The following is a 41,883-nucleotide window of genomic DNA, read 5'->3' as shown; positions in this document are numbered from 1 at the left end:
CCGCCGCGTCCAGGATCGCGCGTCGATGCAGATCCAGGTTGCGGATACGCCGCGGCGGGGGCGGATCGGGAGACAGAGACACGGGGAAAAGCTACCAGCCGCACGCGGGCGGCTTCCTGGACACCTGCCCAGCCGCGGAGATACATTGAGCGCGCTAATATCCAAGTGGTCATTAAGCTTTCGATTGGGATCCGCCACCTGGACTCGGGGTGAGACATAGCCCGGTGATCTCCGGATTCATTGGGGACTCGGTCGAGCTGGTCACGCCCGACGGCCTCGCTCTCCGGCTGTACACAGATCCAGTGGGCGGGTTCGATGCCGTGGACTTTGCCCCGGAACGCGCGGACCTCGCGCCCGCGCACCTCGCACATCGAATCATGCAGCCCCCGTACTCAAACGGCACGTTGTGATGGTGGTGCTTTCCTGGTGGCTAAGCCTCGACGCGGTGTCATGTGTGGCCGCCCGGCGTCGTGCTGCTGGGTGAGCCACATCGTGACCTCGCCGCTGTGCAAATCAAGTGTGAACCGCTCGTGGCCGAGCTCAGGGCAGGCATGCCCAGTCGGTCCAGCGGAGCAGGTCGTTTCCGTAGGCCTGGCGGGTCTTCTCGCAGGCCCGACGGTGGGGGAGCGCACGGCGTGACTGAACCTGAAGCACCAGAGGCCGTACTGCCGCGCGAGCTCGCGCAGCTCAAGAGGCTCCTGTTTCGACGTCGCCCTAGCGGTCTTCGCCGACGCCGACGCACTCGCAACCGAGGTACAGCAGTTGCACGCCGAGCACCCGGTGCAGCCGGCCGAGGCCGAGCAGCAGCGCATGAGCAGGAGCGGCTCCGGCACGAGGGCACCTGTGGACCGCCCAGGCCGAACAGGCCAAGGCCTACGCCGATGCGGCGGCCGAGGAAGTGATCGCCGATCTCAAGGTCGCCTGGGCCGTGCGGCGGCCGCGGTAGAAGCCCCCGCCCGGTCGCGCCGACGCCGAGGCCGGCAGCGCGGCTGCGGCCGCGCAGATCGAGAAAGGCCGGGCCGACGCCGGGGCGGGTCCCCGAGATCCAGGCCGCGGCCGAGACCGACCGGCACACGGCCCGGGCGTGGCGGCCGCCACGGCCGCCGAGACCAGGTTCGTCCAGATGCAGGCCGAGCTACGCGAGCTCCAGCAGCAGCCCTTCCTCGATGCGTCTGCGGACGCTAGCGCCCGGCGGCATATCCGCGTCTGGATTGTCGTCGCAGGGAGGGCGTATTCGTGGCCCGAACGCTATGAGACGCCTTGATGCCGGGCTGACCAGGACTCCTGAATCTGGTGATCTGGGTTCTCTGCCCTCCTCGTGGCGTTGACGTTGGTCTCCCAGGCGTCTGCGGACGTCGAACGTCGGCTGCAAGGAGTGACGGGGAGATGAGCGGTGTCCCGGAATCAGGTACCAGTTCAACACGTTTAGTTGAGGCCCACGTTGAAGCGATTCGGTTCTATCGTGGTGAGCTCCTCATGAGGCCGGGGCAATGGGCCACGGCGCATCTGCAGGTACGAGGACTCGGGCAGGTGCTCGAGCCCGGGTCGCGGTGGAGGGTGGGCTATGCGCCGGCTGGTTGGTCTCACCTCGTCGAGCATCTGCGCGGTAGGGGTTTCCATGATGCGGAGCTGATCGATGCAGGTCTGGCGCTCACGACCGGAAGCGGCTATTTGATCGATCGATTTCGTGACCGCATCATGTTTCCCGTTCATGATCATGGTCTGGATCCGGTCGGGTTCATCGGCCGGGGGCGGGGTCGGTCGCCGAAGTATCTGAACACGGCGACCACTACGATGTATCGCAAGCGTGAGGTTCTGGTCGGAGTCGCTGAGCAGGAGCCGTTGCTGGCGCGCGGCACGGTGCCGGTGCTTGTCGAGGGTCCGCCAGACAGCATCGCGGTGAGCCTCTCAGATCGAGGACAAGGCCGCTGGGCGGGAGTCGCCCTCTGCGGTACCAACATCTCGTCGCTTCAGGCCGAGATTCTGCGGGCATACACCCAGTCGGACACCGTGGTCGTCGTACTGGACGGAGATGTCCCCGGCCGAACCGCAGCTGCCCGTTGCTTGGAGCCGCTGTCGAGGCAGTTCTCGCGCGTCCTGGTGGCAGACCTGCCCGACGGTGAGGATCCAGCGTCGCTGTTCAGATCACCTGAGGGCCGCGGTCGCCTTCGCGCTGAGCTGGAGGCCACTCGGCCATTGGTGAGCCTGGTGATCGAACTTGAGCTTGGCCGCTGGTCGCGAGTGCTCGATCATGTGAACGGACGGATCGGAGCACTTCGATCCGTTGCTGCGCTGGTTCGGCAGCTCCCCAGTGCTCTCGTCGCCGATGAGATCGCGCGCCTGTCTCGGATTCTCAACCTGGATACGTCGACCGTGACCCGCGAGGTCCTCGACGCGAACGCCGTCAGGATCCCACGTGAGCGGGCGGTGCGAACTGGCAGCCAGCTCGCCATGGGCGCGGATCCGCCTGTGCCCGGTCTGAGCTGGTAGCCGTGGCATCAGGACCGAGGCGTTGCTTTGGGCAATCGTCTGCGGGGACTTTCCCAGGAGTCCGGGAAGTCCAGATCCGGGTTACGAGTGCGGGCCGTGGAAGCGAGTGTTGAACCCACAGATCGCAATGAGTGGACGTGGGGAGCAAAGAATGACGGTTGAACTGCAGGAGCTTCTTGTCGAAGTGGCGGAGTCGAACTGGGGATCCGCTGCCTCGGAGCTGTTGGCGCGGGGGATCGAGGAACGGATCGTGGCGTTTCTGCCGAGCCGGGCCAGGACGGCTCTGGGGCCGGAGGAGGCGGCGCAGCGGGCTCGGGTGGTTGCCTGGGAACGGTGTCGAGCCATGGTGGACCGCGGAGTCTTCACGGCGACGTGGGGGTATCTGGCGAACGTTGTGCGGTGGCGACTGGCCGATTCGGTTCGCGCGGAGGCTTTGCGGCGTCAGCGGCATCCGTTGACGCAGGTGATTCCGGAGCGAGCTGACGAGCGGGCGCCGGCAGAGCTGGGACCGCTGCTCGATTGGATCGCGGTTGAACTTACTCGGTGGGGTTTGTCTGAGCGTCGGGCTCGTGGGTTGCTGCATGTGGCGACTGATGGAGCGCGGTTCGAGCGCTCCGCGATTCGGAGCCGGCTGTTGGCTGCTGGAGCGACGCGGAGTCAGGCCGAGGGATTGGCGTGGTTGCTGAGGGGTGGCGCAGCCAACCCGTCGGCGGTCGCTCGCCTCGCGACCGGGCAACCTCGCGTTGAGGTTTTCGATCATCCGCTGATCCAGCGGTGGTTGGCCGCCGCAGCAGGCCTGGACCCGACCTTCGTCGGCGGCAGAAGAGGCACCGGGAGTCTCCCCGGCGTGATCCCGCCGGCGCCGTCGGCGGGCCCTGGACTGGCCAGAACCGCCTAGCGCTGCAAGCCGCCGCTCTGCCAGCCGTTGAGTTCGGCATGACGACGAACAGACCCCGACGTACCCACTGGCTTGTCCGCTACTACCGCTGGCAGGCCCGCCTATACCTGCGCGTGCTGCGCGCGCTGTGGATCATCCCGGCGCCGGTCGAGGCGTCGCTGCAGAGGCGGGTTGCGCGCCGACCTGGAGGTGGAAACTGACATGGCAGGAATCTTGCGCTCGAAGGCGGTGATCGTGGCCGCAGCTGCCCTGGCGCTCGTTGTTCTGGCGGGCGTGACCATCGCTCGGTGGCAGGAATCCGAGGACCGGGCTCCGCAAGTGGCGGCTGTCGACAGCGGTGACGGCGGGTCGCCGCGGCTCAAGGCCTGGGCTCGCCCGAACACGACGGATCCGAAGGTCTACGCGGCGGCGTACGCGACGGCGATCTGGACTTACGACAGCACCGTGCATGGGTACTTCGAATGGCAGGGCGCGGTGAAGATGTTCGCCGATCCGATGGACACCGGTGGTCCGCGGGTTGCGGGCAGCATGTTGCCGGATTTCGCGCAGTGGGAGCAGCTCGATTTGCACGACGGCAAGGCCACAGTCAGCGACGTGTCGCTGGAGACGCCGCCGGAACTGGCCCGCCTGGAGCGGCTTCCGCAGACGCCGAGTGGTTGGCACGGCTTCGTCGTTCGGGGCCGGCAGACCAACGTGATCGACGGTGCGCCGCGGGTCGCTGCTCGGTCGGTGACGGTGGCTGTGGTGTGTGCGTCGCAGTGCCGATTCTGGTCGGCGTCGGCCGAGGGGCCGGCGTGATCCTCAAGATCGTCGCTGCGGCTGTTTGTCTTGCGTTCGGGGTCGTGCTGGTGCCGCCGATCGCGGCGGCCAGGGGAGGCGCGAGCAGCTGCGTGGCGACACCAATCGCCGGCGAGGTCGCTCTGGACGCCGAGCAGCGGTCGAACCTCGCGGTCGTAGTTGCGACTGGTGACCAGTTGCAGGTCGACCAGAAGGGCCAGGTCATCGCCGTGATGACCGCGCTAACGGAGTCGTCGCTGCGCAACGTCAACCATGGCGATGCCGCTGGCCCGGACTCCCGAGGCCTCTTCCAGCAACGCAATGGTTGGGGGCCGCTCGCGGTACGGATGGATCCCGAAGGAGCGTCGCGCCTGTTCTACACCGCGTTGCTCAACGTGCCAGGGTGGATGGAGATGGACCCGTGGTTGGCCGCCCAAGAGGTTCAGCGTTCGGCGTTCAGCGACGGACGGAACTACAAGGCCAACTACCTCCGGGCGCAGACTCTGGTCGGCTTGTCACCGGAGTCGATGTGCGGGCCGTGGCCGGCCGGTGACACGGGGGAGCTGCCGGGTGCGGACGCGGCGATCACTCGAGCGACGAGCTTGGTCGGGCAGCGTGGCTACTACCAGCTGTGTGCGCGGCTCGCGGCCAACATCTGGGGACGACCTCGTGCTGGGTATGTCTCGGCAGCAGAGCAATGGTCGCAGATGGTTGCGTCGGGCAACGCACACCTCGACCGTCAACCACCTGTCGGTGGTCTTGTTTTCTGGAGCACCGGGGGCGTTTACGGCCACGTCGCGGTCTACGTCGGAGATGGCCGCATCGTGTCCAACGACATTCACGATCAGTTCCCTGGTGAGGGCGGCGTCTACCTCGTCGGCCTCGACGCGATCGAGGCGAAGTGGGGCGCGACCTACCTCGGCTGGGCGCCGCCGATCTACCAGGGACCCGCGACAGCATGACCACCGTGCCGGCGTACCGATCGCCGGAGAAGGGCTAGATGATGTCCACCTTCCTCGCGCCCATGCGCGACCACCTCCTGATCACCGTTGCGACCCAAGACCCCGGCGTGAGCCCGAACTCCAACGGTCTCCCCGGCCTGTCCGCGCTGAAGAGCATGGTCGGCGCGCTGCTCACCTTCGGGCTCGTCATCTGCGTCGCAGGGTTCGTCATCTCAGCCGCGGCGTGGGCGCTGGGCAGCCTGAACAACAACGCCCACTACGCCGGCCGTGGCAAGACCGGCTGCCTGGTCGCTGCGGGTGCGGCGATCCTGATCGGCTCGGCCAACACCATCATTCGCTGGGCCAGCGGCATCAGCATCAACTGAAGGAGACGCGATGAGCTGGTCCGACTGCCTCCTCAACCCGGTGAGCTGTGTCGTGTCCGATGTCGGGAACTCGGCAGCCAACTCGGTCTGGGAGTCGTTCCTGAAGTGGACCGCGAACGGCCTGGGGGACCTGGCTGCGACGGTGTTCCAGACCTTCAGCAGCGGTACGACGCCACGGTTCGACCAGGACTGGTGGCAGACCAACCTGAACCTCATCGTCACGGTCTCGCTGCCGATCCTGGTCGCCCTGTTCGTTCTCCAGTGCATCTCTGCCGTGACACATCGAGAGCCGGCCAGACTCGGTCGTGCCTTGCTGGGGGCTGTGATCGGTACGGCGGGGGTGCCGCTCGCGGTCGCGGTCATCAGCTCGTGCGGAGCGGTCGCCGACGAGATCTCGCTGGCGATCCTTGGCAACCGCGCAACCGCGGACGGCATGAAGCGACTCACCGACATCAGCAGTTTGCTGACCGCGGCCTCGCTCGGCGGGTTCCTGTTGCTGGCGGTCCTCTTGGCACTGCTCGCCTTGTTCGCGCTGTATTTCGTGCTGCTGCTCCGAGAGGTCGCGCTCGTCGCGTTCGTCGTGTTCGCCCCTGTCGCTTTGGCGAGCTGGACCTGGTCCTCGACGCGGCACTGGCTGCGCCGATGGATCGAGATCGTCGGTGCGCTGCTGTTCTCGAAGATCGCGATGGCCGTCATCTTCGCGCTCGGCCTGTCAGCAACCGGCGCTGCGGATCAGGGCAACAACCCAGCCAACCTCAGTACCTTTCTGGCCGGCGTGCTGCTGGTGGCGATGGCAGCCTTCGCGCCCGCGGCCACGTTCTCCTTCATCCACTGGGCCGGCGACCAGGGCCACAGCGCAGCACGCGCCATCCAGCAAGGCTCGGTCGGGGCTGCTGCCGCCCAGGAAGGCGTGGACAAGGCTCAGCACTGGGGCGCCGAACACTTCGGCACATCGCTCGACAAGACCGAGTCTCCTGTAGTGGGCAACGACGCCGATCACGTCGACGACGACGAGGCGATCATCGACCGCGCAGAGGCAGACGCCTCGAGCCCTGGTGACACCCCATCACCCATGACAGGCGGCTCGGACACCTCGAACCCGGCCGCCGCACCCGCCGAGGGACAACCGGGAGCTTCGACGGCGCCGCCACCTTCCAGCTCAGGCGAGGGCGCAACGGCCATCGCCGTCGCAACCAGCGAAGCCTCCGCCGACGCGGCACCAGCCGGTGAGGCGACTCCTGACGTGCCCGACACCGACTCGAATACCGATACCGGAGAGGACCGCGGATGACGACCACGATGGCGACCCGCTTTCCCAGGCCAGAACGCAACGCCGTCTTGCTGGGCCTGCGACCGATCCAAGTCGCCCTCCTCGCGCTCGCAGTCCTTCTACTCGTCCTGTCGGTCGTCGGCGACTCCAGCCCGGCCGCCCGCCTGACTGGTCTGGCTGCGTCGACTTGCTGCGGGGTGATCGCGCTGGCTCGCATCGAGGACCTGCCGTCGTACCGCTGGCTCCTTCTTCGAGCCGTGCACGTACTGCGTATCGCGCGCAAACGGCAGTCGTACCGGGCGTCGGTCACTCGGCCGAGCGTTCACGGCTCCCTGCATCTGCCGGGTGCTGAAGGCGCGCTGCGGATCCTCGACACCGACGCTGCCGTCGCGGCAGTTCACGATCCTCGGCGTCGCCGCTTGACCGCGGTCGCACGCATCGAGGGGCCGGCGCACCTGCTGCAGAACACCGACGAGCAGGATCGCCGCGTCACGGCGTACGGGCAGCTGATCGCCGGCCTGTGTCAGAGCAACCGGATCGTCCGGGCGCAGATCCTCGAACGCACGCTGCCAGATCCCGGCGATGGCCTGACCAATTGGGCTCAGCAGCGTGGCCTCGATCCGCGTCAGCCTGCGGGGGCGATCTACCGTGACCTGCTCAGGCACGCCGCTCCTGCGCCGGCCCGGCACGAGACGTTGTTCGCGTTCACCCTCAACCTCGACGCGGTGTCGAAGGAAGTGCGCAAGCACGGCGGTGGGATTGCGGGCGCGATGACCGTTCTCGAAGCCGAAGCGCGTGGCTTCCAGATGGCGCTTGGCGCGGCCGGGGTAGCTGGGTGCTGGCTCAACGCGCCCGAACTCGCGATGAGCCTGCGCGTCGCCTTCGACCCAGCAGCCACCCGCACCATCCCGAGCCTCGAAGCGCTCGACCAGTCCGGGGCCGGCCCTTTGGCGATCGACGCCGCGTGGGACCACCTCCGCACGGACTCGTCGATGCACCGCGTCTACATCGTCACCGAGTGGCCACGAGTACGAGCCACCCCCGCCTTCCTCGGACCCCTGCTGCTAAAACCCGGAGTACGCCGTACCTTCTCACTCGTCCTCCAGCCGATCCCGGTCGCGAAAGCACTGCGCGACGCCCGCCGCCATCAGGTCGACCGCGTCACCGAGCGCGCGACGCGCAAGAAGATCGGCCGGCTGGAGACCGAAGAAGACCGCCAACTCGACGCCGATGTCGCTCAGCGCGAGAAGGACCTGGCCGCCGGCCACGGAGACGTCCGCTGGATCGGCCTTCTCGCCGTCTCCGCCGACGACGAGGAGAAGCTCGACGAAGCGTGCACCGAGATGGAAATCGCCTCGGCACGCGCGTTGATCGACCTCCGCCGCCTGGTCGGCCAGCAGCTCGACGGCTTCCTGGCCACCACACTGCCCTTCGGGACGGGACTGCGATGACCCACGCCAAGCGAGAGATCGCCGTCTACGAACCCACCGGGCTGAACCGCGCTGCCCGACGCGAGGGCCGGAAGGCCGTCGGCGCGCTTCGAGGCCGGCCTCGGCCAGGTCCGGCGCGCGAACCCGGCAACGTCGAGGCCGCGGGGCTGCCTGCGCGGAGGCCGTACGACGCTCGGCATGCCCTTCCTCTGCTCGTGGATACTCATCGCGCCACCACGAGGATTTTGCGGGTCGCCTATCCCTTCCTTGCCGAAGGCGGATTAGGTGCTGACGGCACCTATATCGGATCTGACGTTTTCAGCGGTGGCTCCTTCGTCTACGACCCCTGGGTCCTCTACCAGTCCAAGATCCTCACCAACCCCAACCTGCTCCTGGCCGGCGTCATCGGCAGCGGCAAGTCCACGACCGCCAAAGCCTTCATCACCCGCTCCATCGCGCTCGGCCACCGCGCCTACATCCCCTGCGACCCCAAAGGCGAATGGACCGCCGTCGCGGAAGCGATCGGGGGAGTGGCCATCCGACTCGGTCCCGGCCTTCCGACCCGATTGAATCCACTCGACGCAGGCACCCGTCCAGCCGCCGTACTGCCCGACGAATGGGACAAGGTCGTCTGGTCGCGCCGCCGCGCCCTGCTTGGCACCCTCGCCGAGTCCACCCTGGGCCGGCCCATGTCCGCCGTCGAGCACACCTCACTCGACCTCGCACTCGAGACCGCGACAACCTGCCGCGCGACTCCGACCATCCCCGACGTCGTCTCCGCGCTGTTCGACCCCGACGACGATCGCGCTCTCCGAGCCGGCCTCCAGACAAGCACGCTGCTCGAAGACGCCCGCGAAGTCGCCCACGCCATTCGACGTCTCGTCCACGGAGACCTGTCCGGCATGTTCGACGGTCCGTCGACCACCGAGTTCGACCCCAACCTGCCAATGGTCACCCTCGACTCATCCCGCATCGGCTCTGGCGGCAACGACCACGCCCTGCGTCTGGCTTTGGCCTGCGCCTCGTCCTGGATGGAAGCAGCCGTCGCCGACCCGGCCGGCGGTCAGCGGTTCATCGTGTACGACGAAGGCTGGCGCGTGATGCGCGACCCAGCCCTACTCCGCCGGATGCAGGAACAGTGGAAGCTGTCCCGCGCCTGGGGCGTCTCCAACGTTCTCATCATCCATCGGCTCTCCGACCTCGCCGCCGTCGGCGACCTCGGCTCCGAAGCCCGCGCCCTGGCCGAAGGGCTCCTCGCCGACTGCTCCACCCGGATCATGCTCCGCCAAGAACCCGACCAGCTCGCCCGCACAGCCACGCTTCTCGGTCTGACCGACGTCGAGATCGCCACGATCGCGAAGCTCCCGAAGGGCCGCGCGCTGTGGCGTCTGCCTGACCGCTCCTTCGTCGTTCAACTCGTACGACATGCCCGCGAAGTTGAACTCTTCGACACCGACGCACGGATGTAGATCCACATGCCCAACAAGACCCCAGGCACCGACCTTGCCATCATCGGCCTCGTAACTATCGTCGCAACCAGCCTCATGCTCCGAACCGTCGGTGGGCTCTGCACCCTGATAACCACTGGCGAGTGGATCGACGCCCCATGGTCTACCGGTCTCGATGTCCTGCTCGATCCAACCCACCCCGCCAGGGCATTCGACCTCACGCCTGAGCCCTTCGGGCCAGTCCTCTACTGGGCGATCGTGGGACTTGTCGCCGTGGCTCCGATCGCAGCCGGTGCTGCGGGAGCGCGCCTGCGCCAACACCGACGCGCAAGCACCACTGGCAGGACGAGCAAGCTCATGGCCCGACCTGGCCTAGCCACCCGAGCCGACGTCGAGCACGCCGTCAGCCGCCGCCAAGTCGTACGCCGCGGTAGCTCAGCCAGGCCGGCTCTGAAAAACCCCAAACCACATGACGTCGGCATCCTCCGTGGCTACTCCCGCGGCCGCGAGTGCTGGTCCTCAGTCGAAGACTCCGAGATCGACGTCGGCCCACCTCGGTCCGGCAAGGGGCTTCACAGCGTCATCAACGCCATCCTTGATGCCCCCGGCGCAGTCGTCACCACCTCCACCCGGCCCGACAACCTCGTCGCCACCCTAAGCCTCCGCAAAGCAGCCGGCCCCGTTGCCATCTTCGACCCTCAAGGCCTCAGCACAGTCGAAGGCATCCGCTGGTCACCAGTCCGCGGCTGCGAGAACCCCACCACCGCCATCGTTCGCGCCTCCGGCCTCGCAGCTGGTGCCGGCTTCACCAAAGGCGGCGTCACGGACGGGGCCTTCTGGCACGGCCAAACCGAAATGGCACTCCGCGGTCTTCTCCACGCCGCGGCCATCGACGACACCGGCATCGACCGCCTCTACCGCTGGGGCCTCGAACCAGCCTCCGCCATCGAAGCCGTCACCATCCTCAACCACTCCAACTTCGCCGCCGAAGGCTGGGGCGACACCCTCGACGGCATCGTCCGCATGGACGGCCGCACCCGCGACGCCATCTGGGCCGGCGTCCGCTCCGCCCTATCAGCGCTGGCCGACCCCGCCGTACGACGGGCCTTCGACCCTCCGCCCGGCACAGGCCTCGATCCCAAGACCTTCCTCGCTGACAAAGGCACCATCTACCTCCTCGGCACCGGTGTCGGCGCCAGCGCCACCTCCGCCTTCATCGCCGCCCTCCTCGAAGACATCACCGAAACCGCACGCCAAACCGCCGCCCACCAAGAAGGAGGCCGCATGGAACCCCCGCTGTCCCTCGTACTCGACGAGATCGCCAACCTCTGCGCCGTCCCGTCCCTGCCTTCCTTGATGGCCGACGGCGGTGGCTCCGGCATCTCCACCCTCGTAGTCATCCAATCCCTCGCCCAAGCCCGCGAACGCTGGGGCGAACAAGCCGCCGCAGCCATGTGGGACGCCGCCACCCTCCGCCTCATCCTCGGCGGTTCAGCCCAGCCCCGAGACCTCCAAGACCTGTCCGCCGTCTGCGGCGACCGAGACGAAGAACTCCGCAACTGGAGCCGCGGCCCCGACGGCGGCCGCACCTGGTCGACGAGCACCCGCCGAATGCCCGTCCTGCCACCCGACGTCCTGCGAACACTGCCGTTCGGCACCGGCGTGCTGCTCGCTCGAACAGCACCACCCATCATGATGAACCTCCGCCCCTGGACCGCCCGGCCCGACGCGGCCAAGATCCGTGAAAGCATCACCGACGCCAGCCGGGCACGCTCGTGAGAGATGAGGTCGAGTTCTTCGACGAACTCAACGAGCCGGATGTCGTGTGTTGGCGTCGCCTAGATGACCCAACTTCGCGTCTCGAGCTCGATCGACTGAGCGAGTGGATTGCATGGGTCACCCAGCGCTATCAGCTCGACTACAAGGTGATCCCGGACTGCTGGGCACAGCATGGCGCGCTTGTGGAGGAGCTGTCCGCGCTCCGGAGCCTTTGGGAAGGTTGCTTCCAGCCCGAATCGGCATTGTCGGAACCCGTCGCCTTTCACCGCGAACTCGATGCCGCGTTGCGCCGGCTCCGCGAGTGGAACTCAAGGTCAGGCTGTACGAGGACAGTGCATCGCGACGTCCAACTCATCAACAGCGGGACAGAGGTGCCGAGCCGGTGAACTCCACATCCGGACCAGGCACCTGGCTTCGTCCAGCGATGCCAGCGTCATCGCCCGCAGAGGGTGACGAGACGACGACCACTTAAGGTATTGGTCAGCTGTCGAAGCGGGCCAGCTGCTCGGCGGTGCCGTCACGCCGCCGTTGTGCAGCCGCCGCGGTCGGGTCGCGCGGTCCAGGCTGCGCTGCAGCCGGGCGGTTTCGCGCCGGACGGCCTTGAGCCGGTCGCAGGTCTGCTCGAGTTGGTCGGTGAGGCGCTCGATGGTGGTTTCCAGGTCGGTGACGTGGTGCTGGTTTGCGTCGAGCAGGGACTCGGCCTCGACCCGTTTGGCTTCAGCCTCAGCGTAGTCCGCAGCAGCTTGCTCGGCACGAGCGGCCAGTTCGGCTCGGCGCTGCTGCAACGGATCCCGGCGCGGCCGCGGGGAAGTAGCAGCCTTCCGTGCCGGCGCCGGGCGCTTGCTGCGTACGACGCGGGGCTTGACCGGCACGAGCCGGGCCGGCTCGCCGGACTCGTCCACGACCCCGAAGCCGACGTGACACAGCGCGCTGGTCAGCTGCCCGGTCCGGAGCAGTTGCGCGGCGCCAGGATCAACCAGGGCGGCGTCGAGGGTCTCGGTGAGCCGCTCCGCCACCGCGGCGGTCACGGTCCGTCCCTCGGCTCGTGCCTTGTCCCGCGCGGTGGCCACCAGCGCTCCGACGAGTTCGTGCCGCTGCGGGGTGAGCCTGCGCAGCGCAGGTCCATCAGCCGACAGGTGCGCCTGACGCAGTTGCTCGCCGAGCTCGGTCAGCTGATGTATGCCGTCCGGATCGGCGCGAACCAGCTGGTTGGCCAGCCACGCGGCCAGGGTCGGCTTCCGCAGGCCCTTGATCGCCTCAGCGGTGCGAGTGTCGCCGTCGTCCTTGGCTGCCTTGGCGGCCAGGTTGCGGGCAGCGGTGAAGTCCTCCGGGGCCAGCCCGTACAGCTCCACCGCGACCTGGTCGACGTCCACGCCTTCCACGATGCGCTGAGTTGAGGCTGATGAGCAACGCCATGCCTGTCACGGCGACGGATCGGCCGAGGTGGGTACTGGTGCGGTAGGCAACTACCCACCGAGCGTGAGGAGCAGGCGATGGCGGAGACGAAGTCGACCCGCAACAGCGGCGAGGAATGGACCGACGACGACGTGCAGGATCTGCGTGAACTGGCCGAGGGGAACACACCGGTCGGTGTGATGAGTGTGAAGCTCGGACGTACCGAGGACGCGATCCGGGGTAAGGCTCAGCCGGAGGGGATCAGCCTGTCGCCGCCGAACCGGTCGCCGTACGGCGATATGAGCTGACACCGGCCGCTGCTGATGCCTTCTCGGGGGAAGTGCAGCGCGGCGTCGACCCGGCTGCCGGCCGATCTGGTCGGCCCGTCGACGTCGAGCTCGCGAAGCTGGTTGAGACGATCCCGGGCGAGTCCGCGCTGCCCGGCGGCAGCCGGTACGACGTGAAGTGGGACGGGTACCTTCACTGAACCAGTCAAGCTGGCCAGATCGACGCTTGCCGGGCCCGCGGGGGGAGTCGTCATCACTGCAGGTGGTCTGAATGTCGCGGAGCCAACGCAGTTGGATTCACCATCCGCCAGCGTCCCGACGTTTATGAAGTACGACGGCCTCGGTTACGGAACCGTGCTGACGAGTGAACCGCCTGTGAACTGCAGCTTCTTGCAACTCGTTGCCGGATCTGACCCCTTGATGGTGACTGGTTGCCTACGTACTGTCACGGGTGTTCTTCCCTGGCTTGGGGGCCGTGGTGGGGAAGCCGTTCCAGCTACTGGGGGTTTGCTTTGTTTGCCCGAAGTCTGTCTTCTCGTCGTTCCGTCAGCGCGGCCGCAGCTGTGCTGACGCTCTTGTCCGGTGGCGCGATTGCCGCGCTGCCAGCCGAGGCCAGCACAGCGGCGGTTCTCACTGCCCAGTTCACGGGGGCGCGTCCGTCGGCGACCCGGATCCCGTTCTCGATCTCTGACAAGGTGTCGGCCTCGGTCGACGTCGCAACCGGCAACTTGCTGGTCACCACATCCGATCTGTCGCTTCCGGGGATCCAGGGCGATCTGCAGCTCGGCCTGGACTACAACAGCCTGCGACTCGCCGCGGGCGCCGCGCTCCCGTCCGGCTCGGCCGGTGCAGGCTGGGCGATGCGGGTCGGTCAGGACACGAAAGTGATCCTGAACTCCGACAACTCGGTGCTGTACCTGGCGCCGGAGGGCAGGGAGGGCCTGTTCAAACCGTTGACGTCGACGACGTACACGCCGCCCGCGGGGTTCAAGGTCGCCATGGTGAAAACCAGTACGGGGTGGACGATCACCGACCACTCCAGCAATCAGGTGTCGACGTTCAACTCCATTGGACAGCTGATCTCGATCAAGGACCGCAACGGGCAGTCCGCGACGTTCACATACACCTCGGGCAAGCTGTCGCAGGTCGTGTCGACGCGCGGCGGCGCGGGCGCGAAGACGGCGAACTTCACCTGGTCGGGCAGCCTGGTCACGATTGCTCAGGCCGGCGACGACGGCACCCCGCGCAGCGTCGGGTACACCTACACCAACGGCAAGTTGACCAAGATCACCGACCCGACGTCGAAGTCGACGCAGTTCGGGTACGACGCGACGACAGGTGATTTGACCACGATCACCAACGGCGCAGGGAAGCAGACCGCTATTCAGTACGACGTCTCGCACCGGGTGAAGAAGGTGACCCAGCAGAACCCGGCCGGTGGTGCGGCGACCCGGTTCACCTACTACTCCAACGGGGAGACCTACGTCGCGGACCCGAACAACACCGCCACGATCCCCTCGGAGGGCCCGCAGACCTACTACACGCTCAACGCGCAGGAGTTGGTCACCTCAGTCTCCGACCCGGTGGGCCGGTCACGAGCCAACACCTACACCGCGTTCAACGATGTCGCGACCTCGACCAACGGTGTCTCCGGAGTCACCACCTTCGGGTACAACTCGGCCGTCAACGGCGGCGAGTCGCTGACAGGAGTCACCTCGGCCACCGGCGCCAAGTCGACCGCGGCCTACGCCAACACAGGCCCCGCGAAGTACCTGCCGTCCGGCGGTACCGACCCCCAGGGCAACAACAAGCTGTTCACCTACGACGGTGCCGGCAACCAGCTCAGCTCGGCGAACAGTTCCGCGACCGCGACGTCGAAGGTCGACTACAACGCCGACGGCACGCTGAACACCTCCACCGATCCGCGGGACAACGTCACTGACTACACCGCCAACGCCGACCATCAGGTGACGAACATCACCCCGCCGACCGGATCGTCGCTGGCGCCGGTGGTGGTCGACTACGACGGGTTCGGGCGGCTGCACAGCGTCCGCGACGGCCGCGGGCTGCGCACCATCTACGCCTACGACCGCGCAGACCGGATCAAAACCATCCAGTACTCCGACACCACCCCAGACGTCGCATTCACCTACGACGGCGCCGGCAACGTGCTGACCCGCACCGACGCCTCCGGCACCACCACGTATACCTACGACGCCCAAAACCGCGTCACCTCGCGGACCTCGACCTCTGGCGGCGGCACCCTCGGGTACGGCTACGACAAGGCCGGGAACCTGACGTCGAAGACCGACCCGCGCGGCACCACCGCCTACACCTACGACGCTGCGAACCAGGTCGTGTCGATGACCACGCCGAACGGTCAGGCCACCGCGTTCGCCTACGACGCCAACGGCAAGCGGACGGACACCTGGTTCAACACCAACACCGCCCGGACGACGTTCGCCGCGCACACCAAGACCACGTTCGACAAGGCCGGGCGGATCTCGCGGACCTGGACGTCGCGGGCCTCGAACGACGCCACGAAGGTCTACGACACCTCGTTCTGCTACTCGCCCTACGTCTCCGGCCAGGCCTGCCCATCCGCGTCCGCCACCACCGACACCGGCGTCATCCGCTGGTCGACCAACAACCTCAACGCTGCTCGTTCGATCTACAGCTACGACACCTCGAACCGGCTCACCGGCGTCACGAACTACGGCGGCCACGACTACGTCTACGCCTACGACAAGGCCGGCAACCGGACCTCGACGAAGATCGACGGCGTCCAGGTCCAGGGTCTGGCCTACAACAGCGGAAACCAGATCAGCTCCACCGGCTACGGCCACGATGCATCCGGTAACCGCACGACAGACCCGGCCCAGGGCACCTTCACTTACAACGCCGCCGGGCAGATGACCAGCCGCACCAGCGGCTCCTCAAGCAGCACCTACTCCTGGGGCGGCGGTGACCAGAACGAACTCCTCTCTACCACCACCGGCGCGAACATCACGAGCTATGTCTACGGCCAAAACGACCGCAACGGCGTACCGATCATCTCGTCGTTCACCAAGAACGGCCAGACCAGCTACCTCGACACCGACCCCACCGGCTCACCCATCGCCCTGAACAGCGGCGCCGGCGTCGACTACTACACCCTCGACAACCAAGGCACGCCCATCGGTCTGGTCAACAACACCGGCACTATCACCGCGACCTACACCTACGACCCTGCCGGCAAGCAGATGAGCGCAACCGGCCCATCCGCAGTCTCCAACCCGCTCCGGTACACCGGAGGCCTGCTCGATGAGAACACCGACTGGCTCAAGAGAGGCGTCCGCTGGCACGACACCACCACCGCGAACTGGACCGCTCAGGACCCGCTCAGCCAACTCCTGCAGCCTGACTCCGCCAGCCGCTACAACTACGCCGCCGGCAACCCGCGTAACTTCGTCGACCCCACCGGCCGCGACATCGACGACGAAGATGTCGACCTCGTCAACGACTACGCCGACTTCGGAGCGAACATCGGCTCCACTTGGGTGGGCGGCGCCGCCGCCGTCACGGGTGGCATCTTCGGTGGCATTGCCGGCTCCGGCGTCGGAGGAACGTTGCTCGGAGCCGCTGTCGGAGCCGGCGCAGCAGGCTTCGTCGGTTATCAGGCCGGCGAAGCGATCGGCAGAGGCATCGGAACGGCGTACGGCCTGTCGCAGGTGGATGATAACTAGATGAAACTCAGAACTTGGGAAGTGATTCTCGCACTACTCTGCATAGCGGCATCGATCACCAGCCTTGTGCTCCTCGAAGCTCGGCCGGGAGAGATGTCCGACCAGACCGCGTTTTGGATGTTCGTGCTGTTCATCGGGTTCCTCTGCCTTCCCGTAGGGATCATCCTCGGATCACGAATCGGCCGCGTCGTGGGCCAAATCGTGGGGAACCGCGGACGATAGTCGGTCCTGAACGCTCCGAGCGGCGGCACATGCCGCCGCTCGGAGCGTCTGCGTTGCCTCCAGAATCTGGACGCTGGCGTGTCCGGATGCCGAGCGACGCGGGCGAGGTCGGCGGAGTGGTGTTCAGAGTTCAGGCAGGTTCGGCACGAACCGCGAGTCCGCGCCGCGCCTGCTTGACCAGGCAGGCGCTCGTACGCGACTTGAACTGCCGTCCGGGCAGCGAGCCGGTCGGCAGGGGCGGATCGGTGAGACGCACGCGTCCGCCTGCGGCAAGTCTGCAAGGGAGGTGTGGACTTCGAACATGCCCCGTCGGCGAGCTTGGCCAGGCACGCCACCCACGACTCGCCCTGCAGCCGGTGCGGCACCTGCGGCAGTGAGTCAGCACCTGGCCAAGCTGCTCCTGGCCGCCCTCGTGACGGGCCGCCGGGAGGGCGCGTTGGTGTACTACTCGGCCGCCGACGACCACGTGAAGTGTCTGCTGGACAGGCGCTGTTCCAAGCCGACCACCTCGACCGCGACCTGCCCGACGCTGGCAGGAGTTCGGCGGCGCAACCGGCCTGACACGCGGGCGTGATGGACCGGAAGCTTGCCTAGAGCAACACTGAGATCGTGGCTTGCCGGTGACCGGGTTCACCGAACCAGGCGGCGGTGCCTCCGGCTGGCGGTTCAGCCGCTGAGGAACCGGCGACTCGCGCAGCAACTCGACGAACTCCCGGACGTCGGCGCGCTCGGCCCGCTCCCACGCCGTCCAGCGGTCGTGCAGAAACCGAAACCACCGCAGCAAGTCGTAGCCGTAGTTGCGCAGCGTCGCCACCGAGCAATCCGACGCCGCGACATCACGCAGGAACCCGGACGCCGCCGCATGCTCGCTATCCGGGAAGACGACCCGCCACGGCACCCCCCTGCTCGAACTTCACCACGCGACCCAACGCAACACCCGACACCCGCCATACCTTCTCCGGCCACACACCGGCAGCGCCAATCGGTGCTCGAAGAGTTCAGTCAACTAGCCCCGCGGTGATCGTCCGGCGCGGTACGACAGCGCGGATCTGGTCGCGCCAGCGCAAGGAACTCACCGACCGGTTCCCCGACATCGCCGCGGCCGCCGCCCGCCAGCTGGACGACGGCGCGGTCGTCGACGGCGAGCTGGTGATCTTCCTCGACGGCCGGCTCAACTTCGACGCACTCCAGCGGCGCCTGGTCACCGCCCCGGCGAAGGCCCGCCAGCTGGTCTCGTCGACGTCGGCGTCGTACGTGGCGTTCGACCTGCTCGCCTACGGCGGGGTCGACCTGCGCACCCAGCGCTGGACCACCCGCCGTGCCCGCCTCGAGCAGCTCGCCGAAGCCTGGCAGCTCCCGCTGCAGGTCTCACCGGTGACCGCGGACATCGGCGAGGCGCGGGAGTGGTTCGACGTACTGCCCGAGGCCATGGGCGTCGAGGGCCTGGTGGTGAAGGGCGCGAGCTCCCGCTACGTCGGTGGCCGACGGGAGTGGTTGAAGGTGAAGCGCCGCGACACGGTCGAGGTGATCGTCGGCGGCGTCATCGGCCCGATCGACCGGCCCGAGGTCGTGATCGCCGGCCGTACCGCGGTGACGACCTGGTCGTTGTCGGCCGGACCGTCCCGCTGAGCGCCGCGCAGGCCTCCGAGCTGGGAGCGATGCTCCGGCCGGCGCGCGCCGGGCACCCGTGGCCGGACGAGATCAGCTCCCAGCGGTGGGGTGGCCGCGACTCGAAGAAGCCGCTCACGAAGGTCCGTCCCGACGTGGTCGTCGAGGTCAGCGCGGACGCCGCGATCCAGGCCGGCCAGTATCGCCACCCGCTCCGCTTCGTGCGGCCGCGCGCCGATCTCGACCCCGGCGACGTCGACCAACTGGAGTGACCGGGACAGCCCCGGCGCTGCTTCCTAACACCGGGGCCGCGGCACCGGCGCGTGGAGCGCGGCGCCAAGCTGACACATACCCCCGTCTGGTGGCCGACACGCCGAAGCCGAGGTGCGTGCACAACGTGCGAGGTCCCGAGCGTTGTCTGCGTTGCGTGGCAGCCTGGGGGCATGTGTGGTCGCTATGCATCGACAGCCAGCCGGGCGAACCTCTTGGAGCGGTTCGTCGTGGACGAGCAGCACGCCGACGAGCTGCGGGGACCGGATTTCAACGTCACGCCGACCAAGAGCAACCCGGTGGTGATCGCCCGGGTGCCGAAGGACGCCGGGGACGACGTCGAGCCGGTGCGGGAGCTGCGGAGCTTCCGGTGGGGGCTGGTCCCGTTCTGGGCGCCGGACTTGAAGATGGGGTCGAGGATGGCGAACGCCCGCGCGGAGACGGTCCACGAGAAGCCGTCGTTCCGTACGCCGTTCAAGTCGCGGCGCGCGCTGATCCCGGTCGACGCGTTCTACGAGTGGATGGAGACCGAGCAGCTCGGCAAGAACAACAAGCCGGTGAAGCAGCCGTTCGCGCTGCGCCCGGCCGATGGGTCAACGCTCGCGTTGGCCGGCCTGTGGGAGACCTGGACCGACAAGTCGAAGCCCGAAGGCGACCCGGAGCGCCTGGTGCGCACATACACGATCATCACCACGAACGCGACGGACGCGGTCGGCCGGATCCACGACCGGATGCCGATGGCGATCGCGCCGGCGGATTGGGAGGCCTGGCTCGACCCGCGCAACCACGACGTCGACGAACTGCGAAGCTTGATGGCCCCGCCGCTGGGTGAGCTGGAGATCTACGCGGTGTCCAAGGCGGTGAACTCGGTCCGCAACAACGGTCCGGAGCTACTTGAGCCGATCGCCCTGAGCTGAGCGATCGGGCAGTTCCGCGGCGTAACGAATCACTTGCGCTGATCGGTCCGCCGGTCCGGGCGACGTCGTGGTACCCGGATGAGGCGGCGCGCCTTCACGGACCGGTCTCGTTTCGGGCAAAGGCGATGGTGCTCCGGGACCTGCATCCCGTCGCACTTCCCGCAGCGCCAGGCCATATAGCCAGGATGCACCGCTGCGGGCGGTCTGTCGTCCAGGTCCCGAGCCTCTCGGCGGGCGCACTCACTTCGTCGCAGAGTCAGATGGGACGAACGGGAGGACGCTGGAGCGGCGGCCGAACCAGGCGTCGAGTACGGCGTCGTCGACGTCAGATCCGGCGCCGTACGGCGCCGGGTCGCGTTCGACGATCCGCAGCAGCGCGACCATGCGCTGAGCGACCTGACACATCCCCATTGGCCCTCCCCAGCCGGTGTATCGGTAGGGCGCACCCCTACGTTTCTCCGTCTGCGCGGCCGTGACCGATCCGGTACCGAAGCCATGGCGTCGTGATGCGTTGTGCCGTCGTGGAGCACTTGCCTGGGCGGCACACCGTAGGTCAACCCAGCGGCTTCAGCTCATCGAAGTTCGTTGCTCGTCCCCACGCTCGTTCAGCTCGAACTGGCGTCGTCAGCGAGGCTGACCCGGATGGGTGCGGAAGCAAGCGATTGATGTAACGGACGGCGGCGCACCGCGATAAAGGGGCGGGTGCCGCATCCGGCCCCACTGAGTATGGGGGCCCCTTGAACATCGTCGCCCGCCTGGCCGCGCCCTTGGCGCTGGCCATGGCCGCATCCGGAGTACTCGTCCTGCCCGCCGCGGCCGCGCCGCCACCGCCACCGGAGGAGTTCCACTTCGGGGTCGCGGCCGTCAGCGCGACCCGCGGGCGGGCGGAGCTGACCTGGAAGACCGACCCGGCCTCCAGCTACAGCATCGCCGAGGTCGTCGGCGGTACGCCGGTCGCTCGCGCCGGGATGACGACCGGCCAGTGGTCGTCCAACAACGAAGCCCCGGGCTGGCACACCTACCGGTTGACCCGCACGCTCAACGGCGAGACGTCGTACAGCGATGCCACGGTCCTCGTCCCGACCCGCAGCCTGATCGGCACGCGCTTCGGCTCCTACCTGATCTCCGCGACCGCACCGGGCAGCAACGCGATGGGAGCGACGCTCAGCCAGGACGTCGGAGACTCGCCGGACGTCTCGCCCGACCGGCGAACACTGGTCGCGCAGGTCCGGGACACCACCGGTACGTCGCTGTGGCTGTTCGACACCGAGGGCAAGCGGATCCGGGCGCTGACGCAGGGCAGCTGGGACTCCCAGGCCGCGTTCTCGCCCGACGGCCGCACGGTCGCGTTCGTCCGGCGCGACACCTACGACGCCGCGCCGGCGGTGTGGACCGTCAGCACGACCGCCAACGCCGTACCGGCAGCGGTGACCGGTGGCGCCAACGCGTCCTCTCCGGCCTGGACCGCCGACGGCAAGAACCTGGTGCTCGAGATCGGCGACGCGGACAGGGCGGACCCGAGTGTCCCTAGCACCGACCCGCTCGTCGTCCTACGGTTGTCGACCGGAGCCCGGACCCCTCTGCCCGGCACTGAAGGCGGGCGTGATCCTTCGGTCTCGCGTACCGACCGAGTCGCCTTCGCGCAGCGGACCGCCGACTTGCGGCTCGTGGTGGCGGTGACCGACCTGTCGGGTGGACCAGTTGTGCAGTGGTCGCCGCAGGTACAGGGCCAGGGCTGGGGCTCGCCTGAGTGGGACCCGCAGGGCACCACGCTGGCGATGAGCTTTTCCAACACCGGCTCCGGCGTCGGGCCGCACCCGGCAACCGTGACCGGCCCGGGCCAGCAACCGTCGAGCTGGTCGGTCCCGTACGCCCACGTCCAAAGCGGCCTCCAAGAGCTCGCCTGGCTGCAGACAACGAGCGCCGCCCCCACCGCGACGCTGACCGTGCCGGCCTTCACCCAGACCGCGACCACGACGGCGACGATCGCGGTTGCCGACGCCGACGACGCGATCGCCGGCCTGCAGGTGACGTGCCGGATCGACTCGGCCGCCTGGATGCCGTGCGCCCCGGGCGCCTGGGCGATCCCGGCCCAGAAGCCGGGCACGCACGTGCTCAGCGTGAAGGTGACCGACCCGGCCGGTGGGACGGCGACGGTGACCCGCCAGTGGGTCGTCGACCAGCTGATCCCGTCGGTGACCCTGCGCGGCCCGGCCCAGCCGTTCACGCTGGCGTCGTCGGTCCCGGTGAGCTGGACGGGCTCCGACTGGGGATCCGGCGTCACCTACTACCAGGTCCGCTGGAACAAGGCGGCGTACAACGGCGGCTTCGGACCGTGGCAGTACCCGGCGGGCTGGCAGAAGCTGACCGCCACCTCGGTGACGCTGACCGGCGTCGTCCCGGCCGTCGGCTACTGCTTTCAGGTTCGTGCGGTGGACAAGGTCGGTAACGCCGGTGCCTGGTCGACGCAGAAGTGCAGCGCCGTCGCACTCGACGACCGGTCTCTCGGTACGTCGGCCGGCTGGTCGCGGACGGTGTGGAGCCTCTTCTACCGCGGCACCGCGACCGAGACCACGAAGGCCGGCTCGTATCTGACCCGTCCGGGGTCGGCGGTCAGCCGGGTCGCCGTGGTCGCCACCCGCTGCCCGACATGCGGCACGGTCGGCGTCTACGTCAACGGCGCTTCTGTCGGCTCGGTCAACCTGTACTCGGCCACGACGGTGCGGCAGTCCGTCGTCGCTCTGCCTCCGTTCGCGTACCGCACCGGTACGGTGATGCTGAAGGTGCTGTCGACCGGCAAGTTCGTCCAGGTCGACGGTCTGGGCATCAGCCGCACCTGAGTCGCCGCGGTCCCCGACGGATCGGCCGGCGCCGGCGGTCGTGCGCGGAGAAGCCCGTGTGCGCCGCGGCGCCGGATCGGCGATGTGGGGCACACGGCGGCTAGCTGTCGTCGATCCGGTCGGGGTGGCAGTTGACGCCCTTCCAGTGCCACTCGGGCAGCTACGGTGCGCTGGTAGCCGAGTGCCCAGGCCGCGGGATCGCCGACGGGTCGGTGCGGCCCATGCGCTGGGCGGCGCCGATGCGTTCGAGGAAGTCGTGCTCGTGGAAGCGCTGGCCATCGCCTGGTCCGCCGACCAGCTTGATCCCGAAGCCGGCGTTCACGGCGAGTCCTGGCCCGCCGGGCGTAGGTCGCTGGCGGGGATCCAGCTGACTCGGCCGTCGCGATCGCGGACCCGGCCGAGCCATTGACCGCCGTCGCGGATCCAGGCGTCCAGCTCACCGGGGTGCCAGTCGGCGTACTGCACCGGCCGGGCGGGTTCGGCCCGCCGTACGTCGCCGGCCGGCCGGGGCCCGTGGGCGTCGTACTGCAGGTCGAGGTCGGCCTTCATTTCCTCGGCCGCGACCTCGTCGAGCCCGGTCGCGCGCCAGCCGTTGACGGCGTTGTCCCACACGGCGAAGGGGCCATCGTCACCCGTCGCCGGCCGCACCGTGAACCGTCCGAGCATGCCAACCACGGTAGCTGATGTTCGAACATATGTTCTACTCTCGGGTCAACGGGAGGAACACGGATGGGCTACAACAATCCGCCGGTGAAGTGGTCGGAGCTGGAGCGCCGGCTGTCGGACCGGGCGCGGCCGGGCAGCGACGGCGGCCGCCCGCCTGCAGGTGACGGGGGAGACTCGCCGGCCTGGAGCCAGCACCGTGGCCCGTATGTCGCGGCCGGCGACGAACCGGCGTCGGAGCGGGCGGCGCGGCTGCGGGCCGAGGCGGCGGTGCCGTACGCGGAGCTGCACGCGCACTCGACGTTCTCGTTCCTCGACGGCGCCTCCCAGCCGGAGACGCTGGTGGAGACCGCGGCCGAGCTGGGGCTGCACGGCCTGGCGATCACCGACCACGACGGTTTCTACGGCGCGGCCCGGTTCGCCGAGGCCGCGACCGCGCACGGCGTACCGACGGTGTTCGGCGCCGAGCTGTCGCTGGACCTGACCGGACCACAGAACGGCGTCGCCGACCCGAGGGCTCGCACCTGCTGGTGCTGGCCGAAGGGCAGGAGGGCTACCACCGGTTGTCCGGGGCGGTCACCGCCGGGCGTTGGAGGCCGGCGGCTACGCGCACGGTCCCGCGGCCGCGCTCGCCGAGCTCGACCGCCTGGTCGCGCTGTTCGGCCCCGACCGGGTGGTGGTCGAGCTGACCGACCACCAGCTGCCGACCGACTCGACCCGCAACCGGGTCCTCGCCGAGCTGGCCAAGGCCCGCGGTCTGCCGGTGGTGGCGACCAACAACGTGCACTACGCGCAGCCGCGCGACCACCGGCTCGCCTCGGCGCTGGCCGCCGTGCGCGCCCGGCGCGACCTGGACGCGATGGACGGCTGGCTGCCGCCGGCGGGTACGGCGTTCCTGCGGTCGGGGGAGGAGATGCGGCAGCTGTTCCGCCGCTATCCGGGCGCGGTGGAGTACTCGGTCCGGCTGGCAAAGCAGCTCGGGTTCGACCTGCGCCGGGCCAAGCCGATGCTGCCGCTGCGCGACGTGCCCGAAGGCCACACCCCGATGAGCTGGCTTCGGCCCTCACCCATGCCGGCGCCCGGATCCGGTACGGCACCCGCGAGCAACGCCCGGACGCCTACGAGCGCATCGACCGCGAGCTGGACGTGATCGAGTCGCTCGGCTTCCCGGGCTACTTCCTGATCGTGTTCGACATCTGCCGCTTCGCCCGCACGAAGCGGATCCTCTACCAAGGCAGGGGATCGGCGGCGAACTCCGCGGTCTGCTACGCCCTCGAGATCACCGCGGTCGACTCGCTGCTGTACGACCTGCCGTTCGAACGGTTCCTCGCCGCGACCCGCGAGGAGTACCCCGACATCGACGTCGACTTCGACTCCGACCGCCGCGAAGAAGTCATCCAGTACGTGTACGGCAAGTACGGCCGCGAGAACGCCGCCCAGGTCGCCAACGTCATCTCCTACCGGCCGAAGTCCGCCGTCCGCGACGCGGCCAAGGCGCTCGGCTACTCGGTCGGTCAGCAAGACGCCTGGTCCAAGCACATCGACGGCTGGTCGCCGTCGATCACCGCCGGCGGCGACACCGAGATCCCGCAGCGCGTGATCAGCCTGGCGACCGAACTGCTGAAGTTCCCCCGCCACCTCGGAATCCACTCCGGCGGCATGGTGCTCACCGAGCGCCCGGTCGGCCAGGTCGTGCCGATCGAGCACGCCCGCAAGGAAAAGCGGACCGTGCTGCAGTGGGACAAAGACGACTGCGCGTTCATGGGCCTGGTGAAGTTCGACCTGCTCGGCCTCGGCATGCTCGCCGCGCTGCAGTACTGCATCGACCTGATCCGCGACACGGTGGGGGAGGAGTGGTCGCTGCACACCATCCCGAAGGAAGGAGGCCGGCGTCTACGACCAGCTGTGCCGGGCCGATTCGGTCGGCGTGTTCCAGGTCGAATCCCGCGCCCAGATGGCCACCCTGCCGCGGCTGCTGCCGCGCCGGTTCTACGACCTGGTCTGCGAGATCGCGCTGATCCGGCCCGGACCGATCCAAGGCGGCGCGGTGCACCCGTTCATCCGCCGGCGCACCGGCGAAGAGCCGATCACCTATCTTCACCCCAAGCTCGAGCCGGTGCTCGAGCGGACCCTCGGTGTCCCGCTGTTCCAGGAGCAGCTGATGCAGATGGCGATGGCCGTCGGCGACATCGACGGCGGCGAGGCCGACCTGCTGCGCCGGGCGATGGGCTCCAAGCGCGGCGTGGAGAAGATCTCCTCGCTGAAGACCAAGCTGTACGACGGCATGGCCGCCAACGGCATCACCGGCGACCTGGCCGACGAGATCTACGAAAAGATCGAGGCCTTCGCCAACTTCGGCTTCGCCGAGTCCCACTCGATCAGCTTCGGGCTGCTCGTCTACAGCTCCACTTGGTTCCGGCTGCACTACCCGGCCGCGTTCCTCGCCGCGCTGCTGAGAGCGCAGCCGATGGGGTTCTACTCACCACAGTCCCTGGTCGCCGACGCCCGCCGCCACGGCGTCGAAGTCCGCCGTCCCGACCTGCAGCTGTCCGGCGCCGAGGCCGGCCTGGAGCAGCTCGTCGACGGCCAGCAGGTCCCCGGCCCGACCGGCGACCCGGCCTGCCTGGTCGATCCCCAACCGGTCGTCGGGCAGTTCGACCCGGACGCGCCGGCCGACACCACCCGGCACCGGCGCGACGGCGCGTACGCCGTACGGCTCGGCCTGGCCGAAGTCCGCACAGTCGGGACCAAGGACGCCGAACGGATCGTCGCCGAACGCGACGCAGGCGGCCCCTACGCCTCGATGGCCGACCTGTTCCGGCGTACCGGGATCACCGCCAAGCAGGTCGACGCGCTCGCGACCGCCGGCGCGTTCGACTGCTTCGGGCTCGACCGCCGGCAAGCCCTGTGGCAGGCCGGCGCCGCCGCCGAGGAACGCCCCAACCGGCTCCCGGGCATCACGGCGGCCGGTCCTCCGCCGATGCTGCCCGGCATGAGCGACGTCGAGACCGACATGGCCGACCTGTGGTCGACCAGCATCACCCCGACCGGTCACCCGGTACAGCGGATCCGCGCCCAGCTCCGCGCCGACGGGATCCTCTCGGCCGCCGAGCTCCGCACCGCCGACGACGGGTCCAGGGTCCGCGTCGCCGGGGTCATCACCCACCGGCAACGCCCCGCCACCGCCTCCGGCGTCACCTTCATGAACCTCGAGGACGAGACCGGCATGGCCAACATCGTCATCTCCGTCGGCGCCTGGAACGCCCATGCCAAGGTCGCCCGCGGCGCGGCCGCCGTCATCATCCGCGGCCGCGTCCAGCGCACCGGCCAGGTCGTCAACCTCAACGCCGAACACCTCGAACCGCTGCCGCTGGCCGCCAAGACCAAGTCCCGCGACTTCCGCTGAACCACCCTGACTGGCGGGCCCAGGGGAGGCTCTCGACGGCATCGTCGGCCGATCAGAATTTGATTTAAGACTGATCTCAAAGCAAATAGAGTTTGGAACTCATCGAGTCACAAAGAATGAACGGGTGCAGTTGACACCGCATTGACACGTATGTTAAGCTGTTGACGCAAGAACGGAACAAGCAGTGATGGGTTTCCTCAATCGAGGAAGACCCATTTTTTTTGCCCTCAGAACCATAGTCAATGGCCAGAGGAGCCAAAGGAGGAAAGCACGACTCAAACCTTTCGTTTGACGTGCCCACTCACCAGGGCCGAGCCACCTGGCTCGCGTCCACGTCAACGAAAGGAGAACACGATGACCCGTGTCACCAAGAGCAAGAAGAGCACTACCAGCAAGAGCACCAGCCAGCGTCGCCAGGCGACGGCCCTCACCTACATCATGGTGGGCATCCGCCTGTTCGTCGTCCTGTTTGCCATCGGCCTCACGTGGTTGTTGTTGCACGAGCAGGAGGCAACTGGACATCCGCTATCGACGGCCGGAACGCTTACATCCGTCGGGCTGGTGGCATCAAGAGTGGCGGAAAGAATTACCGACGTATCAACGCTTCTATTGTAGTACCTAGCATACACGAACCACCCCGTCCCGACATTGTCTTGACGGGGGCACAGCATGTGAATAACAAAGGGCCCCGGGCCGCGCCCGGGGCCCTGTGTTATTCACGCCTCGGAGACGTCCAAACAGCGCGATCGGCTCAGGCGTGTGCTCGACACGAACGACTGAGACCGGCGGTGACTACGAGGCCGTCGAGCGCAGCGTGCAGTTCCGGCTATCCCGCCAGCGCGTCCTCACCCGGCCCACCGCCCCGGTCACCCTCCAGGTCGTGCTCGGCGAAGCGATCATCCGGCGACCGACCGGTGGCCGAAACACGTTGGCCGGTCAGCTACAGCATCTGTTAGACAGAAGTGACCTGCCCAACGTCGAGATCAAGGTGATGCCGCACCACGTAGGCGCACACGCCGGCATCGTCTCGGGGCCCTTCGTCCTGCTCCAGTTCCCCGCCACCGGTCCTCACCGCCTGGCCGAGCCGCCCACCGTCTACGTCGACGGATTCCTCGGCACGCTCTACCTCGATCAACCGAGCGAGATCGACATGTACGAAGCGGTCTGGGCCGACCTGTGGGCAACGGCGCTCACCGAAGCCCAGTCCAGAGACTTCATCTCCAAAGCCCTGAAGGAGCTACCCAAGTGACCGACGACCTGACCAACGCGGTCTGGCGCAAAAGCACCCGCAGCAACAACTCCAACAACTGCGTCGAGGTCGCCGACCTCGACGGCGGCCGCGTCGCCGTACGGGACAGCAAGAACCCGGCCGGCCCGGCGCTGATCTTCACCCCCAGCGAATGGGATGCGTTCATCGCCGGCGCCAAAGACGGCGAGTTCGACCCCGCCTGACCTCACCCCGACGACACAGCCTGAGGGCCCCGCATCGCGGGGGCCTCGGTCGTTTCAACAGCACACCATTGAAGAACGACCAGGGGCTCCACCGCCGGACCCTCTCTCCGAGAGCACGTCGGTGATCGCGCGGCTACCGCTGACACCCGAAGATCCGGCCGGTCTGTCGGTCAACCGCCGCACAGTCGGAAACGTTCCACTGCGCAGCAGTCGCGGTCCTATCCGCCTGTGAGGGCCTTGATCGAGCCCTCGGCAAGTGCCTCCAGTGTCTTCTGCGCGACGGTTGGGGCGGCCTTCTTTACGCCGTCGTAGATCTTCTCGACCAGTTGCCGGATCCGGCCTCGGTCGGGTTTGCCACTGCTGGCTTCAGCGTGCAGCTCATCCGCGGTTTCTACGAGCCGCCGCTCGTCGTCTGCAGGCAGCTTGAGCGTCGGTGCCAGTTGGTGAGTGCCGCCGGCCAGTTCGAGAACGTTGAGGATAAGTTCGGCGTCGAGTCCCGTGTGGGTGATGGCCTGGGCGAAGTCCTGGCCGGCCACGGACACGTTGCCGTGATTGTCGGTGATGTGCACGGTGGTGTTCGTGGTCGAGTGGTTTGCCACCGGTCGCACGGCTCCGCGGTTCAGGTACTCGTTCACATCTCCTCCGAAGTCCGAGACACAGGTTCGCCCAGCAACGGTCAGGACTGGTCTGATCCAGCCGTTGTCCGCTCCCATCGCCCGGACTGCCTTGGTGAGTTGGTTCTCGTAGAGGTATTCAGCCGCATGCCGGATCTGGCGTTCGCTGTAGTCGGCGCGATGCTCATCCGACTTCGCAAATGCCGCCCAGGTGACTGGGGCAGAGCCCTTCTCCTCTTGCTCATCCAGCCAGAGGAGCATCGCTGTGCGTAGGTTTCCGGTCCGGATCTTCGGGTCAGCGCGATCTGCCTGCAGCTGCTGAACTGCCTGGATACCTGCTGCTTTGATCGTGGGGATTGCGCCCCCGAGCGTGTGAAATGCCTCGACGTAGCCATTGGTTTCGAGCAAGCGGATCAGCGTCTCGCCGTACTCTCTGTCCAGCTCCTCTGCACGCAGATAGGCGGCCAGGACCTCCCTCGAGTTCCCGCCAATCTTGTGGCATTCGTAAAGCCGTTCGAGCAAGTCTGTCGCGTGCTGCTCTATCTCCGTCGCCATGTTCCCCCTCCAAAGAGCTGATGGTCGGCTGCACGATCATGTGCCGTAGCCGAAGACCCGTACGGCCAAGCCTACGAACGCCCCCGGACAACGTACGGAACGTCGATGAGGCCGGCGGCGCGGGCTTTGGCGGCGCCGGGCGGCGGTCGGTCTCAGCCATCGACGTCGACCGCGCAGTCGCGTAGGTACCGCTGGACCGTGTCGACGTCGACGGCGATCGCGGCCAGGTCGTCGCTGAACGATTCCGGGATCGTCTGGCCCTCGTAGGCCTCAGTCAGCATGCCGGCCAGCTGGCCGGCCCATTCGTTGGAGTCGTCGAACCAGTCGTCCAGGACGTCGCTGGGGTGGACAGGCTCGGGGGTGCCGGAAGCGGCTGCGGGCTCGTCGGTGATGAGGTCCGGATCAGAGCCGGAATTGCTCACGGGAATACCCATTTCCGCAAGCTATCCGCGACCACCGACAGATCCAGGCTCCGCACCGCGAGCGGGAGACTCAACCGCCAGTGATCGCCTGGGCTGCCCACCGACGTCGGTCATGCTGGTGGCGACCGGCGCGCCCGGAGTCGGCTCGCTGCCGGACCGACCGGTGTCGACTCGACGAATGTGGCAAGTACGCACGCACGTTCCATCCGAGGCCTGGCATCCTGAGGCGATGAGTGAGGAGCGCTACAGCCGCTTCGCTGTGCCCCGCCCCGAGCACCTCGGCGAGGCGCACTGGGGTGCCATCAACATCGAAGTCGACCGGTTCGTGCGCGCGCTCGAAGATGGAGACGACGCTCAGGCGCTCGGTCAGCTCAAGTGCGTGGTCGAAGCAGTCGCCAAGGTGGTCCACGACATTAATGGCCAGCCCGTCGGCAGCAACTCCAACTTCGACACCATCGTCAACGGTGCCCATGATCTGCTAGCCCGCCAACCAGGGCGCGAACTTGCCTACCAGTCACCCTTTGGCGACGTCGCGACTCAGGCCCGCAAGATCGCAGTCAACTTGAGCCGAATCCGCAACAGCTACGGGGGCGGGCACGGACGTGCCAGACAGCCGGAGCTGCAGGCCGAGATGCTTGACTTAGCTATGGACGGCGCTCTCATGTGGACGCGCTGGGCGCTGCGTCGCATCGGCCACTATCTCTACGGCCGGCCAGAGACCTTGATCCGGGATCTAATCGGTGACCCGTACGGCCAGATCGTCTTCTACGGCGGGACGCTGACGGAGCGTCTAGCCGACGCCAACCTCGGTGGCATCGAGGAAAGACATGCTCGGGCTATTGGGCTGGCAGTTGGGCAACGAGCAGCGCGTGACACGTTCATCGTTCGCCACGAGGGTGTGCAGGCGGCCATTGACGACGACAGCCTCGAACGGTGGCCAGTGCCCTACCGGCTTGGGGTCGCCTACGGTTTGCTGTTCACGCCGGAGGAGTTGCCGACCCTCACCACCTACAACCTCTTGCAGGCCATGCAGATCTGCGAGCCGGTGCGTGAGGCCCCTAACGAGGTCAGTGCCATCCTTAACCGAGTGCGAGCCAGCAGGCCACCTGGTCCTCTGCTGGAATCGAGCCCAGCGGTCACGCAACTGTTGTGGCTGATCCAAAATGCGCCCCGCCGCCGACCTGAGGAAGAACACGAAGCCTGGCGCGGGCTATGGGTTCACCTCGTCGGTTAGGGCCACCACCGGCATGCGGTCCCGGTGGTCGTTGGAGCGGTCACCCCGCCGACCGGTCTGGCTCATCGGCTCGTCGTCACGAGTTCGTGGATCGCCAGCCGCGACCTCGTCGGGTCGGCCAGGTGCGGGCCAACGGTTGACGAGGGGGCGAAGCGGGCGATGACTTGCTCAGGCCGGTACACGGTCTCGAAGAGCAGGTCGGGCGAGCAACTGTTATGTGGTCACGCTCAGTCCGGTTCGGCCGGGACGATCTGGCGCCGGGACACCCAGCGCATTGTCTGTCTAATGCGTCCCCATCGTCCGGGAACGCGGAGGTCTTCGGACATGCCCTCGGCCAGTAGCAGCTCCGCCCTCTCGTACGCGGCGGTCAGGGGCCCGCCGGGCACTTCCCCGTTACACTCCGCGTCCAGCCAGACCTCATCTGCCTTCTCGATCTGGTCGAGCACATCGCTCCACAGGATCTGGATGGCTTTTGGTGCGTAGAGGTGGACTCGGGGCGTCAAGAAGCGCGGCGGAAGGGCCGGCCCCGGGTCGAGGTTTCCAACCCGTCGGCGGAACTGGGTCTCGATGGAGTCCAGCATCTCGGCGTACAGCTTCTCTACGCGGGAGTGGTGCCGAGCTTCTCTGCCGTGAGCGGTGCTGCCTCGGTAGGTCGCGAGGACGCCGGCGAGGCCCAGGACGTATGGGCCGGCCTCCTTGACGAGGTCGACGGCAAGGCTACGACGACGAGTCGGAACGGCACACGCCAGTGCACCAGGGGCTCCGCCCCCGACCCCCGGCCCTCTCTCGGAGAGGAAGTCGGTGGGTGGTGTCTCTCATCGATCAGGCGGGCAAGCTCCACACACCAGCAGGTGGTTGTCCAGACTCGCTCCGCTCGACCACAGGCAACAGGAACAACCACTGCTGGCGCGTGCACCCAGAGGGCGCGCCTAACCGACGAGAGACCACAGCACGTGTGCGGATACGCCGGACCGCGTAACTACGTGAATCCGTGCGGCGGGGTGACAGGCGCCACTCGGATCGGGCACGGTAAGGGGCCGCGGCGCGTCACAGGCTCGGCACAGTGTCCAGCTGGGGGGCCAATGACATCACTTGACCAAGTTCGGCGTCAGATCCGCCGCAAATCGCGCAACCGGGATGTGGCACGAACACCAAAACTCGGGTCGCTTCGACTGCTCGGTGCTGGTGCCGCGGTTGCCGCGATCCTCGGTGCCGCCGTGCTCTACGTTCTCCTGGCCCGGCTGCTCGGCGTCGATTGGTATTTGAAGCCACCGGGTGACCGTCAGCCGACTATCCCGATCGCTGACCAGCAAAAGCTGCTCGCCGATCTCGTCAAGATCGCCCTCGGACTGGCCGCCGGCATCGGGGCCGCCTTCGCCCTGGTCGTCGGATACCGCCGGGCCCGCGTCGAAGAGGCCAGCAGCCACCGCGACGACCGCCGGCTGTTCAGCAGCCGCTACCAAGACGCCGCCGACCTCATCGGTAACGAAAAACCCGCCGTCCGCCTCGCCGGCATCTACGCGATGGCCCGACTCGCCGACGACTGGGAGGAACAGCAACAACAGTGCATCGACGTCCTGTGCGCCTACCTACGGCTGCCCTACGAACCGGTGGAGAGCGACCCAGGTGAACGCGAGGTCCGCCTGACCATCATCCGTCTCATCACCGCCCACCTCCTGCCCTCGGCTACCCAATCGTGGCAAGGACGTGACCTGCACTTCACCGGCGCAGTCTTCGATGGCGGCGACTTCCGCCATGCTGTGTTTTCCGGCGGCGAAGTCAATTTCAGCGAGGCTCAATTCTCAGGCGGCAAAGTCGACTTCACGGGTGCGCAGTTCTCCGGCAGCACCGTCGACTTCATCAACACGCAGTTCTCGGGCGGCAACGTCAGCTTCCGCGGAGCGAAGTTCTCGGGCGGCAACGTCAGCTTCCGCGGAGCGAAGTTCTCCGGGGGCATGGTCGAGTTCGCCCAGGCGCAGCTCTGCGGCGGCGAAGTCGACTTCAGCCACGCGCAGCTCTCCGGCGGCGACGTCGTCTTCACCGCGACGTTGTTCTCTGGGGCCGATGTTCGCTTCAGGCTGACGCGGTTCCTCGGCAGTGACGTCCACTTCAACCTGGCACAGTTCTCCGGCGGGACCGTCGACTTCAGCGGCGCCGAGTTCTCTAGCGGCACAGTTGACCTCAACGACGCGCTGTTCTTCGGCAGCACCGTCAAGGTCAGCGAGGCGCACTTCTCCGGCGGCACCGTCGACTTCAACCATGCGCAGTTCTCCGGGGGCATCGTCGTCTTCATTCGGCCGTCGTTCTTCTCTGGCACCCTCGACTTCGGTCAGGCGCAGTTTTCCGGCGGCATTGTCCATTTCGACTTCAGCGAGGACAGCTTCGTCGAGGGCACAGTCAATCTGTCCGAAACGCTTCTCGATGCCAACGGCGTCAAGCCGAGCGGCCTTCCAACGGGGGCGATCGCGGGTCTGCAGCTACCGAACTGGCTGTAACAGTCGTCATCGACGGGCGGGAGCAGGCCTGATCACAGGCCGCGCCCGGAGCACCGCAAGCACGACCGGTGGATTGTGAAGTCCCAACAACGCAAGGCGTCGTCGCAAGGAACGGCGGCCTGGTCGACGTCGTGATAGGTGGCGGGCACGGCTGTCTCGTTGGACCGCACTGGAGGCACTCGAACGCGCCGGCGCTGTGGATCAGTACCGGACCGCGGCGGGCGGGGCTGCCGAGTTAAGGCCGTCCCACTCTTCGGCGAGCTGGAGAGCCGTTGCGGTGATCGGGTCCATCAACGTCGCGCCCCGCAGCAGGTCGCCGGATTCGTCGGACCTCGGAGGGCGCCTGACCGACGAGAGACCGAAGCACGATGCGGTACGCCGTACGACCCTGGTTCGCGCTGATCTAACGATGCAACCACGTGGTTCGGTCGGCGCTCCGCCTCGACCCGGGTTCGTCGTCCCGGAGATTCCGAAGCCGGTTCCTTTGATGGGGCCACGACGCCAGACGTGGCTTTCCGTGAAACCCGACCCCGGTCGCTGATGATGAGGTGGGACGATTAACCGCCGAACGCCCGTCAGGAGACGCGACCGATGCCAACCACGCTTTCTGGGGTGTTGTTGTTCGTCGTACTCCTGCTGCCGGGCTTCTTCTATCAAGTCGGCAAGGAGCGCAGGGGAACCGAACGGACCACATCGGTGCTGCGGGAGACAGCTACAGTGGCGGCCGTCAGCGTTGCCACTGAGGCCTTCGTACTCATCGCCACGTCCTGGCTGTGGTCACGGCATATCGACTTTGGGCGGCTTGTCCGGGAACCGCGCAAGTACTGGTACTACCACCCCGAGACCTTGCTCTGGTGGGCGGTCGGCCTGCTCGTGGCAGCGATTGCGGTGGCGTACCTGGTCACACTGTTCCGCGGCGCAAAGGTCCCCCCGTGGGGTCACCGCGTGGCGCGGGGACTCAAGTGGATCCGAATCAGAAAGCGCCGGCCGCTCTTCGCGGCCGTACGTTGGCTCTGGCAGCGGATCACTTTCGTGCACCCGTCGACGATGTCCGCCTGGTTCGCACTGTTCCACGACGCCGAGGGCTTCGAGATGTTGGTGGACATCAGACTCACCGACGGAGCGTGGGTCAGCGGCGCGGTTGTCTCCTACAGCAACATCGGTGCGGACACCTCGGACCGAGAACTGATCCTGGGTCCGCCGATCAAGTGGCGCGGACCGAAGGGAAAGGTCCTCCACGACTACCCAGTCTCGAACGTGACCATCTCAGCCCGTCAGATCTCGGCCATGTTCGTGTCGAAACTGCAGCGCGACCAGAACATCAACGACTACCGGACGCCGGCCGTCAGTCGTCCTCAGCCGGAGGCTGCGGAGGAAGCGGCACCTCCGGAACAATGAGCTTGTTGGCGTTCTGACCGGCTTGGGGCGGGTTCCCCGTCCTAGGCAGAACCTGCTGGCCTTTCTCTTCGGTTCCCTTCAACGGGCCGCCCAGCAAATGCTGGCCGTACTTCTGGCTGTCGTCACTGTCGTCGACCATCGTGATCCTGTCAGCCACCCTGACCTCCTCTTGCTCCTGGCACCGTGCTGAGCGTTCGTAAGTACGCATCTCGACGACGGTAGCCCGTCACCCCGACAGATCCTCGAGGGCCTCGCCGCGGATGCTGTCCTGATCAGCGGTAGAAGTCCGTTATACCGGCTCCGTGTCTGACCTTCGTCACTGGTGAGCGTCGCGCCAGTCAAAGCCTCCAATGTAAGAGGCATCTTCGCGCCGGGCGGACGTGTGTGGTGCGCGGTGGGGCTTGCGTTCACACATCTTGGTTGCTCTACCGTGCGCTGAGTGCCGCCCGACTCGGTCGACGGCTCCACCACCGATTCGCGTGTCTGACAAAGATCAGGGTTCGACGCAACGTTAGGGGTTCGACCGGTACATGCTGCTTGTCGAGCAGCGGAAGCGCTGCTTGTTGTACCAGAGCACCGAGACCGCGCGGCCGCTGGTGACGGAACGGATTGGACCGGACACAAGGGCTTTCGGCATCTAGCGTTGGCCATATGAGAGGAGAACGAGGTTGGGCGAGTACCCCCGATCGAGTCGCCGGACTACCGGCGATTCGCGCAAGCTAGCGGAAATAGAGAGGCGGCCCCCGGCTGGACCCCGGGAAACCGCCTCAGAAGAACCCACAGACCCCTGTCAAGAGAACTGGAGCTCCATAGTGAGCGTAGAGCGCCCATTGGCCTCGGTGCCACCACCCCGACCCGGCCACATCATCCTCGCGACGCTGCTGTTCGGATCGTTGCTGCTGCTCGGCGCCAAGCTGGGCATACCCGCCACCGCCCTCGCTGTGGCCGCCGGCCTTTGGACGCCGACGTGCATCCTGCTCGCGCGGCTCAGGGGCTGAGCGGCTATAAGTGCGAGCAAACGCCGGCGACGTACGACGGCCCCGTACCCGCCTCGGGCCCAGGGCCGTCGTACCCGCGGTGGGTCAGTCGCGCTCGATCAGCTCGATCTGGTCGGGCCCAGAGTTGCTGTCCGCGTCCGGTGCAGAAGAGGCGGGTTCGACGGTGGTTTCATCGGCTCGTTGAGGCGGCCTGGCTTCTTCGGTGGGTGTCACCTCTTTGAGGGCCCATCCGGTCGGGAACGTCTTGTCCAGTGCGAGCTTCTTCGCAGCCCGCACGCCGTGAACGCAGGAGAAGACGAGGAACCAGGCGAGATGCTGGCCTTGTTCGCTGTGGAAGAAGCGAATCGCGAGGTTGGTCAAGCCGGCGAACGCGGCCACTAGAAGCCCGAGGGTCGGGTCGATGCCGCTCAGCGCCTGGCTGATTGCGGTGATGAAGTCGGTCGTGAGATCTGCGGTCATGGCGGTCGACACCGGCTCCCGTAAACGGGCCGTGCTCTGGTGCGTCCATGAACCTGGAAGTCGGGTCTCTCCTTGGGGTCGAAGTGGTTTCCACCGCCGAGCGGATGCTCAGCTGGTAGTGGACGCCACCAGAGCACGGGACTTGCACATCGCGATGACTCCAGTCGCAGATCGGCGTCGGCCCAGACGGCCGACTTACGACTCCGTTATACGTCGCTGCACCGACAGTCTGCAGAAACGCCCCCACCCCGCGCCCGTCTGCTTTGTTTCAACGCCCCACGAGGCCCTACCGAGGTGCCATTCGCCTCTCCCGGGTCGCCGAAGCCTTCCGTCAACGACCGACCACTACCTGCCTCACCCAGTCCCCCTAACTACGAGGGACCCTCACGGCCCGCGCCCGCCGGTACAGCTCCACGTGCCTCGGGCGAAAATCACCACCTGCCGTGCCGGTCGCGGGTCGCGGGAATCCGGTCGGCGCCGGCGAGGTGGGACAGCGTATTGGGGTTGAGGCCGAGTGCCTGTGCGGCTTGACGGGTAGGGATGCGGCCGCGGTGGACGGGGTCGGTCAGTGCGTCGGTGTCGATGAGGTGCTGGACTTCGTCGATCGAGATGGGGTCAGGGCTGTAGCGGTGCCGGGTCAGTAGGCCGGTGCGGAGGAGCTCGCGGAACTTGTCGGTGCCGACGCCGAGCATCGCGGCGGCCGCGCCGGTGCTGATGCGCCGGCTCCACTCGACGGCGACGCGCTCGGCGCTGGTCCGGGGGATCTGCCAGTTCTTCCGTGGCGGCCCCTGGTACGCGCCTTCGAACTGGCCGGCGACCGCCATGCGGTGAACCGTCATCCTCGTCGCGCCGAGGATCCGCCCCACCTCGGCCAGGGACAGAAGTTCGTCGGACGGGTCCGAAAGCGAAAACGCGCTCGCTGTCACTGGTCGGCGGGGGAGAAGTGCCGGGCGCAGTACCAGGTGCCCTCGTGGTGGATCCAGCCGTGGCTGGTGAGCCAGCGGGTGACCGCGCTGGTGCTGATGTCGGCATGGCCGGCCAGCTCGGCACTGGTCATCACGCTGTCGCCGCCGCAGGGGCACATGACCAGGTCGGCCCCGTGCGGTTGGCAGTGGTCGCAGTACCAGTGCTCGCGCACTTCTCCCGGCCGGTCGGGGTCGGCAAGGAGCCAGACGGTTCCGAGTGCGTCGCGTAGCAGCCGTTGGTCGCGCTGGCCGTTCGGCCGGTGGCCGCAGCCCGGGCACGACGACGTCGTCGGCGGCGCCGGCATCGACAGCGGGGCGCTGCTCACTTGCTGCTCGGCCGGCTCGGCGGCGCTCAGCACCAGCTGGGCCTCGTGCTCTGTGACCACGCGGTGTACGACGGCCAGGCTGACGCCGACGCCCTTGGAGATGGTCCGGAGCGATTCGCGTTCGGCCCGGCGCGCGAGGATCGCTCGGCGCTTGTCGGCGTCGACCACGGTGGGCCGGCCACCGACGCGGCCGCGGGCCCGGGCGGCGTCGAGACCGTTCTTGGTCTTCCTGGCGAGGTCGCGACGCCGGTCTTCGGCAAGTGCGAGGGCAAGATCGAGAATCAGGGACCGCTCGACGTGCTCGCCGGCGGCGATGCCTTCGAGCACCTTGACTGCCACGCCGCGCTGGAACAGGTCGTTGAGCACGATCAGTCCTTCGAGCAGGTTGCGACCGAGCCGGTCAACCTCCTGCACGGTCAGCATGTCGCCCTCGCGCAGGTAGTCCAACGCCTCGGTCAGCTCGGGCCGGTCCTCGGTGCGCAACGTGCCCGACAGCTTCTCCTCGAAGACCTTCACGCAGATCGGGTCGAGCGCATCGTGCTGCCGGGCGGTCTCCTGAGATCTAGTGCTGACGCGAACCAGTCCGACGAGAGCCATGCACACTCCTTGCGTTCGGCAAACGTGTTCGTTTAGGGATTCGGACACTAACCGTTTCCGAACAGGTTCCGAACACCATCACCAGCGTGGCGCGTCCAAGTTCCGCCGGGCCGCGCGCGCTGTTCGGAAATCGATCGTTTGCCGAACGGCGCCGGAGCCACTCACATCTTCGGCACCTCGACGGGTGGCAGCTCGCGCTGCGCACGCCCTGCCGATCGCGGTATGCGATCTTCATCGAACCAAGTCCGGCAACGGTCGACTCGCCATCGACCGGTGGCCGAGCACGATGCTCGGCCACGAGGCCGGCTCTATTCTGGGCGGGATCGCCGCAGGAGAAGAAGGGCCAAGACCTGGCGCGCGTTCTTACGCTGGTCCGGTTCCGGCGCGCTCAGCGCGGTGATGGTGGTGAGAGTGATGGTCCAGGCGTAGAGCGCCGCGGCGGAATGGGCTCCGTCGTGGAGGAGTTGCAGGAGTGTCATTGTCTGTCACCTCAGTGGTTTCGATGGGTGGTGCACGTGATGCCAGAAAGCCACATGGGTGAGGCGTGACGTGCGAGCCTAGGTTCGCTACCGTGCGACACGCCGTAGAAAGGCCGGACCACCCAGTCGTGATCCGGTTTATCCGCCTGATCCGGTCGGGTTCCGTACCGGGCATGATCTGCGGCCAGCAGACGACGCGGGGGAGCAGCGGGAGTTGATGACCAGGTTCGACGCCGAGCTACAACGTCTGCATCAGGTTGCCGGAGCACCCATGCCGGGTCAGCTTCGCGCCTTGTGCCAGCGGCGACTGGTCCCTGCCTTGGACGTGCCGGTACAAACGCTCAGCGACTGGCTGGGCGGCAAGGCGGTTAACGCCCGCCGGGCGGGCGATCAGGACAAGGTCATCGAACTCCTCGAGGCCTTGGCCGCAGAGATCGATCCCAGGCACCAGCGTCATGCTCTCGATTGGTGGCGAAGGCTACGCGTTCTTTCCAAGGCGGAGACCACGGCCGGGTCGGGCGCGGAGCCAGCCGACCGGCCGTATCTTGGGCGGACGATCGGTGAACTCACAGACGAGGATGCACTCGTCCACGAGGTGCACAAAGCCATCGCGCCTGATCGGTCCGGCGCTTCGGTATTGCCGCCGTACTTGGCGCGGAGTCACGACGAACTGCTTCGGCGCGAACTCCGTGCTGCCGGCACAGACAACCGGGTGATCATGTTGGTCGGCGGTTCGTCGACAGGCAAGACCAGGACCTGCTGGGAAGCTATGCGCGCGGAACTGCGTCACTGGAGAGTCTGGCACCCGTTGATCCCGCATCGCCCGCAGGCGGTCATCGACGCGTTGGCCGCCGACGTGATCGCACCGAATACGGTGATCTGGCTGGACGAGGCTCACAGATATCTGGAGCCTGCCGCCGGTGAACAGGTCGCCTCGATGCTCCAGGAACTGCTACACGATAAGGATCGCGGGCCTTTCATTGTGCTTGGCTCTCTGTGGCCGGATCGCCGCGACATCCTCACTGACAAGCAGTCGAAGGGTCATGAAGCTGCCCGGGCGCTACTGGATCCTGGGCGCTGCCTTGAGGTACACGTTCCTCCGAAGTTCTCTGCCGACGAACTGGCTGCGGCTCAGCAGCAGATCAGCGCCGATTCGCGCCTGAGGTTCGCTGCCGGGCAAAGCTCTCGGATCACGCAGCACCTTGCTGGCGCATTCGAACAGCTCCGTCGCTATGAAGGAGCAAGCGAGCATGCTCAGGCGATCATCCAAGCCGCAGTGGATGCACGCAGGCTCAGCAGTTGGCTCTACTTGCCCGTCGAATTTCTCCGCGCGGCGGCACCCGGGTACCTTGACCCCGATGTGTGGAACGGGACTGACGGCAGCCAGTGGTTTGATGTAGCGATTGACTACCTGAAGAAGGACTGCCACGGTGCCCTGGGGCCTCTGTCCGGCCGAAGATCGCTGCCGGGTGAGTCCATCGACGAGGCTGGTCTGCGGTTGTCCGACTACGTCGAACAACAGGTACGCAGCGAACGTGCCCGCTACTACCCACCCGGCACATTTTGGGCCGCCGCCGCTGAGGGCAGCGATCCTCACATTCTCATTGAGCTCGCAGCTGCGGCCCGTACCCGTGGACGATTCCAACGTGCCGCTCGCCTGTACCGCGGAGCCGCCGACCACGGCATCACCAACGCGCTGCACAAACTAGCGGAACTGCGCATGCGAGCCGGTGACCAGGCGGGAGCCGAACGCGTGGCCCGCGAAGCTGCCGACAGCGGCGATAACTATGCGCTGCGGCAGTTGGCGGTGCTGTGCATGCGAGCCGGTGACCAACCGGGCGCCGAACGCCTGTACCGCGAAGCCGCCAACCGCGGCGATACCAACGCGCTGCACGAACTGGCGGAGCTGCGCATGCGAGCCGGTGACCAGCCGGGAGCCGAACGCGTAGCCCGCGAAGCCGCCAACCGCGGCGACAACCACGCGCTGCGGCAGTTGGCGGTGCTGTGCATGCAGGCCGGCGACCAGCCGAGCGTCGAACGCCTGTACCGCGAGGCAGCCGACCGCGGCGACACCGACGCGCTGCAAAGACTGGCTGTGCTGCGTCTACGGGCCGGTGACCAGCCGGGAGCCGAACGCCTATACCGCGAGGCAGCCGACCGCGGCTACACCGACGCGCTGCAAAGACTGGCTGTGCTGCGTCTACGAGCCGGTGACCAGCCGGGAGCCGAACGCCTCGCCCGCGAAGCCGCCGACCACGGGCACCCCTACGCGCTGCACGAATTGGCCAGGCTGCGCCACGAGGCTGGTGACCAGCCGGGTGCCGAACGCTTCGCCCGCGAGGTCGCCGACCGCGGCGAGACCTACACACTGCGGGAGCTTGCAGAGGCGCGTCACAAGGCTGGTGACCAGCCGGGCGCTGAACGCCTCGCCCTGGAAGCCGCCAACCGCGGGGACAAATACGCGCTGAAAGAACTGGCGGCGCTGTGCATGCAGGCCGGCGACCAGCCAAGCGCCGAACGCCTGTACCGCGAGGCCGCCGACCGCGGCGACAACTACGCGCTGCGGCAGCTGGCGGTGTTACGTCTACGAGCCGGTGACCAGCCGGGAGCCGAACGCCTGTACCGCGAAGCCGCCAACCGCGGCTACATCGAGGCGCTGTTGGAACTAGCAGAGCTGCGCATGCGAGCCGATGACCAGCCGGGCGCTGAACGCGTGGCTCGCGAAGCCGCCAACCACCGCCACCCCAACGCGCTGCACAAACTAGCAGTGCAACGCGCGGAGGCTGGCGACCAGCCGGGCGCCGAACGCCTCGCCCGCGAAGTCGCCGACCACGGCCACACCTACACACTGCTGGAGCTTGTAAAGGCGCGCCACGAGGCTGGTGACCAGCCGGGCGCCGAACGCCTCGCCCGCGAAGCCGCCGACCGCGGCGACAAAGACGCGCTGAGAAACCTGGCCTGGCTGTGCCACATCGCTGGCGACCAGCCGGGCGCTGAACGCTTCGCCCGCGAAGCCGCCGACCACGGCCACACCAACGCGCTGCGGGAGCTAGTGGTGCCAATCATGCAGGCTGGCGACCAGCAGGTCGCCGAACGCCTCGCCCGCGAAGCCGCCAACCACGGCCACACCTACACAC

Annotated in this window: 35 protein-coding genes and 2 pseudogenes; 25 read left to right on the top strand and 12 right to left on the bottom strand. The window is 67.4% G+C overall.

Annotation, left to right across the window (positions count from 1 at the left end; genetic code table 11):
* Positions 1-1,386 precede the first annotated feature (1,386 nt).
* The 8 genes from BWI15_RS00445 (at position 1,387) to BWI15_RS00405 (ending at position 11,419) form a co-directional block, all read left to right on the top strand.
* Positions 1,387-2,490 (top strand): toprim domain-containing protein, encoded by a 1,104-nt coding sequence (locus BWI15_RS00445; RefSeq protein WP_083750484.1) that lies wholly within the window; start codon positions 1,387-1,389, stop codon positions 2,488-2,490.
* A gap of 1,099 nt (positions 2,491-3,589) precedes the next feature.
* A complete protein-coding gene (locus BWI15_RS00435) occupies positions 3,590-4,186 on the top strand; it encodes a hypothetical protein (protein ID WP_077012230.1) in 597 nt (198 codons plus the stop codon).
* Complete coding sequence (locus BWI15_RS00430; RefSeq protein ID WP_143465349.1) at positions 4,183-5,127, top strand: C40 family peptidase; 945 nt, start codon at positions 4,183-4,185, stop codon at positions 5,125-5,127. The genes BWI15_RS00435 and BWI15_RS00430 overlap by 4 nt, the downstream gene beginning before the upstream one ends.
* A gap of 38 nt (positions 5,128-5,165) precedes the next feature.
* Positions 5,166-5,492: a DUF6112 family protein gene (locus BWI15_RS00425; protein ID WP_237771067.1), complete on the top strand. Its 327-nt coding sequence runs from the start codon at positions 5,166-5,168 to the stop codon at positions 5,490-5,492.
* A 322-nt stretch (positions 5,493-5,814) separates the two neighbouring features.
* Complete coding sequence (locus BWI15_RS00420) at positions 5,815-6,783, top strand: type IV secretion system protein (protein WP_168197242.1); 969 nt, start codon at positions 5,815-5,817, stop codon at positions 6,781-6,783.
* Positions 6,780-8,213, top strand: coding sequence for an SCO6880 family protein (locus BWI15_RS00415; RefSeq protein ID WP_077012227.1), 1,434 nt, complete (start codon positions 6,780-6,782; stop codon positions 8,211-8,213). The genes BWI15_RS00420 and BWI15_RS00415 overlap by 4 nt, the downstream gene beginning before the upstream one ends.
* The gene (locus BWI15_RS00410) at positions 8,210-9,661 is read left to right on the top strand and encodes a VirB4 family type IV secretion system protein (RefSeq protein ID WP_077012226.1); all 1,452 of its coding nucleotides are present in this window, start codon (positions 8,210-8,212) and stop codon (positions 9,659-9,661) included. The genes BWI15_RS00415 and BWI15_RS00410 overlap by 4 nt, the downstream gene beginning before the upstream one ends.
* A 6-nt stretch (positions 9,662-9,667) precedes the next feature.
* Complete coding sequence (locus tag BWI15_RS00405) at positions 9,668-11,419, top strand: type IV secretory system conjugative DNA transfer family protein (protein WP_077012225.1); 1,752 nt, start codon at positions 9,668-9,670, stop codon at positions 11,417-11,419.
* Between the two features lie 314 nt (positions 11,420-11,733).
* Here the strand turns inward: BWI15_RS00405 and BWI15_RS00395 are convergent, their stop codons facing one another.
* The gene (locus BWI15_RS00395; protein ID WP_077012223.1) at positions 11,734-12,792 is read right to left on the bottom strand and encodes a hypothetical protein; all 1,059 of its coding nucleotides are present in this window, start codon (positions 12,790-12,792) and stop codon (positions 11,734-11,736) included.
* A gap of 120 nt (positions 12,793-12,912) precedes the next feature.
* Here BWI15_RS00395 and BWI15_RS00390 point away from each other — a divergent pair, with 120 nt between their 5' ends.
* The 3 genes from BWI15_RS00390 to BWI15_RS39955 all read left to right on the top strand — a co-directional run bounded on the left by BWI15_RS00390 (position 12,913) and on the right by BWI15_RS39955 (position 17,622).
* Positions 12,913-13,122, top strand: coding sequence for a hypothetical protein (locus tag BWI15_RS00390; protein ID WP_077012222.1), 210 nt, complete (start codon positions 12,913-12,915; stop codon positions 13,120-13,122).
* 542 nt (positions 13,123-13,664) lie between these two features.
* Positions 13,665-16,826, top strand: coding sequence for an RHS repeat-associated core domain-containing protein (locus BWI15_RS00385; RefSeq protein WP_077012221.1), 3,162 nt, complete (start codon positions 13,665-13,667; stop codon positions 16,824-16,826).
* A gap of 595 nt (positions 16,827-17,421) precedes the next feature.
* Entirely contained in the window at positions 17,422-17,622 is a 201-nt protein-coding gene (locus BWI15_RS39955; RefSeq protein WP_237771066.1) for a hypothetical protein, read from the top strand.
* 117 nt (positions 17,623-17,739) lie between these two features.
* On the opposite strand, the pseudogene BWI15_RS40675 reads toward BWI15_RS39955, so the two are convergent.
* Positions 17,740-17,946, bottom strand: a pseudogene (locus BWI15_RS40675) (site-specific integrase); the annotation flags it as partial.
* A gap of 119 nt (positions 17,947-18,065) precedes the next feature.
* Here BWI15_RS40675 and BWI15_RS39185 point away from each other — a divergent pair.
* From BWI15_RS39185 to BWI15_RS00355, 3 genes are all read left to right on the top strand, one after another.
* Positions 18,066-18,677, top strand: coding sequence for an ATP-dependent DNA ligase (locus BWI15_RS39185; RefSeq protein WP_077012219.1), 612 nt, complete (start codon positions 18,066-18,068; stop codon positions 18,675-18,677).
* A 29-nt stretch (positions 18,678-18,706) separates the two neighbouring features.
* Positions 18,707-18,928: a hypothetical protein gene (locus BWI15_RS00360; RefSeq protein WP_077012218.1), complete on the top strand. Its 222-nt coding sequence runs from the start codon at positions 18,707-18,709 to the stop codon at positions 18,926-18,928.
* A gap of 171 nt (positions 18,929-19,099) precedes the next feature.
* A complete protein-coding gene (locus BWI15_RS00355) occupies positions 19,100-19,843 on the top strand; it encodes an SOS response-associated peptidase (RefSeq protein ID WP_077012217.1) in 744 nt (247 codons plus the stop codon).
* A gap of 240 nt (positions 19,844-20,083) precedes the next feature.
* Here BWI15_RS00355 and BWI15_RS39180 read toward each other — a convergent pair whose 3' ends face one another.
* Entirely contained in the window at positions 20,084-20,254 is a 171-nt protein-coding gene (locus tag BWI15_RS39180) for a hypothetical protein (protein ID WP_168197241.1), read from the bottom strand.
* A 326-nt stretch (positions 20,255-20,580) separates the two neighbouring features.
* Between BWI15_RS39180 and BWI15_RS00350 the strand changes: the two genes are divergently transcribed.
* Positions 20,581-22,683, top strand: coding sequence for a fibronectin type III domain-containing protein (locus BWI15_RS00350; protein ID WP_077012216.1), 2,103 nt, complete (start codon positions 20,581-20,583; stop codon positions 22,681-22,683).
* Between the two features lie 160 nt (positions 22,684-22,843).
* Here the strand turns inward: BWI15_RS00350 and BWI15_RS39175 are convergent, their stop codons facing one another.
* The 3 genes from BWI15_RS39175 to BWI15_RS39950 all read right to left on the bottom strand — a co-directional run bounded on the left by BWI15_RS39175 (position 22,844) and on the right by BWI15_RS39950 (position 23,732).
* Positions 22,844-23,005, bottom strand: coding sequence for a hypothetical protein (locus BWI15_RS39175; protein ID WP_168197240.1), 162 nt, complete (start codon positions 23,003-23,005; stop codon positions 22,844-22,846).
* Complete coding sequence (locus BWI15_RS00345) at positions 23,002-23,349, bottom strand: hypothetical protein (RefSeq protein ID WP_077012215.1); 348 nt, start codon at positions 23,347-23,349, stop codon at positions 23,002-23,004. The genes BWI15_RS39175 and BWI15_RS00345 overlap by 4 nt, the downstream gene beginning before the upstream one ends.
* A gap of 68 nt (positions 23,350-23,417) precedes the next feature.
* Positions 23,418-23,732 carry a hypothetical protein gene (locus tag BWI15_RS39950; RefSeq protein WP_237771069.1) on the bottom strand — a complete coding sequence of 105 codons (315 nt, stop codon included), beginning with the start codon at positions 23,730-23,732 and terminating at the stop codon, positions 23,418-23,420.
* Here BWI15_RS39950 and BWI15_RS40565 point away from each other — a divergent pair.
* The 5 genes and pseudogenes from BWI15_RS40565 to BWI15_RS00325 form a co-directional block, all read left to right on the top strand.
* Positions 23,617-25,077: pseudogene (locus BWI15_RS40565) on the top strand (PHP domain-containing protein); the annotation flags it as partial. The gene BWI15_RS39950 and the pseudogene BWI15_RS40565 overlap by 116 nt on opposite strands.
* 196 nt (positions 25,078-25,273) lie before the next feature.
* Positions 25,274-26,752: a helix-hairpin-helix domain-containing protein gene (locus BWI15_RS40560; RefSeq protein ID WP_330359523.1), complete on the top strand. Its 1,479-nt coding sequence runs from the start codon at positions 25,274-25,276 to the stop codon at positions 26,750-26,752.
* 354 nt (positions 26,753-27,106) lie between these two features.
* Complete coding sequence (locus tag BWI15_RS00335; RefSeq protein WP_077012214.1) at positions 27,107-27,367, top strand: hypothetical protein; 261 nt, start codon at positions 27,107-27,109, stop codon at positions 27,365-27,367.
* Between the two features lie 94 nt (positions 27,368-27,461).
* Complete coding sequence (locus tag BWI15_RS00330) at positions 27,462-28,001, top strand: DUF5753 domain-containing protein (RefSeq protein WP_330359522.1); 540 nt, start codon at positions 27,462-27,464, stop codon at positions 27,999-28,001.
* Positions 27,998-28,204 carry a DUF397 domain-containing protein gene (locus tag BWI15_RS00325; RefSeq protein WP_077012212.1) on the top strand — a complete coding sequence of 69 codons (207 nt, stop codon included), beginning with the start codon at positions 27,998-28,000 and terminating at the stop codon, positions 28,202-28,204. The genes BWI15_RS00330 and BWI15_RS00325 overlap by 4 nt, the downstream gene beginning before the upstream one ends.
* Before the next feature lie 218 nt (positions 28,205-28,422).
* Here BWI15_RS00325 and BWI15_RS38615 read toward each other — a convergent pair whose 3' ends face one another.
* Entirely contained in the window at positions 28,423-29,373 is a 951-nt protein-coding gene (locus BWI15_RS38615; RefSeq protein WP_143465347.1) for a hypothetical protein, read from the bottom strand.
* Positions 29,374-29,525: 152 nt separating this feature from the next.
* Positions 29,526-29,807, bottom strand: coding sequence for a hypothetical protein (locus BWI15_RS00315; RefSeq protein WP_143465346.1), 282 nt, complete (start codon positions 29,805-29,807; stop codon positions 29,526-29,528).
* Between the two features lie 217 nt (positions 29,808-30,024).
* On the opposite strand from BWI15_RS00315, the gene BWI15_RS00310 reads away from it, so the two are divergent.
* Entirely contained in the window at positions 30,025-31,029 is a 1,005-nt protein-coding gene (locus tag BWI15_RS00310) for a hypothetical protein (RefSeq protein ID WP_077012209.1), read from the top strand.
* A 227-nt stretch (positions 31,030-31,256) separates the two neighbouring features.
* Here the strand turns inward: BWI15_RS00310 and BWI15_RS00305 are convergent, their stop codons facing one another.
* Positions 31,257-31,610: a hypothetical protein gene (locus tag BWI15_RS00305; protein WP_077012208.1), complete on the bottom strand. Its 354-nt coding sequence runs from the start codon at positions 31,608-31,610 to the stop codon at positions 31,257-31,259.
* A 501-nt stretch (positions 31,611-32,111) separates the two neighbouring features.
* Here BWI15_RS00305 and BWI15_RS00300 point away from each other — a divergent pair.
* From BWI15_RS00300 to BWI15_RS00290, 3 genes are all read left to right on the top strand, one after another.
* On the top strand, positions 32,112-33,524 hold the full coding sequence (locus BWI15_RS00300) for a pentapeptide repeat-containing protein (RefSeq protein WP_083750482.1): 1,413 nt from the start codon (positions 32,112-32,114) through the stop codon (positions 33,522-33,524).
* Between the two features lie 591 nt (positions 33,525-34,115).
* A complete protein-coding gene (locus tag BWI15_RS00295; protein WP_143465345.1) occupies positions 34,116-34,922 on the top strand; it encodes a DUF6338 family protein in 807 nt (268 codons plus the stop codon).
* Between the two features lie 812 nt (positions 34,923-35,734).
* Entirely contained in the window at positions 35,735-35,920 is a 186-nt protein-coding gene (locus BWI15_RS00290) for a hypothetical protein (protein WP_077012205.1), read from the top strand.
* Positions 35,921-36,004: 84 nt separating this feature from the next.
* On the opposite strand, the gene BWI15_RS00285 is transcribed toward BWI15_RS00290, so the two are convergent.
* The 3 genes from BWI15_RS00285 to BWI15_RS39780 all read right to left on the bottom strand — a co-directional run bounded on the left by BWI15_RS00285 (position 36,005) and on the right by BWI15_RS39780 (position 38,267).
* A complete protein-coding gene (locus BWI15_RS00285) occupies positions 36,005-36,391 on the bottom strand; it encodes a hypothetical protein (protein ID WP_077012204.1) in 387 nt (128 codons plus the stop codon).
* Between the two features lie 419 nt (positions 36,392-36,810).
* Entirely contained in the window at positions 36,811-37,305 is a 495-nt protein-coding gene (locus BWI15_RS00280) for a hypothetical protein (protein ID WP_143465343.1), read from the bottom strand.
* Positions 37,302-38,267: a recombinase family protein gene (locus tag BWI15_RS39780; protein WP_202817533.1), complete on the bottom strand. Its 966-nt coding sequence runs from the start codon at positions 38,265-38,267 to the stop codon at positions 37,302-37,304. The genes BWI15_RS00280 and BWI15_RS39780 overlap by 4 nt, the downstream gene beginning before the upstream one ends.
* Positions 38,268-38,963: 696 nt before the next feature.
* On the opposite strand from BWI15_RS39780, the gene BWI15_RS38610 reads away from it, so the two are divergent.
* Positions 38,964-41,883, top strand: a 2,920-nt coding sequence (locus tag BWI15_RS38610) for a tetratricopeptide repeat protein (protein ID WP_143465342.1), incomplete at its 3' end; no start/stop codon positions are given.

The sequence above is a fragment of the Kribbella sp. ALI-6-A genome, from assembly GCF_001984195.1.
GTDB lineage: Bacteria > Actinomycetota > Actinomycetes > Propionibacteriales > Kribbellaceae > Kribbella.
Note: the sequence above shows the minus strand (reverse complement) of the source record. Positions and strands in the feature narration are given on the sequence as shown.

Coding starts and splice junctions, on each gene's coding strand:
- BWI15_RS38615 (WP_143465347.1), bottom strand. CDS start 29,373: ATGGCGACGGAGATAGAGCAGCACGCGACAGACTTGCTCGAACGGCTT.
- BWI15_RS00425 (WP_237771067.1), top strand. CDS start 5,166: ATGATGTCCACCTTCCTCGCGCCCATGCGCGACCACCTCCTGATCACC.
- BWI15_RS00405 (WP_077012225.1), top strand. CDS start 9,668: ATGCCCAACAAGACCCCAGGCACCGACCTTGCCATCATCGGCCTCGTA.
- BWI15_RS00435 (WP_077012230.1), top strand. CDS start 3,590: ATGGCAGGAATCTTGCGCTCGAAGGCGGTGATCGTGGCCGCAGCTGCC.
- BWI15_RS00410 (WP_077012226.1), top strand. CDS start 8,210: ATGACCCACGCCAAGCGAGAGATCGCCGTCTACGAACCCACCGGGCTG.
- BWI15_RS00445 (WP_083750484.1), top strand. CDS start 1,387: ATGAGCGGTGTCCCGGAATCAGGTACCAGTTCAACACGTTTAGTTGAG.
- BWI15_RS00355 (WP_077012217.1), top strand. CDS start 19,100: ATGTGTGGTCGCTATGCATCGACAGCCAGCCGGGCGAACCTCTTGGAG.
- BWI15_RS39780 (WP_202817533.1), bottom strand. CDS start 38,267: ATGGCTCTCGTCGGACTGGTTCGCGTCAGCACTAGATCTCAGGAGACC.
- BWI15_RS39180 (WP_168197241.1), bottom strand. CDS start 20,254: ATGGGGATGTGTCAGGTCGCTCAGCGCATGGTCGCGCTGCTGCGGATC.
- BWI15_RS00415 (WP_077012227.1), top strand. CDS start 6,780: ATGACGACCACGATGGCGACCCGCTTTCCCAGGCCAGAACGCAACGCC.
- BWI15_RS00360 (WP_077012218.1), top strand. CDS start 18,707: ATGCTCCGGCCGGCGCGCGCCGGGCACCCGTGGCCGGACGAGATCAGC.
- BWI15_RS00315 (WP_143465346.1), bottom strand. CDS start 29,807: ATGGGTATTCCCGTGAGCAATTCCGGCTCTGATCCGGACCTCATCACC.
- BWI15_RS00300 (WP_083750482.1), top strand. CDS start 32,112: ATGACATCACTTGACCAAGTTCGGCGTCAGATCCGCCGCAAATCGCGC.
- BWI15_RS00345 (WP_077012215.1), bottom strand. CDS start 23,349: ATGCTCGGACGGTTCACGGTGCGGCCGGCGACGGGTGACGATGGCCCC.
- BWI15_RS00295 (WP_143465345.1), top strand. CDS start 34,116: ATGCCAACCACGCTTTCTGGGGTGTTGTTGTTCGTCGTACTCCTGCTG.
- BWI15_RS00310 (WP_077012209.1), top strand. CDS start 30,025: ATGAGTGAGGAGCGCTACAGCCGCTTCGCTGTGCCCCGCCCCGAGCAC.
- BWI15_RS00335 (WP_077012214.1), top strand. CDS start 27,107: ATGACCCGTGTCACCAAGAGCAAGAAGAGCACTACCAGCAAGAGCACC.
- BWI15_RS00390 (WP_077012222.1), top strand. CDS start 12,913: ATGGCGGAGACGAAGTCGACCCGCAACAGCGGCGAGGAATGGACCGAC.
- BWI15_RS00305 (WP_077012208.1), bottom strand. CDS start 31,610: ATGCTGGACTCCATCGAGACCCAGTTCCGCCGACGGGTTGGAAACCTC.